Source organism: Roseovarius sp. THAF8 (genome assembly GCF_009363735.1).
Classification (GTDB): Bacteria; Pseudomonadota; Alphaproteobacteria; order Rhodobacterales; family Rhodobacteraceae; genus Roseovarius.
In genome coordinates, this window is the sequence record NZ_CP045410.1 from 1,068,504 (window position 1) to 1,124,888 (window position 56,385).

A 56,385-nucleotide genomic window follows, 5' to 3' on the forward strand; every position below is an offset into this window, starting at 1 on the left:
GTTCTCGCCATTGATGTCGCACCCGCCGGTGCCGCGCAGAACCTCCACCGCCTCGGCGTTCAGGAACTCGATGCCGATCTCCTCGAGGATGCGCATCGCACCGTCATGGATCGCCTGGATCCCGGCCTCGTCCAGCGGCTCGACCGGTCGGTCGATGTTGATCGGCGGGTTCCAGGGCATCTGCTCGATGACGGCGGTGCCCCTGCGTGTCGCGTTTCCGGCCCGCCCGCCACTGCGTTTCCTGCGTAAGGCTGTCTCTGCCATGGTGAGTCTCCTGCTGGACCCTTCCATGCAACCACCGGGCCGGCCGGCTGGTTTGCCGCTTTGCGACAGAACCTGTCGCAGGTGAACTATCGCGGCACGATTAGCGCCGCCCGCCGCCGCAGGATCGACAGATACACCGTCAGGCTGCCCACCACGATGGCACCGCCGACCAGCATCGCCGCCGTGGGCCGTTCCCCCACGCCGATCCACACCCACAGCGGCCCCAGAACCGTTTCCAGCAGCATCAGCAGACTGACATTGGCCGCCAGCGTGTGGCGCGCGGCCAGCGACAGCATGAAGAATGATACCGGCAGCACAACGCCCCCGGTGATCGCCATGGCCCAGACCCGGCCCTGAAACATCGCCTCCACACCGGTCACCGACCATCCGATCCCGCCCGCGATCCACGCGCCGACCCCGATGGCAAGCAGGATCGGCAGGTCGGGGCTGGCCCTCACCGTGACGAAATTCAGCGCCAGCACGAACGCCACGCCCAGGCCAAAGCCCGCCCCCGTCACCGCGGCCCAGTTCAGGGCCACGTCGCCATGCCCGCCGCCCAGCAAGGCGATCCCGATTCCGGCCATCACCGCCGCGATGGCCGCCCAGGTCAGCGCCGAGGTCGTCTCGCCCGTCACCACCCGGCTCAGCAGCGCCGAAAAGACCGGCACCGCCGCCACGCCCATCAGCACCACCGCCGCCGGGGCCGACGCGATGCCCATACAGAACAGCATCGAGTTCAGCACCTGCGCCACGACGATCATCGCCCCCGGCCCGCTGCGCAGCCGGGCCATGTCGCCGCCACGGTCCCGGCTGGTGACCGCCCAGGCCAGCAGCATCATCGTGCCCATGAACAAACCGCGCCAGCCGGTCATCTGGATGCCTTCCATGCCCGACAGCCGCATCAGCATCGCGTCCGGCGTCAGCACCACCGTGCCGACCAGTGCCAGCAGAACCCCGCGCGAGACGCCCGCGCTCACGCGATCATCCAGGCCGGGATATGCCCGATATCCGGCAGCACGACATCGGCAAAGGGCGCCAGGTCGGCCCGCGTGGCCGTGCCGGTCAGCACCGCGACGGTCTGCATCCCCGCCGCGCGCCCCGCCAGCAGGTCATGGGTGCTGTCGCCCACCATCGCCACCCGCCCGGGCGCAAGGCCCATGGCGCGGGCGAAGGCCAGGCAGGGCCCCGGCGCGGGCTTGGCCCCGTGGCCCGAATCGAACCCGGCGATGAAATCGAACTGGTCCACCACGCCGGCCTTGCCCAGATGCGCACGCGCGCCATGCTCGGTGTCGTTGGTCGCCACGCCCAGCGCCAGGCCCTCGGCGGCCAGGGCCTGCAGGAACGCCGCCAGCGGCACGGTCTCGGCCTGCGGCGCCGCGGCCGAGGTCTCCATCAGGAAGGTCTCCAGCTCTTCGATCCTGCGGTCGGGCACGGCACGCGCCACGCATTCGGCGGCCTCGCGGTTCGTGCCCGCGACGATCGGGCTCGTCGGGCGAAACCGCCTCTCGTCCAGATCGTAATGCATCTCCGACGCCAGTCTCGCCCGCACGGCCGCGTCGCCCTGCGCCAGGTCCTCGATCAGGTCACCGGCCCAGGCGCTCCAGGTGGTGTGGAAATCGAACAGCGTGCCATCCTTGTCGAACAGCAGCCCATCAACCTTTCTTGCGGGTTTGTTCACCTTATGGTCCTCGAAATTAATTTACGTCCAATGGGTCTGGACCCCGCCCGGAAGCGCGGCGCGGGCCTCGACAACCGCCTCGGGCGGCACGTTCGCGGCCTCGCTGAACTCCATGATCCACGCGTCGTCCATCAGCAGAAAATCCAGCAAAGAGGCAAGAAAATCAGGATCTTGCGCACCCGTGAGCAGATCGTCCCGCCCCGCCCCGGCCGCGCCCATGAACACGTCCAGCAGGTTTTCGTGCCCCGCGATCCACGTCAGCGCCTTGAGCGCGATCGTCTCGGCGGCTTCTCGCTGGTTGGCCATATTGCTTAACTCCCGGCAAGGATTTCTTAACCAATGACAGGGATAGTCTTGCCATAGCAAAGAGCAAGTCGGAAAGGCGGCGGCACATGCCGGGCACTGTTCTCATCGTCGATGGTCTGGCGACCAACCGGATCGTGCTGAAGGTCAAGCTTTCAGCCGCCTATTTCCACGTCGAACAGGCCGGCAGCGCGGCAGAGGCGCTGACGCTGATCGCGCACGACAGGCCGCAGGCGGTTCTGGTGACCGATGGACTGCCCGACAGCTCCGCCTGCGACCTGGTCCGCGACATCCACGCCCTGCCCGGCTGCGACCGGCTGCCGGTGCTGGTCCTGAGCGCGAAACGGGCCCCCGACGCGCGGCGTGCCCTGCTGAAATGCGGCGCCTGCGACGTCTTGCTCAAACCCTACAGCGAAAAGGTGCTCCTGGCGCGGTTGCGCTCGCTGTCGCGGCAGGCGCCGGTCGAGGTCGATCTCGACCTCACCAGCGGCGCCGCCCACGCGCTCGGGCTGGCCGAGGCGCAGGCCGGTTTCGCCCCGCGCGGGCTGGTGGCGGCGCTGCACCGCGGGACGGCAACGGACCAGGCGCTGTGTCACCGGCTCGTGCAGGACATGCGCCACCGGCTCGAGACCTTCCGCATGGACCGCGCAGGGCAACTCTCGGGGCTGACCGCACCGCCCGACGTGCTGCTCGTCTCCCTGCCCGCAGATGCCGGCGAGGCCGCGCTTGTCCGCCTGGCCGAACTCTGCAGCGCGCCGCGCACCCGCCAGTCCCGCGTGCTTGCGCTGCTGGACGCCGCCGATGACAGGCTTGCGGTCAAGCTGCTGGACATGGGCATCGACGATTTCGCCACCCGCGATGCCGGCCCCCGGGAAATCGCCCTTCGCATCGACGCGCTCTTGCGCGCGAAACAGGCCGACGACCTGCAGCGCGCCCGCCTGCGCACCGGCCTGAACGCCGCGGTTACCGATCCGCTGACCGGCCTCTACAACCGCCGATATGCGTTGGCGCAGATGGCCCGCCTGATCGAGACCGCCCGGGAGAGCAAACAGACCTTCGCGCTGATGGTCGCCGATCTCGATCACTTCAAGAGCGTCAACGACACGTATGGCCACGCCGCCGGCGACCATGTCCTCACGCGCGTCGCCAGCGCCCTGCGCGACGCGCTTCGCCCCGGCGACAGCCTGGCGCGCATCGGCGGCGAGGAATTCCTTGTGCTGATGCCCCAATCCGGGATCGCCGCCGCACGCGCCATGGCCAAGCACCTGTGCCGTACCGTGCGCGAGACCGCGATTGCCATCCCAGGGGTCGAGGCCCCGCTCTCCCTGACCGTCAGCATCGGCGCCACCGTGGCCAACCCGGCGGTGAAGGACAGCGACCTCGAACCGGAAAGGCTCCTGGCCGATGCCGACCACGCGCTCTATGCCGCCAAGTCGGGCGGGCGCGACACGGTCACGATCTCGCATTTATCCGCCGCCTGACAGCGGCCGGGCCTCAGCGTTTGCGCCGCTGCATCTCGGCCTCCAGCCGGTCGGCATAGGCGGCCCGGTCGGCCGCGCTCATCTCGCCCCAATACTCGACCAGCAGACCCTGGGCCGAGGCCATCCGGCCGTCGAACATCTCCCGCAGCCGCGCCATCCGCTCTTCCGCCGCGGCCCCGTCGAACGTCTCGGCCCGCAGCAGAGCGACCAGCCCCTCCATCTCCTGGTGGAACGCCGCGCGTCCGCCCTTTTCGGCCCGGAACGTGCGGATCATGCGTTGCTTCAGCTCCGCCCGGTCCGCCTCGCTCAGCGCCCGGTGCATGGCGCCCGCGCCACCCGGCGGGCCGCCGCGCCACTTGGGGCCGCCCTTGATCGCGAAACCGGCGGCCACGCCGATGACCAACAGGTTCAACGCCAGCGACACCACCAGCAGGATCTTCATCCAGCGCGGTGCCCCCGTGCGCGGAGTCATCTCCGTTCCGTCGCTCATGCTCATCCTCCCTCGCCGGGAAAGAGATCGGTGCCAAGGTCCGGCTCGAAGGCCAGCGTGACATCCTGGTCCCAGACACTCTGCGCCGCCGTGCTCAATCCCTCGGGCGGCGCGACCCCGATCCACACTCCGGTCAGCGCCGCCGCGCCAAGCCCCGCCACGGCGGGCCATCCGCCCAGTGCCGCGAAGACCCCGCGCAGCCCGCGGGCCGGCGCAGGGTAGAGCCGCGCCGCCCCGGCCCCGGCACTGGCGCTGGCCATGTCCCCAGCCCTCTCCGCGAACCCGGCCTGCACGGCCTCCGCGTCGCCCAGCACCCGCGCCAGGAAATCCGCGTCCGGTTCCGGCGCGTGGGTGCGGGCCGCGGCGAACATCGCCTCCATCCCGTCGTCAGGTTTGCCGGTCTTGCTCATTCCGCGTACCCCAGTTCATCCTTCCTGGCGCCCAGCACCTCGCTCAGCGCCCGTTTCCCCCGCGCCGTCAGGCTTTCCACCGCCTCGACGCTGATCCCCATGATCTCGGCAATCTCCGGATTGCCCAGCTCTTCGATATGGCGCAGCACCACCGCCTGTCTCTGCCGCTCGGGCAGGTCCTGCAGCGCCGCCTGCAACGCATCGGCCCGGGCCCGCTCCTGCATGTCCTCCGCGGCACTGGCCCGGTCTTCCGCCGGATCGCCCGCCGCCTCCAGCGGCCTGGTGCGCCAGCCCCGGCGCAGCCGGTCGGTACAAAGATTCGCCACCACGCGGTAAAGCCAGGTGGTCACCTTCGCCTCCCCCTGCCGCCATTCCGGCGCCACCCGCCACAGCCGGAGCAGCGCCTCCTGCGCCACGTCCTCGGCCTCGGCCCGGTTGCCCAACAGCCGGAAGGCATGGGCCAGAACGCGCGGGCTCAGCCGCAATGTCAACGCCCGCGCCGCCGCCCGCTCTCCGTTCGCGAAGAGCACCAGCAGCGCCTCGTCGGGCACGTCGTCCATGGCATCGAACGGCATCGTCATGTCCCGGTCGTCTATCCTGCCCCGTCACCTTGCGTCCGGTTCTTACGCCGGACCGGCCCGCCCCGGCCAGCCATTAAGCCATCGCCGGGGCGCAACCGCGCGGATCACTCCGCGTTCTGCCCGGTCTTCTTGCCGTGCCGTTTGGCGTGCATCTCGCGCATCTTCTCGCGCGCGGCGTCGAACTCGGCCTGGCTGATCGCGCCATCACCATCGGTATCGGCCCGGTCGAACATCTTGCCACCGCGCCGCGCCTGCGCTTCGTCAAAGCTCACGCCGCCATCGCCGTCGCTGTCCAGCCGCTCGATCATCTTGGCGGCACGCTTGGCGGCCCTTTCCTGCCCGCGGGCCTGCATTTCCTCCAGGCTCATCACGCCATCGCCATCGGTGTCGGCTTCATCGAACCGCGCCTTCATGCGCGCCTGCATCTCGTCTTTCGTGATCTGGCCATCCCCGTTCGTGTCCAGGTCCTCGAACGAATGACGCGGGCCCTTGCCCTCGCCCGACGCGGCCACGCCCTGCACGGCCCCGCCCAGTGCGATCGTCATGCCAAGGGCGCTCATGATCATCAGGTTCTTCATCTCTATGCTCCATCTCGGTCAGGTCTGCTGCAACGCGATCTTGCGCCGCGTCTTGAGGTTTGCGACCGCGCCTGCCATCGCGATCTACACCCCTAAACGACGGCGACCGCGCGTTCCGTCGCCCCGCACCGATATTTTTCCGGGCAGACCCGGCCCATCCTTTGCGACATCCCGACGCACGGACAGCCTGTCACCTTCCAATTTGCTCCCGGACGGCGCACCTCTGTTGCCATTGACGCGCGAGGGCACATGACCAGCACCGATCACGACACGCACGGCTCCGCTTCCGTGGCGCCGACGACGCCGGGGAAACAGGACACCACCGAGCGCGAGCTCTGGCCCGCGGTCTTTCGCGGATTTCGCCGCACATGCCCCAATTGCGGGTCGGGTCCGATCCTCAAGAGCTATCTCAAGCTGCGCAAGACCTGTCCGGTCTGCCGCGAAGATCTCAGCCATGCCCGCGCCGATGACGGCCCGGCCTACCTGACGATCCTGGTCGTGGGTCACCTCATGGCGCCGCTCCTGCACATCGCCTTCACGACGTGGCGGCCCGAACCCCTGGTGCTTTTCACCATTTTCGCTATTGGCTGCGTCACGCTCTCGCTTTACCTTCTGCCCCGGCTGAAAGGGGCCATCGTCGGCTTCCAGTGGGCGCGCCAGATGCACGGCTTCGGGGACGACACCTGACCCTTCGGCCCCGAAGGACAGGGTTTGAATGACCGCAAGCTACCCGAAACATTCCGACAAGACCGCCATCCGCGACGCCGCCACGGTGATCGTACTGCGCGACCGCATGACCGAGCCACGCGTGCTGATGGGTCAGCGCGGCGCCAGGGCCGCCTTCATGCCCAACAAGTTCGTCTTTCCCGGCGGCGCTGTGGATGCGGGCGACGCGGACATCCCGCTGGCCCGCCCCATGCCCGACGGCTGCGCCGCCCGCCTGCGCGACGACAGCGAAACCGACCGCTCGCACGCGCTCGCCGCCGCCGCGATCCGCGAACTCTGGGAAGAAACCGGCCAGGTTCTGGGCCAGCCCGGCGACTGGTCCGGCCCGCCGCCCGCCGATTGGGAAAGTTTCGCAGCCACCGGCCACCTGCCCGACGCTTCCGCGCTGCAATTCGTCTTCCGCGCCATCACGCCCCCGGGCCGCCCCCGGCGCTTCGACGCGCGGTTCTTCCTGGTCGACGCCACGGCGCTCGCCTCGGACCCGGACGATTTCTCGCCCGCCTGCGACGAGCTCAGCCATCTTCAGTGGGTGCCGCTGGCCACCGCCCGCCACGACTATGACCTGCCCTTCATCACCGAGGTCGTCCTGGCCGAGATCGAGGCCCGCGCCCACGATCCCGCGCCGCCCGCCTCGGTGCCGTTCTTTCGCAATGACGACGAAAGCAACCTCTTCAAACGCCTCTACGGCGCGCCCCTGCCTGATTGACGCCCGGCGCCGCTAGCCCAGCAACACCAGCAACAGGATGCTGGCGCTCACCAGAACGATCCCGACCAGTTCGCGCCGCGTCACCGTCTCGCGGAAGAACAGCACCGAGGCTATCAGCGAAAAGATCACCTCCACCTGTCCCACCGCGAACACGTAGGCCGCGTTCTGCAAGGTGAAGGCCGTGAACCAGCCGACACTGCCCAGCAGGCTCGTCACCCCCATCCACACCGCGCGGCCCCGCGCCGCCCAGACGCGGGCCAACTGCCCCGGCTCGCCCCAACACAGATAGGCCGCCATGCCAAGGCTCTGCGCCGCCGTCACCGCCGCCACCGCGATCATCGCCCGCAGGAACGCATCGTCGCTGGCCACTTCCAGCGTCGCCCCCCTGTAGGTCACCGCCGATACCGCAAAGAACGCCCCCGAGGCCAGCCCCAGCGCCGGCGCCCGGCTGGTCACCCGACGCCACCAGCCGCCCGCGCCGCCGGGCACGTCCGACAACACCAGCACGCCGACGAGCCCCAGGAAGATTGCCACCAGCCCAGGCAGGCTGATGCGGTCGCCCAGCACGATCAGCCCCACCAGGGCGGTCTGCACCACCTCGGTCTTCTTGAACGTGATCCCCACCGCGAAGTTGCGCTCGGCAAACAGCAGCACCACGCACCACGTCGCCAGTATCTGCGCCAGTCCGCCGCTCACCACGTAGATCCAGAACCGCCCGCCCACAGCCGGCAGCCCCTGCCCGGACCATGCCGCATAGCCCCCCGCCAGCACCGCCGCCAGCGGCGCGGCATAGGCGAACCGCGCGAAGGTCGCGCCCAGGGCGCTCAACGTCCCCATGCTCAGCGATTTCTGCAACATGAAGCGCAGCGTTTGAAAAAACGCCGCCATGACGGCAAGAAGGATCCACGGTTCTAGGACCAATTGAGCTTCATCCCGCACCACCGGCGCGTGTCGGATTTTGCCGCCCGCCAGGAGATTTGCGCGCCGCGATCTGGTTGATCGCAAGCGCAGATCGACGCCGCGGGAGGCAAAATCCGCCGCGTCGCTCTGTGATTTCGCCAAAATTCATGCTCTCTGCGTTGTTTCCGCTTGAAAGGGGGCCACCCTTCCTGCGCGAAAACGCCTGGAGAGTCCGAATTTTGAACTGAAACCGGTGATGCGGGATGAAGGTCAATTGGTCCTGTCATGGGTCCCTATTGCCGGTCTTTTACTTCCTCCGCCAGAGCGGATGCGCCACCGGGTCCTTCGCCCGCAACAGGTGCCGCGCGAAAATCTCGGCGTAAGAGCGGTAGTAATACCCGCCATTGCGCCGCAGGTAGGTCTCGCGGTTCTGCCGCCACATCGCCGGCAGGCGGTACCACGCCACGCGCGGGTGCATGTGATGCACCACGTGCAGGTTGTTGTTCAGAAAGAGAAACGCCAGCGGCCCGCCATCCTCGACCACCACGGTGCGCCCGCTGGCGCGCTCATGCGCCCGGTGCTCCAGGAAGGTGCGGATCTTCAGGATCGCATAGGCCGCGTAGGCACTGACCAGGTAGGCCCAGACCGGCATCGGCGAGACAGCGACGACCCCCAGCACCGCCGCCACGCCCAGCCCGTGCAACGCCCAGGCCCGCGCGACGCCCCGGTCCCCGGCCCGGATCGCGGCCCAGTCGCCGCGCATGAACACCACCTGTCCCAGCACCGGACCCACGATCATCCGCCCCAAGAGCGTGTTGTTGAACCGCAGCACAGCCCGGAACCAGTCCGGCAGCCGCCCCCAGACCTCCGGGTCCAGGTAGTTCGATTCCGGGTCGTCATAGGGATCGGTCAGCAGGCTGTCACGGTGATGCGCCAGATGCAGGTCCATGAACCGCCGGTAGGGCACGCACAGCCCGAGGCTGAAAAACCCAAGCGCCTCGTTGAACCTGTCGTTTCGGGTCGGGTGCCCGTGGATCATCTCGTGCACCAGCGACGAATGCAGCGTGATCCCGATCGCCGCCACCGCCACGCCTGCCGGCAGCCAAAGCCCTGCCAGCCAGAAAAGCGCCACGCCCCAACCCGCGTAACAGGCGGCCAACAGTCCCAGTGTCGGCCATTCCACGTCCGCCAGCGCACGCGCTTCCGGCCCCGGCACCGGTCCGGCGCCGCCTTCCAGTTCCACTTTCATCTTGTCCCCAATTCCGTCCTTCACAAAACCGTTACGACAAATCCTGTCAGCGGGGCAGTCAGAGAATGATTAACAAACCTCCCGTTTGTTGATAAAATCCAACATATGATCCAGAAATCCGACAAACGCGACCGCGCCACCCTGTTCCGCACCCGCCTGAACGAGGCGCTGCGCCTGCGCGGCACCTCGCAAAGCGCGCTGGCGCGCAGCGTCGGCGTCGACCGTTCGACCATCTCGCAACTGCTCAAGGGCACCGGCGCGCGCCTGCCCAACGCGCAGGTGGTGGGCGAATGCGCGCGCGCGCTCGGCGTCTCCGCCGACTGGCTCCTGGGCCTCACCGACCGGCCCGAGACCGCCGCGGACATCCTCGCCAACACGCTCTCGCTGACCGAGGCGCCCCGCGCGCTCGTCGATGAACAGATCTTCACCTGGCACCGCGAGGCCGCGGGCTACAAGATCCGCCACGTCCCCGCCGGCCTGCCCGACATGCTCAAGACCCGCGATCTGCTGGAATGGGAATACGCGCCCCACCTGGGCCGCTCCACCGAACAGGCCATCGGCGCGTCAGAGGACCGGCTCGACTGGATGCGCGGCACCCGCTCGGATTACGAGATCGCCCTGCCGCTCTTCGAGATGCACAGCTTCATCGCCGGCGAAGGCTATTACCACGGCCTGCCCCGCCAGATCCGCCAGAGCCAGGTCGACTACCTGCTCGAGATCACCGAACAGCTCTACCCGCGCCTGCGCCTCTATCTCTTCGACGCCCGCCGGCTCTATTCCGCGCCCGTGACGATCTTCGGCCCGCTCTTGGCCGTCATCTATATCGGCCGCAACTACCTCGCCTTCCGCGACACCGAACGGGTCGAGGCCCTGACCCTGCATTTCGACAACCTGGTCCGCGAGGCCGCCATCGGCGCCCGCGACCTGCCGGACCACATCCGCCATTGCTGGGCCGAAACCTCGGACTAGGTCCGCCCCGCCCCTTCCTCTGGCCGAAAATATCCTGGGGGAGCGGCGAAACACCGTTTCGCCGCGGGGGCAAAGCCCCCGGCAACGCCCGCCACACAGGCGGTTTCAGTCGGATATCGCGTAGGCTGGGTGAAAACCCACCACCCCGACCCCGTCGCTCCCACGCTGCGTAGGGTGGGTGAAACCCACCACTCCCACGCCTCAATAGGGCATCGGATGCGCCTTGTGCGTGTCGTTCAACGCCTCCAGAACCTCGTCGGACAACGTCACCTCCGCCGCGCCCAGCGCCAGGTCCAACTGCTCCAGCGACGTCGCCCCGAAAATGACCGAGGCCATGAAGGGCCGCGTCAGGCACCAGGCCAGCGCCATCTGCACCAGGTCGAGCCCGAACTGCCGCGCCACCTCCAGGTATGCGTCCACCGCCTCAAAGGCCCTGTCGGTCTTTCGCCCGCCCAACGTCTCGTTCAAAGACAGGCGCGAGCCCTCGGGCACCGCGCCGCCCTGGTACTTGCCGGTCAACAGCCCCGCCGCCAGCGGCGAAAACGCCAGCAAGCCCACATCCTCGTTCACGCTCAGCTCCGCCAAATCGGTGTCGAACAGCCGACACATCAGCGAATACTCGTTCTGGATCGAGGCCACCCGCGGCCCGCCCACCTCTTCGGCCACCCGCAACCACTGCGCCGTCCCCCAGGCACTCTCGTTGGACAGGCCAAAGGCCCGGATCGTGCCCCGCTCCACCTCGCGCTGCAACGCCCCCAGCGCATCCTCCATATGCGCCCGCGTCGCGGCCGGGTCCTGCCCCGACGGATCGAAGGTCCAGTTCTGCCGGAACATGTAGCTGCCCCGGTTGGGCCAGTGAAACTGGTAAAGGTCGATCACGTCAGTCTGCAACCGCTTCAACGATCCCTCGATGGCCTGCGGGATCGTCGCGGACGAGATCGGCGCGCCGTCCCTCACATGCTGCATCCCCTCGCCCGAATGTTTCGTGGCCAGCACCACGTCACCGCGCCGCCCCGTCCGCGCGATCCAGGTGCCGATGGTCTCCTCGGTGCGCCCGATGGTCTCCTTCGCGATCGGGTTCACCGGGTACATCTCGGCGGTGTCGATGAAATCCACGCCCCGGTCCAGCGCCATGTCGATCTGGGCATGGCCCTCGGCCTCGGTATTCTGCGTGCCCCATGTCATCGACCCGAGGCAAAGCGCACTCACCTCGATCCCCGTCCGTCCCAACTGCCTGCGCTGCATGTCCCGCTCCGTCTTGCCTGTGGTCAAAGCCCCATATGTAGCGGCTCTGACGCGGGCGTCACCCCGTATTTCGAGATTGAGAACAAATAGCGAACAAATTACATTGAACGGCATGGACACCACCCTGCTCACCCGGCGCAGCAGCCACCGCACCCGCCCCGCGCTCACCGTGCTGGGCGAGATGGCCCTGACCCCCGCCCGCCTGCATGAACTGTGCGGGCCGGCGCGGCACATGGCGGCGATGCTGGTGGCCGCCGCCACCCAAGGCCCGGTGTTCTGGATCGCGCCCGACTGGGCCGCAGACCGGCTCAACCCCGACGGCATGGTGGCGCTGGCGGATCCCGAACGCTTCACCTTCCTGTCGCCGCGCCAGCCCATCGACCTGCTTTGGTGCCTCGAGGAAGTGCTGCGCTCCGGCGCCGTGCCCCTCGCCGTGGCCGAACTGCCGGACCTGCCCAACCTCACCCAGGTCCGCCGCCTGCATCTCGCGGCCGAAACCGGCGCGGCCGAAGGTGCCGGCGCGCCGCTGGGCCTCATTCTCACCCCCGGCGAGGGCGGCGCCCCCGGCGTCGAAAGCCGCTGGCACATGGCCCCCGCCCACGCCCCCGGCCGGCTGGGCTGGACCCTCGCGCGCCGCCGCGCCCGCACCCTGCCCCCGGCGACATGGGCCGTGACCCGCGCCAGGGGCGCCTTTGCGCTCGAGCCCTGCAAGGAAACTGGCAATCCTGCCTAAAGCGTTTCGCCAAAAACCTGAATCACAGCTTTTGGCGAAGCGCAGTGAAAGGCTTGATTGATGCGCACGCCCCGCCGTTATCTGATGTGTCAGGCCAAAGGCGGGACGCTTTAAGTGACAGACGGGACACGCAAAACACCCGGCCTCGCCGCCGCGCTCTGGCGCGACCTGCTGGGGCGCCGCGCCTTCTGGGCGTCAGCCCTGCTGCTTGCGGGTACGCTTGTGCTACTCGCGATCTTCTTCGTCCGCATCCCGGCCAGCGTCGACTTCATGATTGCCCGCATCGACAGCATCACCCAGATCGAGACCGATTTCGGCACCCGCCCGGCCTATACCGCCACCACCGACACCGGCCGGCATTTCCCTCTCGTCGCCCCGAACCGCCTGACCCCGCTGCTTGCCCCCGGCGACCGGATCTGCCTGCGGGTCCAGACCGACCGCTTCACCGGGCGTGTCACCGCGCGTCACGCCGTCGAGGCGCCGAAGTGTCGGCCCGCGTCGGCCACCTGACCGCCTTACGCCGCACCGCCCATCTCGCGCAGCGCGGTCAGCAGCCGCGCCACCTCGGCCTCGGTATTATAGTGACACATCGAGATGCGGATGCAGTCGCTCAGGCCCAGCGGCTTCAGCACGTTGCCGCTGTAATGATCGTCCTTGCGGATATGCGTGCGGATACCCTGCGCGTTCAGCCGCTCCACCACCTTCGCCGAAGGCACACCCTCCACCACCACCGACACCAGCCCCTCGCGCGCCGGGTTGTCGGCCCCGCCCAGGATGGTGATGTGATCCATGTCGCGCAGACCGGGCAGGTTGCCGGTGCCCTTGATCATGGCGTCCGTCAGGTGCGTCTCGTAGGCATGAATGGCCCGCCCCGCCGCCTCGATCCGGCGGCGGCGGTCGGTCTCGCCCGACACCTCGCCGCCCAGCCAGTCGAAATAGGCCACCACGTCCGACACGGTGGCATAGGACCCCGCATCGCGCGTGCCCATCTCCCAGGCATCCTCGGGCGACCCGATCAGCCGCTCATGCGGCATCACCGCCAGCCGGTCCGAGATCCAGCCGATCCCGAACCCGTGCCGCGAAAATACCTTGTAGGGCGAAATCGCATAGCCATCGGCCCGGTAGCTGTCGATATCCAGCTGCCCATGCGCCGCGTGCTGGATACCGTCCACGATGATCACCGCCTCCGGCGCCACCGCCCGGATCGCCGCTGAAATCGCCGCCACGTCCATGCCCATCCCCGTCACCGGCGAGGCATGGACGATGGTCGCCACCGCCACGTCGGGCGTCATCCGTTCGGCATAGGCCTCGGCGGTCACGACACCCAGCGCATCGTCATGCGGTACCTCGACATATTCGAGCCCCGCCACCTCGGCCCAGCGCCGCGCCGCGCTGCGCGACGCCGGATGCTCGATCGACGACCCGATCACCTTGCCCCCCTCGGGCGCGTTCACGCAGGCCGTGCGGATCATCCGAAACAGCAACTCCGTCCCGCTTTCGCCCGCAAAGAACTGCCCAGAGGAAGCGTTCATGAACACCGCCAGATCCGCCTTGGCGCGGTCGATCACGTCCTGGATGCCCTGCCCCGCCGGGTTCGCCCGGCCCGGGTTGTCCGGGATCGCGGCGTAAAAACCGGATGTCTCAACCACCTTTTTCAGCGTCAGCGCCCCGCCCGCGTTCTCGAAGAAAATCCGCTCGCCCTGGAACGGGCAGCTCTCCACATGGGCAAAGCGGTCCCGGATGGCATGGATCAGTTCGGGGGTCTCTTGGATCATGACGTCTCCTGTCGCATTGAAGGCCTTGCGCCATATGCCGGGATTCCCGCACCGCATACAAGCCGCCTGCCTGCCGGCCCGTGAACGCGGCAAAATCAGGCACTTGGCCAAAGCGGCGCACGCGTCAGGGCTTTGCACCCACATACGCCGAAAACGACGCCCTTCTGTCGAAAACGCGGCAGGACATCGCCACGCCCGCGTGCCAAGTTGGCCCCATGCGCATGATCATCTCCTTCGCGGCCCTTTTCCTGTCGGTCATCCTGTTGCAGCTCTCCACCGGCGGCGTGGCACCGCTCGATGCGCTGTCAGGGCTGACGCTCGACTTCTCCACGCAGGAAATCGGCTTTCTCGGCTCGGCGCATTTCTTCGGCTTCTTCATCGGCTGCTGGTTCGCGCCGCGCCTGATGGGCTCGGTCGGCCATTCCCGCGCCTTCGCCGCCTTCACCGCCGCCGGGGCCATCGGCCTTCTGATGCACATGATCATCATCGACCCCATCGCCTGGGCGCTAATGCGCGTGGCCTCGGGCCTGTGCATCGCGGGCTGCTACACGGTGGTCGAGGCCTGGCTGCAAGCCAAGGTCACGAACGAGACGCGCGGGCGCACCATGGGCATCTACCGGGTGGCCGACATGGGCGCGTCGCTGGTGGCGCAAATGCTGATTTCCGTTCTGGAACCGGCCTCCTACGTCTCCTACAACATCCTCGCCATCATCTGCTGCGCCTCGCTCCTGCCGCTGACGCTCACGACGGTGCGCCAGCCGGAAACGCCCAAAGCCCCCCGCCTGCGCCCCATGCTGGCGGTCGAATGCTCACCGCTCGCCGCCGCCGCCGTGATCGTCGCGGCGCTCTCCAGCGCCACCTTCCGCATGGTCGGGCCGCTCTATGGCCAGCAGGTCGGCCTCGCGCTCGACCAGATCGCCTGGTTCCTCGCCGCCTTCGTCCTCGGCGGCGCACTGGCCCAGTATCCCGCCGGCTGGCTCGCCGACAAGTTCGACCGCCGCCACGTGATGATCGGCCTCTCGGTCGCCGCCATCCTGTGCTGCATCGTCACCGCCCTGGCCGGAACCACCTCGCCCAACGGCGCGATGATCGCCGCCTTCTTCTTCGGCTTCACCGCCTTCCCGATCTATTCCGTGGCCGCCGCCCACGCCAACGACTTCGCCACGTCGGAACAACGCGTGGAACTCTCGGCGGCGCTGATGTTCTTCTTCGCCCTCGGCGCCATCGCCGCGCCCTACGTGGCCTCCGCCCTGATCGAACGTTTCGGCCCGCAGGCGATGTTCGTTATGATCGCCACGGCCCATGCCGTGCTCATCGTCTTCAGCCTCGTGCGGATGCTGGCCCGGCCCAGCGCCGGCGCCCGCACCCGCTATGTCTGGTCGCCCCGCACGTCCTTCCTGATCGGGCGGCTGACCCGCACCGCCCGCGAGGACGACACGCGCACCGATCCCTGACGCCAACCGCCTCTGGCACAGGCCGCGCCATTGCGTTACATGGACGCTCAAAGCCCCAAGGACGTCTCGCAATGGCCCGCCACCTCATCACCTCCGCCATTCCCTACATCAACGGGATCAAGCACCTCGGCAATCTCGTGGGCAGCCAACTGCCTGCCGATCTCTATGCCCGCTACCTGCGCGGCCGGGGGCACGAGGTGCTGTTCCTCTGCGCCACCGACGAGCACGGCACGCCCGCCGAACTCGCCGCCGCCAAGGCCGGCAAACCCGTGGCTGAATATTGCGCCGAGATGTGGCAAGTGCAGGACAAGCTGAGCCAGGGCTTCCGCCTCAGCTTCGACCATTTCGGCCGCTCCTCGTCCGAGCAGAACCGCAAGCTCACCCAGCATTTCGCCGGCAAGCTCTATGACGCCGGCCTGATCGAGGAAGTGACCGAAAAACAGGTCTATTCCAACGCCGACGGTCGCTTCCTGCCCGACCGCTATATCGAGGGCACCTGCCCCAATTGCGGCTTCGAGAGCGCCCGCGGCGACCAGTGCGACAACTGCACCAAGCAGCTTGACCCCGTCGACCTGATCAATCCGCGCTCGACCATTTCCGGCTCGACCGACCTCGAAATGCGCGAGACCAAGCACCTCTACCTGCGCCAGAGCCAGATGAAGGACCGGCTGGAAGACTGGATCGACACGCGGCAAGGCTGGCCGGTGCTGACCACCTCCATCGCCAAGAAATGGCTCAATGACGGCGACGGCCTGCAGGATCGCGGCATCACCCGCGATCTGGACTGGGGCGTACCGGTCCAGCGCGGGGACGCCCCTTGGCCCGGCATGGAAGGCAAGGTTTTCTATGTCTGGTTCGACGCCCCCATCGAATACATCGCCTGCGGCGCCGAATGGGTCGAGGCGGGCAAGGGCGACGACTGGGAACGCTGGTGGCGCACCGACAAGGGCGCCGAGGATGTCCGCTACACCCAGTTCATGGGCAAGGACAACGTGCCCTTCCACACGCTCAGCTTCCCGGTCACGATCCTCGGGTCGGGCGAGCCGTGGAAGCTGGTCGACTACATCAAGTCGTTCAACTACCTCAACTATGATGGCGGGCAGTTCAGCACCTCGCGCGGGCGCGGCGTCTTTATGGACCAGGCGCTGGACATCCTTCCGGCCGATTACTGGCGTTGGTGGCTGCTCAGCCACGCCCCTGAAAGCTCAGATGCCGAGTTCACCTGGGAAAACTTCCAGGCAAACGTCAACAAGGATCTCGCCGACGTCCTGGGCAATTTCGTCTCGCGCGTGACCAAGTTCTGCCGCTCCAAATTCGGCGAAGCCGTCCCCGAGGGGGGCAGCTACGGCCCCGAAGAGGCCGCGCTGATCGACACGCTCACCACCCGCATCCGCGCGTATGAGAAACACATGGAAGCCATCGAGGTGCGCAAATCCGCCACTGAACTGCGCGCCATCTGGGTCGCGGGCAACGAGTACCTGCAAACCGCCGCCCCGTGGTCGACCTTCAAGGAAGACCCCGAAAAGGCCGCCATGCAGATCCGCCTCGCGCTCAACCTCATTCGGCTATATGCCGTGATCTCCGCGCCCTTCATCCCCGACGCCTCCGCTGCGATGCTGCAGGCCATGCAGACCGATGATTGCCACTGGCCCGACGACGTGGATCAGGCGCTGCAAAGCCTGAAACCCGGCGACGCCTTCACCGTCCCGGACGTGCTTTTCGCCAAGATCACCGACGACCAGCGCGAGGAGTGGGCGGCGCGCTTCGCCGGCACCCGCACCTGAGGGCACCCGGCAAATCTTTTCTGAAAAGATTTGCCAAAAGCTTTCTCAAAGCTTTTGGCCCGTCCCCCTGGTACCCGCGGCCGGACTCGAACCGGCACGGCCTTTCGGCCTGGAGATTTTAAGTCTCCTGTGTCTACCATTCCACCACGCGGGCTCAGGCCCCCGTCGTAGCGTGACACTTGCGCGATCACAACTCCTCTTCGCCCTGCTCCAGCACCGGCAACAGGTGCCGCTCGCCCAGCCACGGGTTCAGCGCCAGCGCCTCTCGCAGGGCCAGCGCCGCCTCGCCGTTGCGCCCCAGCGCATGCAGGGTCAGCGCCTGCCCCGTCCGCGCCGCCACGTGGCGCGGCTGCAACTCCAGCGTCCGTTTCAGGTCCGGCAAGGCCGCCTCGAAATCCTCTCTCAGGAAATGGATGAACGCCCGCTGGTTGTACCCTTCGGCGTAATCCGGGCAATACGCCACCAAGGCCTCGGCCGCCGCCATCGCCGCGTCGTAATCATACGACTCGCGCCGCGCCATCGCCTCGTCCAGTAACCCTTGCGCCCTGGCGTCCGGCGCTTCGGCCCACAGCGCCCACATCTCGTCCGACAGCGCCCGCCCCGCCGCCTCGTCCGGCGCGGCCTGCGCCGCATCGATCAGCCGCGACAGCTCCGCCGAATGGTCAGGCGCGTCAGGACAGGTCTCGGCCCGGGCCGGGCCGGCCAGCACGCAGGCAATCAGCAAATGTCTCATGTGCTTCAATGATGCGCCGCCCGCCGCCGAAATCAACGCGCAAATACGCCCCGCTCAGAACACCTCCGACAGCGCGTTCTCCTTCAACGCCTCCATCGCCACGTAGGTCGAGGTCTTCGACACGTGCGGTAAAGTGCTGATCTGCTCGGCCAGCACCCGGCGGTAATCCTGCATGTCCTGCGTGCGAATCTTCATCAGGTAATCGAAATTCCCCGCAATCAGATGCACCTGCTCGATCTCCGGGATTCGCTTCACCGCCGTGTTGAACTCCGCCAGCGCGCTTTCCCGCGTGTCGGTCAGGCTCACCTCGACGAAACTCACATGGTCCAGCCCCAGCCGGATCGGATCCACCAGCGCCCGGTAGCCCGAGATCACGCCCTCGCGTTCCAGCTTGCGCAGCCTGGCCTGGGTGGGCGACTTCGACAACCCGATCCGCCCGGCCAGCTCGGTTATGCTGATCCGGCCTTCGGCCACCAGCACGCGAAGAATCGCCTTGTCGAACTGATCCAGCTCGTTTGCATCCATTTGACTTGTCTCCCCGGCGAATTACCGTCTCTTTATCCCGCCAAACCACATCAATCGGGAAATCAGAACAGATATACAGTGGTACACTAGTCCAAATCGCCATCCCCCAGCAAGAGGACCGCAATGCCCTACGATTCCGACCTGCGCCGTGTGATCGACCAGACCACCTATGCCGAAGAGGCCGAAACCGTCGCCCGCCTGACCGAGGTGGCGGGCCTCACGGAAGAGGATCGCGTGCGCATCTCGAAATCCGGCGCCGACCTCGTGCGCCGCATCCGCAACCAGTCGGACCCGGGGTTGATGGAGGTGTTCCTGGCCGAATACGGCCTCTCCACCGACGAGGGCATCGCGCTCATGTGCCTCGCCGAAGCGCTCCTGCGTGTGCCCGACGCCGACACGATCGACGCCCTGATCGAGGACAAGATCGCGCCGTCGGACTGGGGCAAGCACATGGGCCATTCCACCTCGCCGCTGGTCAACGCCTCCACCTGGGCGCTGATGCTCACCGGCAAGGTCCTCAAGGACGACAATCCCGGCCCCGTCGGCCACCTGCGCGGCGCCATCCGGCGCCTGGGTGAGCCGGTGATCCGCACCGCCGTCGGCCGCGCCATGCGCGAAATGGGCCGCCAGTTCGTGCTGGGCGAGACCATCGAGTCGGCCATGGACCGCGCCGCGAAGATGGAGAAGAAAGGCTACACCTACTCCTACGACATGCTGGGCGAGGCCGCGCGCACCGACGCCGACGCCATCCGCTATCATCTCGCCTATTCCCGCGCGATCAGCGCTATTTCCAACGCCTGCACGCACAAGGAAATCCGCAAGAACCCCGGCATCTCGGTCAAGCTCTCGGCCCTCCACCCCCGCTACGAGGTCGCGCAGCAGCATCAGGTCATGGACGTGCTCATGCCCCGCCTGCGCTCGCTCGCCATCCTCGCGAAATCCGCCCGCATGGGCCTCAACATCGACGCCGAGGAGGCCGACCGCCTGTCGCTCTCGCTCGAGGTGATCGAGGCCACGCTTTCCGAACCATCCTTGGCCGGATGGGACGGCTTCGGCGTCGTGGTGCAGGCCTACGGGCAACGCGCCTCCCACGTGCTCGACTACCTGCACGACCTGTCGCAAAAGCTGAACCGCCGCATCATGGTTCGCCTCGTGAAAGGCGCCTACTGGGACACCGAGATCAAGCAGGCCCAGGTCGAAGGCGTCGACGGCTTCCCGGTCTTCACCTCCAAACCGGCCACCGACATTTCCTACATCGCCAACGCGCGCAAGCTCCTGTCGATGACCGATCACATCTACCCGCAATTCGCCACGCATAACGCGCACACGGTCGCCGCCATCCTCGACATGGCCCGCGAGATGGACAAGGGCCCAGAGACGTTCGAGTTCCAGCGCCTGCACGGCATGGGCGAGGCGCTGCACAGCATCGTCATGAAGGAACACGGCACCAACTGCCGCATCTACGCCCCTGTCGGCGCCCACCGCGACCTGCTGGCCTATCTGGTGCGCCGCCTTCTGGAAAACGGCGCCAACTCCAGCTTCGTGAACCAGATCGTGGACGAGGATGTGGCCCCCGAAACCGTCGCCCGCGACCCGTTTGACGCCTATCAGGATGACCGCCCGCAACTGCCCACAGGGCCAGAGCTCTTCCTGCCGGAACGTCCCAATTCCAAGGGCTTCGACCTCAAGCACCAGCCGACGCTCGACGTGATCGAAGCCGCGCGCGGCCCCTTCGCCAACGCCACGTGGGATGCAGCCCCCTTGATCGCGGGCAAAGCGGACCCGGAAGACCCCGAAACGGTCTCGAACCCCGCCGACCCGTCCGACAGCCCCGGCACCATCGCCACGGCCAGCAAGGCCGACATCGAGGTCGCGCTTTCCGCCGCCGCGCCCTGGGACGCCTCGATCGAGGAGCGCGCAAAAATCTTAAACTTCGCCGCCGATCTCTACGAGGAAAACTTCGGCGAAATCTTCGCCATCCTCGCCCGCGAGGCCGGCAAGACGCCGATGGACGCCGTGGCCGAACTGCGCGAGGCCGTGGATTTCCTGCGCTATTACGCTGCCAATGCGCCGCAGGATCCACCCGTAGGCATCTTCACCTGCATCAGCCCGTGGAACTTCCCGCTGGCCATCTTCACCGGCCAGATCAGCGCCGCCTTGGCCGCCGGCAACGCCGTGCTCGCCAAGCCCGCCGAGCAGACGCCGCTGATCGCTCATTACGCAATTTCGCTGATGCACAAGGCCGGCGTGCCGAACACGGCGGTCCAACTGCTTCCCGGCGCGGGCGACGTGGGCGCGGCGCTTACCTCCGACGCCCGCGTCGGCGGCGTGGCCTTCACCGGCTCGACCGAGACCGCGCTCAAGATCCGCGCCACAATGGCCAAGAACCTCGCCCCCGGCGCGCCGCTCATCGCCGAAACCGGCGGACTCAACGCGATGATCGTCGATTCCACCGCCCTGCCCGAACAGGCCGTGCAGGCCATCGTCGAATCCGCCTTCCAGTCGGCGGGCCAACGCTGCTCCGCCCTGCGCTGCCTCTACGTGCAAGAGGACGTGGCGGAAGGCTTCACCGAGATGCTCACCGGCGCGATGGACGCGCTTTCCATGGGCAAACCGTGGTCGCTCTCCACCGACGTGGGCCCCGTCATCGACGAAGAGGCCCGCAGCGGCATCGCCGCCCATATCGAACAGGCCCGCGCCGACGGCCGCCTGATCCACGAGATCCCCTCACCCAACTCGGGCTGCTTCATCGCCCCCACGCTGATCAAGGTGAACGGGATCGAGGACATGCAGCGCGAGATCTTCGGCCCGGTCCTGCACATGGCCACCTTCAAGTCGCGCGACCTCGACAAGGTGATCGACGCCATCAACGGCACCGGCTATGGCCTGACCTTCGGCCTGATGACCCGGATCGACGACCGCGTCCAGCACGTGACCGAGGCGGTGCATGCCGGCAACATCTACGTCAACCGCAACCAGATCGGCGCCATCGTGGGCAGCCAACCCTTTGGCGGCGAAGGGCTTTCGGGAACCGGCCCCAAGGCGGGCGGCCCCAACTACCTCGCCCGCTACACGTCCCGCCCCGCCGAGCACACGGATGCCACCTGGAACAGCACGATGGACGCAAAAGCGCTCCAATCCGCGCTCGACAAGGCCGCCAAGACTCACACGCCCCAGCCGGTCGAGGCCATCGTCCTGCCCGGCCCCACCGGCGAGTCGAACCGGCTCACGGCCCACGCCCGCCCGCCGCTCCTCTGCCTCGGCCCCACCAAGGACATGGCCGAGGCCCAGGCCAAGGCGGTCGAGGCCCTCGGCGGCCGCGCCCTGCGTGCCACCGGCCAAGTCGAGCCGGACTCGCTCACCATGCTCTCGGGTTTCTCCGGTGCGCTCTGGTGGGGCGATGCCGACACGGCCCGCGCTTACGCCAAGGCCCTCAGCCAGCGCAAAGGCCCGATCCTGCCGCTGATCACCGGCCTGCCCGATACCGGCCATGTCATGGGCGAACGCCATGTCTGCGTCGACACCACGGCGGCAGGCGGCAACGCGGCGCTTCTGGGTGGCGTCGCCTGAGCCAAAGCCGACACCCCGGCTTTTTCTTGCCGAAAATACTCAGACCCCGCCGCCCGCCACCGGGCGCGGGGTCTGAGCCATGACACAGCGCCCGCCACCCCGCCCATTTTCCGCGCGGAAAATGGCCTGGAAAATACGCATTTTCCAAAGCAGAATTTGCGCAAATTCTGCCCGCCCCACCCCACGCGTCCGCCCCACTCCACGCGCCCGCTTGACTGTCCCGCGGCGCGCGGCCACTTTGCGCCCATGATCCCGATCCGCGACCATAACCCCTCGGGGCGCACCCCATTCGTCACCTACGGGCTGATGGCGCTCAATATCGGCATCTTTCTCAGCTACTTCCCCGCACTCTCGGGCGATCCCCGGGCGCTGATGCTGTTCTACTACGATTGGGCCATGGTCCCGGCGCTGGTCACCGCCGAAGGCACCTACAGCACGCTTCTCACCTCGACCTTCCTGCATGGCGGCTGGATGCACCTTGCGGGCAACATGCTGTTTCTGTGGATCTTCGGCGACAACATGGAAGAGGAGTTCGGGCACGTGGGCTATCTCCTCTTCTACCTTGCCTGCGGGTTGGCCGCCAGCGGGGCACAGCTGGTCTCGGCCCCGCTCAGCCAGGTGCCCACGGTCGGCGCCTCGGGGGCCATCGCCGGCGTGATGGGCGGCTACCTGCTCCTGTTCCCCAAGGCCAAGATCGACATCTTCATCTTCCTGGTGTTCATCATCCGCATCATCTCGGTCCCGTCCTGGATCATGCTCGGCCTCTGGTTCATCTTCCAGCTTTTCGGCGGCGCGGGCAGCAGCGCCGATGATGGCGGCGTGGCCTACTGGGCCCATGCCGGCGGCTTCGTCGCGGGGCTGATCCTGACCCTGCCGCTTTTCCTGCGCCGCGGCGGCCCCGCCTACTGGGACCGCACCGAAGGCCACCCGCCGCACCCGGAGGCGAAATACAAGCTCAGCCGCACGAACATCCCCAAGGTCACCCGCAAATGACCCTGCACAAGGCCAGCTGCCATTGCGGCGCGGTGCGCTTCACGGTCGATATCGACGGCCCCATCGAGGGCGCGATGCGCTGCACCTGTTCCTTCTGCCGCCGCCGCGCCGCGCCCAATATCAGCGTGCCGCTCGACCGCCTGACGATCACCGACGGTGCCGACAACCTGACGCTCTACACCTGGGGCACCGGCACGGCACAGCACTATTTCTGCAAGACCTGCGGGATCTACACCCACCACCAGCGCCGCTCGGACCCCAATGAATACGGCGTGAACCTGGGCTGCATCGACGGGCAGAACCCGGCCCATTACGAGCCGATCCCGTGGAACGACGGCGTCAACCACCCCTCCGACGCGAAAAAGACCTGAGGCATTTCCAAGTCGGTCGGCAAAATGCGTCGCTTTTTGCGTCTCAAGAGGCAGCGAAAAGCGATCCGGTGTGTCCCGGAAACACTCTGGACCGGCCTCAGGTGTTCCGGATGATCCCGGCGAACTTGTCGAAGATCGCCTCGTTGGCGCACACCACGTCGCCCCGCTCCAGCAACTCGGCGCCCGGCGTCAGAGGCTCGACAAAGCCGCCGGCCTCTTTCACGATGATCACGCCCGCGGCGATGTCCCAGGCGTTCAGCCTGCGCTCCCAGAACCCCTCGTAGCGGCCCGCCGCCACATAGGCCATGTCCAGCGCCGCCGATCCCCAGCGCCGCACGCCGGCGCAGGTCGGCATCAGCCGCGCCAGGTCCTGCAAGGTCGCCGGCAGGTCGCCGCGCCCACCGAAGGGCACGCCGGTGGCAAAGATCGACTCGATCAGCGTGGACCGCCCCGACACCCGCAGGCGCTTTTCGTTGATGAACGCCCCCTCGCCCTTCTCGGCCAGGAACATCTCGTCCTTGGCGGCGTCGAAAATGACCCCCGCCACGACCTGTCCCTTGTGCTCCAGCGCGATCGAAACGCACCAATGCGGCAGCCCGTGCAGGAAATTCGTCGTCCCGTCCAGCGGGTCCACGATCCAGCGCCGCGTCGGGTCCTGGCCCTCTTCCTCGCCGCCTTCCTCGGCCAGCCAGCCATAGGTGGGTCGCGCGCCCATCAGCTCTTCCTTCAGGATCGCCTCGGCGGCGATGTCGGCGCGGCTGACGAAATCGCCCGCGCCCTTCATGCTGACCTGCAGGTTCTCGACCTCGCGGAAATCCTTGACCAGCGACCGCCCCGCCTTGCGCGCGGCTTTCAGCATGATGTTGAGATTGGCACTGCCGGGCATGTCTGGGGCTCCTTTGGGGTCAGGCCGCGCGTATACGCGGGCCGGTCGCGCACCGCAAGAGGCCGCAAGCGCCAGCGCGGCGACCCCCCTTTCCACTTGGGCGCCCTGCCCCTAGCATGGCGGCAAACGCAAAGGGGACTCCGCGCCATGGACAAGGTCAGCTTCACCCAGATGAAGGACGGCACCAAGGAAGATTACGAATTCCTGACCGCCCACGAAATCGACCATACGAAACACACCGCCAGGCGCCTGCTCAAGGCGCTGGTCGAGCTGGACGAGGGCCTGTCGGGCTACCAGATCACACGCCTTGGGCATTCCCTGCAATCGGCCACCCGCGCCTGGCGCGACGGCGCGGATACCGATTGGGTCGTCGGCGCGCTTTTGCATGACATCGGCGACATCTACGCGCCCTACAATCACGACGAATACGCCGCCACGATCCTGAAACCCTTCGTGCGCGAACAGGTCACATGGTGCGTCGCCACCCACGGCGATTTCCAGATGCTCTATTACGGCCACCACCTCGACGGAGCCGACCCGAACAAGCGCGACCGCCACGCCGGGCATGCGTATTTCGACGACTGCGCCGAATTCTGCGAACGCTGGGACCAGGCCTCGTTCGACCCCGGCTACAACACCTTGCCGCTCGAGTTTTTCGCGCCCATGGTCGAGGAGGTCTTCGCCCGCACGCCCTATGATCCTCAGGTGATCCGACCCGGCGCACGCGAACCACTGGTGAACCCGGAGGTGGCGGCGGCGCGCTGAGTCCGAAGACGGGTTAAAGGGGCCAGCCCCTCACGTTGAAACTGCGTTTCAACGCTCACCCCGGGATATTTTCGGCCAGAGGAAAAGCCTGCCTCTTTCCCTTGCCCCGCGCTTTCGGTATTCGACCCAAGACCTTATTTCCAAGCACGGGACCTGCATCATGGCGATGGAAAAGACCTTCAACGCAGCCGAGGCCGAACCGCGCCTCTCGACCGCCTGGGAAGAGAGCGGCGCCTTCAAGGCCGGCGCCAATGCCAGGCCCGGGGCCGAGACCTTTTCCATCATGATCCCGCCCCCCAACGTGACGGGCAGCCTGCACATGGGCCATGCCTTCAACAACACGTTGCAGGACATCCTGATCCGCTGGCACCGGATGCGCGGCTTCGACACGCTGTGGCAGCCCGGCACCGACCACGCCGGCATTGCCACGCAGATGGTGACCGAGCGCGACATGGCCGCGAATGGCGAGCCCACGCGCGTCGAGATGGGCCGCGAAGAGTTCGAGAAACGCGTCTGGCAACAAAAGATCAAGTCGCGCGGCACCATCATCGGGCAGCTGAAGCGCCTCGGCGCTTCCTGCGACTGGTCGCGCGAGGCCTTCACCATGTCCGGCGCGCCCTCGGCCCCCGAGGGTGAGGAGGGCAATTTCCACGACGCCGTCATCAAGGTCTTCGTGGACATGTACGAAAAGGGCCTGATTTATCGCGGCAAGCGGCTGGTCAACTGGGACCCGCATTTCGAGACGGCGATCTCAGATCTCGAGGTCGAGAATACCGAAGTCGCGGGCCACATGTGGCACTTCAAATATCCGCTGGCGGGCGGCGCGACCTACACTTATGTCGAGCGCGACGACGATGGAAATGTCGTGTTGGAGGAGACGCGCGACTATATCTCCATCGCCACCACGCGGCCTGAGACCATGCTGGGCGATGGCGCGGTCGCGGTTCATCCGTCGGATCAACGCTACGCGCCAATCGTCGGGAAACTCTGTGAAATTCCGGTCGGACCGAAAGAACATCGCCGCCTCATTCCGATCATCACCGACGAGTATCCGGACCCCGATTTCGGCTCGGGCGCGGTCAAGATCACCGGCGCGCATGACTTCAACGACTACGCCGTGGCACAGCGCGGCGGCATCCCGATGTACCGCCTGATGGACACCAAGGGCGCGATGCGCGACGACGGCTCCCCCTATGCGAAGATGGCCGAGATCGCCATGGCCGTGGCCAAGGGCGAGCGCAGCCTGACCGAGGCCGAGGCCGACACGATCAACCTCGTCCCCGACGACCTGCGCGGCCTCGACCGCTTCGAGGCGCGTGAAAAGGTCGTCCAGCAGATCACCGACGAGGGTCTGGCGGTCATGGTCCCCGTCCAACACGAGGACAAAAGTAGGCCGGGGTTCACCCCGGCCCCCGAGGACGGCGCCGAGCCGGGGTCAACCCCGGCCTACCTCCCGCTCGTTGAATCGAAGCCGATCATGCAGCCCTTCGGCGATCGCTCGAAGGTCGTGATCGAGCCGATGCTGACCGATCAGTGGTTCGTGGCCACCGACAAGATCGTCGGCCCCGCCATCGAGGCGGTGAAATCCGGCGACGTCACCATCATGCCCGAGCAGGACCGCAAGGTATATTTCAACTGGCTGGAAAACATCGAGCCCTGGTGCATCTCGCGCCAGCTTTGGTGGGGGCACCAGATTCCGGTCTGGTACGGCTTTGACCTCAGCGCACCCGATTTCCGCGACCGCGAAGGCGATGGCGCGCTGGATCTCGTTGAAATGCTCGAGGTTCTCAACGAAAGCCACTTCGCCCCGCTGATGGAATGCGGCCATGATTTCGAGACGACCGCACAGGCCTTCACCGCGCAGCTGACCGACCTGCCCACGCCGCTGGCCTCGATGACCGTGGTCGAGGCGAAGGACCGCGAGGATGCCCTGCACAAGCTCGCCTCCAGCCTCGCCGACTACACCGCCAGCCAGGATCCCACGCATCTGGTCTACCCGGTCTGGCGCGACCCCGACGTGCTCGACACCTGGTTTTCCTCGGGGCTCTGGCCCATCGGCACGCTGGGCTGGCCCGAAAAGACGCCCGAACTGGAAAAATACTTTCCCACCAGCGTGTTGGTCACCGGCTTTGACATCATCTTCTTCTGGGTCGCCCGGATGATGATGATGCAATACGCCGTCGTGGGCGAAAAGCCGTTCTCGGATGTCTATGTCCACGCTCTCGTCCGCGACGAGAAGGGCAAGAAGATGTCCAAGTCGCTCGGCAACGTGCTCGACCCGCTGGAGCTGATCGACGAATACGGTGCCGACGCCGTGCGCTTTACCCTGACGGCCATGGCCGCCATGGGCCGTGACTTGAAGTTGTCGCCACAACGCATTGCAGGCTACAGGAATTTCGGCACTAAGCTCTGGAACGCCGCCCGTTTCGCCGAAATGAACGAGGCGGTCGGCAGTACCGGCACCATTCCGCAACCGAAACAGACCGTAAACCGTTGGATTCTCGGCGAAACCGCCAAGACCAAGGCGCTCGTCGATTCCGCGTTGTCGCAATACCGCTTCAACGATGCCGCCAACACGCTTTACGCCTTCGTCTGGGGCACGGTCTGCGACTGGTATGTCGAGTTCTCCAAGCCGCTCCTGCTGGACGGCACGGGCGAGGTGAAGCAGGAAACGCAGGACACCATGGCCTGGGTCATCGACCAGTGCCTGATCCTGCTGCACCCCATCATGCCCTTCATCACCGAAGAGCTCTGGGGCACGCTGGCCAGCCGCGAAGGGATGCTGATCCACGCCGACTGGCCCGACTATGGCGAAGAGCTGATCGACGCCGAGGCGGATGCCGAGATGAACTGGGTCATCGCCCTGATCGACTCCGTCCGCTCGGCCCGCGCACAGGTCCATGTGCCGGTGGGCCTCTACACGCCGCTTCTGGTCACCGAGTTCTCGAAATCCGCGCGCCTTGCCTGGGACAACAACGCCACGATGATCAAGCGCCTTGCCCGGATCGAGGCCCTGGAAGTCGTCGAAAGCTTCCCCAAGGGCTGCATCACCATTCCAGCCGAGGGCGCCAGTTTCGGCCTGCCCCTGGCCGATGTCATCGACGTGGCCGAGGAAAAGGCCCGGCTGGAAAAGACCCTCGGCAAGCTGGAAAAGGAACTGGGCGGTCTGCGCGGCCGGCTGGGCAACCCCAAATTCGTCGAAAGCGCCCCCGACGAGGTGGTCGAGGAAGCCCGCGAGAACCTCGCCGCCCGGGAAGAGGAAGAAGCCAAGCTGCGCGCCGCCCTCGACCGTCTGGCCGAACTGGGCTGAAAAATCCCGGCTTTTTCTTGCTTGAAATACTCATAACGCCACGTCCGCCCCGGGCGTGGCGTTAACCTTTCCGGGTGCCGGACAATGGCACCGACGCGATGCCACCCAAATACCGACGCGATACCGACGCGGGTTTCGGGCGTTAACCTCTCTCCCCTTCGCCTTGCACCCGCCCCGGCTTTGACGTTACCTCTCTGCATGACCGGTCCACGCTACACCGATATCGTCCGCGCCCTGCCCGCCTCGGTCCCCTTCGTCGGCCCCGAGGTCCGCGAGCGCGAAACAGGCACCCCGTTTGCCGCCCGTCTCGGCGCCAACGAGAACGTCTTCGGCCCCTCGCCCGAGGCCATCGCGGCGATGCAGGAGGCGGTGGGCGACATCTGGAAATACAGCGACGCCACCAGCCATGATCTGCGCCGCGCCCTGGCCGCGCATCACCGCGTGGACCCTGAAAATATCGTTGTGGGCGAAGGAATTGACGGGCTTCTGGGCTATCTGGTGCGCTTGCTGATCGAACCCGGCGATGCCGTCGTCACCTCCGACGGGGCCTACCCCACCTTCAACTACCACGTGGCGGGATTCGGCGGCGACCTGCACAAGGTGCCCTACAAGGACGACCACGAGGATCCGGCCGCGCTGTTAACCAAAGCGAAAGAGGTTGGCGCCAAACTCGTCTACCTCGCCAATCCCGACAACCCGATGGGCACCTGGCATGACGGGGCAACACTCCGCGCCGCGCTTGACGACCTGCCACCGGGCTGTCTTCTGATGCTGGACGAAGCCTATATCGAATTCGCCCCCGACGGCACCGCGCCGGAGATACCCATAGACGACCCGCGCGTCATCCGAATGCGCACTTTTTCAAAGGCTTACGGCATCGCAGGCGCCCGCATCGCCTATGCCATGGGCGCGCCCGACCTGATCCGGAGCTTCGACAAGATTCGCAATCACTTCGGCGTCAACCGCATCGGCCAGGCCGGCGCCCTGGCCGCCCTTCAGGACGAGGACTGGCTGGCCAAGACGATCGCACGCATGGCCGAGGCCCGCGACCGCATCGCCGAGATCGCCGCCGCCAACGGCCTGCACAGCCTGCCCTCGGCGGCCAATTTCGTCGCCTTGGATTGCGGCCGCGATGGTGATTTCGCCCGCGCGGTCCTGAACGATCTGATCGGGCGTGGCCTTTTCGTGCGCATGCCGGGTGTCGCCCCGCTCAACCGCTGCATCCGCGTCAGCTGTGGCCGCCCGCAGGACCTCGATCTGCTGGCAGAGACCCTGCCCAAGGCGTTGGCCGCAGCCCGTGCGTAGAAATTAACTGACAGCAGCGGGTCCTGCATTAAGATCACGGGCATGAGACGCCGCCAGATGCCCGAAGCACCGAATTACACCAATGCCGCACTGGTCATGGGGCTGGTCAATTTGCTTTGGATTTTCATGGCCTTGTGGATGGTGTTCGGCCTGCCGGTGGTGATGGCGGTGGGCTATGGGCTGAACCTGCTGATCACCCGATTCAGCCGCTCGAACGCCTAAGGCGCGGCCAGAACCTGCGCCGCCCTCTGCACCGCGCCGTCGCCATGCGCGATATTCAGCGCAGTCAGCCCCGCCTCGGCAGCCCCCAGCACGCCCAGCAGCGCGTGACCGTTCAGATGCCCCATATGCCCGATCCGGAAATAGCCGGTGCTGCGCGGGTCATCCTCGGTCTGCATGCCCAATCCGATCCCCAGCGTGACGCCCATATGCGCCTCGACCCACTGGCGCAGGTCTTCGCCCAAGGGCTTGCCAATCGCCAGCGAGGTCACCGCTCGACTGCGCTGTGCCGCGTCCGCAATGTTCAACCTCAGCGGCCCCTCCGCGCCCCAGACCTCGCACGCGGCCCAGACCGCGCGGGCAAGCCGCTCGTGCCGGGCCCAGACGGCCTCGATCCCCTCTTCGCCAAGCATATCAAGGGCTTCGCGCAGACCGTACAGGTGATGCGTCGGCGCCGTGCCACCGAAATATTGGTAGAAAAGCTCCGGCTCTGTGCGCGGCACCCAATCCCAATACCGGCTGACGCGCGGAACCCTCCGGCGCACATCCGAGGTCTTGTCGTTGAAAAAGACGAATCCCAGCCCCGGCGGCGTCATCAGCCCCTTCTGGCTGCCCGCGACCATCACGTCGACGCCCCAAGCGTCCATCTCGAACCGGTCACAGGCCAGCGAGGCAATGCAGTCGGCCGCCAGCAGCGCGGGATGCCCCACCGCGTCCATCGCCGCCCGCACCGCAGGCACATCGTTCAGAACCGAAGAAGACGTGTCCACATGCGTGACTAGCACCGCCTTGATTTCATGTGCTTTATCCGCGCGCAGCGCGTCCTCGACCGCCTGACAGTCAACCGGCGCCTGCCGCCCGAAATCCAGCAACTGCACCTCGATCCCGCGCGCCTCGGCGACCTCGGCCCAGCCATGCCCGAACCGCCCCGTCGCCAGCACCAACACCTTTTCCCCGGGCTGCACCGTGTTGGCCAGGCTCGCCTCCCACGCGGCGTGTCCGTTGCCAATATAGATCGCCGCGTGGCCCTTGGTGCGCGCGACCCCGCACAAGTCCGCCACCAGCTTCGGCATCATGTCCACCAGCTCGCCCGCATAGATGTTGGGCGAGGCGCGGTTCATCGCGCGCAGCACCCGGTCGGGCATGACCGAAGGGCCGGGAATGGCCAGATAGGGGCGTCCGCCGGCACCGCTCATCACACGTCTCCACGTCAAGAATTGCGTGCAACTTAGCCGCATCCCGGGCGCCGTCAATCGCCGTTCCTTGCCACGGGCGCGACCTGCCCCTACATGGGGGCGTCACCGGACCATGGCGAAGGGCCCAGATGAATTTCTTCAAGCGGATCAGCAACTGGGAACGCGACTTGCGCGCGTCTTACAACACCGACCTGTCGACGCCGGAAAACCGCCGCCGTGCGCGTATCTACAACCTGTGGTTCGACCACGAGATCCTGCGCACCGTCTGGACCAACTTCTTTCAGATCGCACCGGGCGTCTATCGCTCCAACCACCCGACGCTGAAACGTTTCGCCAGGATGAAGGCCAAGGGCATCAACACGGTGCTCAACCTGCGCGGCGATTACCCGTCGGCGCATTACCACACCGAGGTCGAAACCTGTCGCAAACTGGGCCTGAACCTCGTCAGCATCAGCCTTCAGGCCCGCCATGCCCCCCCTGCCGAGGACCTGCTGGCGCTGATCGACACGTTCCGAACGCTGGAGAAGCCGTTCGTCATGCATTGCAAGTCCGGCGCCGACCGGGCCGGCCTCGCCTCGGCGATCTATCTTCTGGTGATCGAAGGGGCACCGATCGACGTCGCACGCCGCCAGCTTGGCCTGCGCTATCTGCATGTCCGGCGCTCCAAGACGGGCACGCTCGACCATATCTTCGACGTCTACGAGGCCCGCAACGCGCAGGCGCCCATCTCGTTCGAGCACTGGCTTCGGACCGAATACGATCACCTGGACCTGCAGGCCGATTTCCAGGCCACGTACAAACCGTGGTTCTGAACGCGCGTCAGTAGCGCCGCGCCAGCTCCTCGGGGCGCGCCCCCGCAAGATACCGCAGCAGCAACAGCAGGTTGCGCCCGCCCCGGCGCAGCCACCCCTCGCGCCTGTAGCGCTCCGCGCTGGTGGTCGCGACGGCACCAAGCAGCGTGATCCGCCGCCCCAGCGCCTGCGCCATGGCCACGTCTTCCATCAACGGGATGTCGCGGTAGCCGCGCGCCGCATCATACATTATGCGCGGGATCAACAGCCCCTGATCGCCATATGGCAACCCGAAGAGCCTGCTGCGCAGATTGGCCCATCCCGCCACCAGCCTTGGCGCCACGCCCCTGGCGTCGAACGCCAGCCGGAACGCCGCCGCGCCGCGCCCCGCCGCGATATGGTCCTTGACGATCTCGGCCCAGCCTGGCGACAAAACGCTGTCGGCATGCAGAAACAGCAGCCAATCGCCCTGCGCCACCGTTGCCCCGCGTCGCAACTGCCCCCCGCGGGACGCCGCCCCTTCGACCAGCCTCGCGCCGGCAGCCTCCGCGACCCGAACCGTCGCGTCGTCGGATCCCCCGTCGGAAATCACCAGCTCCCGGATCAGCCCGGCCTCCAGCCCTTCGGCCAGGGCGGGCAGCGAGCGCCGCAGCCCGGCTTCGGCATTCAGTGTCGGCATCACCACGGAAAGTTTCGCGCGCATCGCTGCTGGCCCTGTCAATTCACACCGATTTTCTTATATGACGGCCATGACAAAGACGAGGCCCGCCATGACCCGCAGGATATTTCAGATCACCGGCCCCGAGGCGCGCGATTTCCTTCAGGGGCTGGTCACCAACGACATCAGGAAGCTGGACCACGGGTTGGTCTACGCCGCGATGCTGACGCCCCAGGGCAAGTATCTGGCCGATTTCTTCCTTGTGCCCCGGGACGGCGAGATCCTCCTGGACGTCGCGGCAGACCTGGCCGATGGCCTCGTCCAGCGGCTCAACATGTACAAGCTGCGCGCCGATGTGCAGATCACCGAGACGGATCTTGCGGTCTGGCGCGGCACCGGCGAACGGCCCGACGGGGCCTTCGACGATCCGCGCCATTCGGCGCTGGGATGGCGTCTCTATGGCGCCGAGGCGGGCGATGACGGCAGCGATTTCGACGCGATCCGCGTCGCCCATTGCATCCCGGAAACCAACATCGAACTTACGCCCGACACCTTCATCCTGGAAGCCGGGTTCGAGCGGCTGAACGGCGTGGATTTCCGCAAGGGGTGTTACGTCGGGCAGGAAGTGACCGCGCGGATGAAGCACAAGACCGAATTGCGCAAGGGGTTCGCCTCGGTCGACCTGGAGGGCAGCGCCCCGGTCGGCACGGCGATCACGGCCGACGGCAAGCCTGCGGGGACGCTGTTCACCCAATCGGGCAATCGCGCCATCGCCTATCTTCGATTCGATCGGGCCACCGGAACGATGCAGGCCGAGGACGCAACCCTGCGCCTGCCCGACTGATGCGACGTCTCGCCGCAGCCGCCGAGGCGGCCGGGCGGTACCGGCTCAGGCGCGCTCGGCGTATTCCATCGTCTCGGTGTTGACGACGATCTCTTCGTCGGGTCCGACGAAGGGCGGCACCATGACCTTGACACCATTGTCCAGAATGGCCGGCTTGAAGCTGTTGGCGGCCGTCTGCCCCTTCACGACCGGCTCCGTCTCGACCACGCGGCAGTTCACTTTCTGCGGCAGGGTCGCGTTCAGCGCCTCGTTTTCATAGAATTCTACGGTGATTGTCATGCCATCCTGCAAGAATGGCCGACGCTCGCCCAGAAGGTCGGCAGGCAATTCGATCTGTTCGTAAGTCTCTGAATCCATGAACACAAACATACCGTCGGTTTCATAGAGAAACTGCTGATCCTTCTGTTCGAGGCGCACACGTTCGACTTTGTCCGCGCTTCTGAACCGTTCGTTAAGCTTTGATCCGTTACGAAGGTTGCGCAGCTCGACCTGGGCGAACGCGCCACCCTTGCCGGGCTTGACGTGGTCGACTTTGACGGCGCTCCAAAGGCCGCCATTGTGTTCCAGGACATTACCGGGACGTATCTCGTTTCCGTTGATTTTGGGCATTGTGGCGAAACCATGACAAGAGGTTGATCGATGTTCGCCCAAACCTATATCTAGTCGTGTGATGTCATGCAAGACGACGACATATCGTGCTGCATTCGCAGCAAGCCATGCAAACCGCGCAGACGTGTTATGCGTTTCGGGACTATCCGAATCGCTGAAAACCCGTCATAACCGGCGCCACGCCTGAGACACAAGAGCAATAAAAACAAGGACGAAACATGAAAGATTTCGTTGACGGTACGGCTTTCAATGCAGAGCAAGGAAACCGTGCCCGCAAACTTTTCGCAGCCGTCGTACTGGCTGCTCTGGACGACGCGATTGCCGACGACAAGAAATACGGCAATGGCCCGGAACAAATTGCCCGCTGGGCGCGCTCTCGCGATGGTCGCGAAGTGCTGTCCTGCGCGGGCATTGACCCGAACGAACGGGTGGTCTCCGGCCTGATGGATTTTGTGGGCAAGGGTGTGCGCACCTCGGTTGCCCTGTCGCGCGAGGAAAGCGAGCGTCGCAACGCCGCCGCGCAGGCCGAAGCCGCCTGATCCTCCACGTCGTCGAACTAGAATTTGCCCCGCCTCACTGGCGGGGCTTTTTCGTTCCTGGGGTCATGTTGCGACAACGAAGGCGCCACGGAACTCCGGCCAAGGCCGCAGCCCCCGGCCCGGCGCTCTCCGATCTTGTCCTGACACCCGGCAGCAAGGCCACGCTCGCCGTTCTGGCGGCACTCCGTGCCGATGGCAGGGATGTGAGCCTCGCCGCAAGTCTGCGGCAAGGCGCCGCGGCCATGTCCTCGGGCTTTGCGGCGGCGACCATGTACCTGGACGCACCCGGCATGGCTCCCGGTCTCGGCCACCTGGGCCACGCCCATCCTGCATTCGGAAAATTGCCTGACGCGCCTGCAAGCGGACTACGGGCGCCAGGCTGGATGGCTATGAATTCACCCCGGCCGGACCGAAGGCGTCGCCGTTATTCCAGTTCCTGGCCCATCAACGCGCGATGGATCTCGCGGCGCACCAGCTTGCGGACGTTCCTGGTGATACGCTCCCCCAGGGTGCCCTGCAATTCCTGCCGAACGATTTCACTCACCAGGTCGCGCAGGGCGTCCTCGTCGAGAACCGCATCGGTGTCTTCGCGGTACCAGGTCTCCGCGCCCCGGGCCGTGTCCGCGCCCTGCTCCTCCGGGCTCTCACCGAAAGACCCGTCGGCCTCGCCCGGCGATGTCGACTCGCCGGAGGCGGAGGAGTCGGGCGACGGCATTTCGTCTGGGGCGTCGTCCTGCGGCGACTCCGCCGTGTCGTGATGCGCGGCCCGCGGAATGAAAACCGGGGTCGCGGTCTCGACGTGATCTTCCCAGGGAAGAGGCTCGGTCCGTCCGCCGGCATAGGCGTCTTCGGAGGCGCCATCGGGCTCCCACTGGTCCTCACGGGCGGCCACGGCGGCTTCGACCTCCGCGATCCGCGCCTCGAGTTCCGATGTTTCCGGCTCGCGGTCCAGTGCTTCGGTTGCGTCCTCGGGCACGTCCGGATCGGTATAGTCGAAGGCCACGTCGTCGTCGACAAAAGCCGCGGTTTCGAAATCCGCGCCTGTTTGCGCATCCCCGTCGTCCGGCAGAGTATCATCCTGCCGGTCATCGGCGGAATCGTCAGACGTGTCTTCGGCCGTATCTTCGGCGGTCAGCCAGTCCTTGAGATGCGCATCATCCTCCGTCCGCATGTCGCCATGCGACGCGGCCATGGCATCGTCGTCGGCCTCGGGCCAGGGTTCGGCCGTCTCGCCCACCTGCGAGTCATCCTCGCTATGGTTGTCCCATGCGTCCGCGGATTGGTCATCAACCTCCTCGGTGTCTGACCCGGCGGCCTCGACAGTCGAGTCGGGCGTGACCTGCCACTGTTCCAGCGCCAGGTGCTCGGCGTCGTCCCCCGCTGGGTCGGCGGCGACATCTTCCTCCTCCGGCCTGACCCGGAATGACGGTGTCAGCACCAGCCGCGCTTCGCCAGGCCCGGCGGCACCCTGGGGTTCCAGCGCGCGGTCTTCCGCGTCTGCGCTCTGTGTCGATGTACTCGGGCCCGATGCCCCGTGCCGTGGTTCCGCCACGTGCGATTCGAAACGTTTATCAGCCGAGACCAGCCGGCGGATAGACGACAGGACGTCCTCGATTTCCGCATTCGAGACGGGATCAGACATGCTCAACTACCATTCTTGCCTGCGCGACAGTCTAGCGACTGGCGCAAATTCGCACAACATTTTAGAACGCCGCCTTTTAAACGCTTTTGCGCACTGGGCGGTATCGTCCCGGGCCGTTACTGCCGCCCGAGCGATTTCAGGACCCGGTCCAACTGCTTGCCCTGCCTGCTGATCGGCACCGGAGCGTCCTTCACCAGGTTGTAATAGGCCGCCGGATCATAGGTCTGCACGTTGAGCTTCAGGTCCTTGGCCGTCAGCTGTCCGATGGCCGAAAGCACCTGGTAGGCTGCAACTGCCACGTCCACATCGGCCGAGATCAGGTTGCTGCGCGCGTTCAGAAGTTCCTGCTCGGCGTTCAGCACGTCCAGCGTCGTCCGCGCTCCCAGCGTCGCTTCCTCGCGCACACCGCGAAAGGCGACCTGCGCCGCACGCACCTGCTCGCGGCTCGCCTCGCGCACGACCCGCGCCGATTGCAGGATCGCAAAGGCGTTGCCCACATCCTGAATGACGGCGCGACGCACCACGTGCAGATTGCCACGCGCCGCGTCCCGCTGCGCCTGGGCCTGGCGCTTGGCCGAGCTCAGCAGACCGCCCTGATAGATCGGCGCCTGCATGTTCAGCCCCACACTGCCCGAGCGCGTGTAATCGCTGCCGTCCAGATCCTCGCCGACTCCCAGCCGCCCCTGGGCCGTGAACCGTGGCTTCATCGCGGCATCGGCGGCAAGGATCGTCAGATCGGCCGAGGCAACCTGCCGCTGGGCCTGCAGGATATCCGGATGATTGCGGGCCGCGATGTTCTTCGAGGCCTCGATCCCGGCGGAAAGATTCGGCAACCCACCCGGCGTCCGCAAGGTACCCGGCGTGCGCCCGACGACGGCGCGGTATTCCTCCACCGCTTGCGCAAGATTGCCCTGCGCTTCCGCCAGTTCACCCTCGGTGCTGGCAACCCGCGCCTCGGCTTGCGCGACATCCGTGCGCGTGACCTCGCCGACCTCGAAACGGTCCCGCGCGGCCCTCAGTTCCTGCCGCAGAAGACGCAGGTTGTTTTGCCGCAAGGACACGAACTCGCGGTTGCGCTGCACATTGTAGAACGCCGCAACGGCGCGCAGCAGAACCTGCTGCTCGATGCTGCGCAACGACTCACGCGTCGCCAGAACCGTCTCTTTCGCCGCGTCGATGCGGAATCGGGTCTGTCCGAAATCGAACAACAACAGTTCCAGCACGATGCCGGTGTTGAAATTCGTACTGCGGACCGGATTGATCAGGCCACTGGTCTTCGCCTTGCCGAAATCCCGCGTGATGTCCGCGGTCCAGTTGATGATCGGGCGCAACTGCGACACGGCCTGCGCGACATCCTCGTCGGCGGCCCGCAACAGGGCGCGGTTCTGTTCGAGCAACCCGCTGTACTCGTAGGCCCAGGCCAGCGCCTCGCCCAGCGTTTCGGATTTTGCAGCCCCCGCCAGGCCGGTCATCCCGGCCACCGCAACCGCACCCGCGAGCAAACACGCTCTGATCGACGACAGCGCGCGCCCCTTGGAAACGCGGCCCCTACCGGCCGTCACTTGCGCCCCGCAGGTCATAGCGAAAACGCCGCTTGTCGTTCGAAGCCCGGCAGAACCGGGGCCCCAGCGTTGAAGTCGAAACGCCAATTCATCGCGCCATCCACCTTGTAGCCCACACGTACCGCTCCCAGCCGGCCCTCGGCGAAGAGACAGGCCATGCGGCCGCCCTCCTTCAGCTGGTCGGTGATCGTCTCCGGCAGTTCGTCAACCGCGCCCTGGATCATGATCACATCGTAGGGCCCGTGCTCGGCCGCGCCCTCGGCCAGGGGGCCCTCATGCACGATGACGTTGTCGGCTCCACGCTCCGACAGGATCGAGCGCGCCTCCTCTGCCAGGTCTTCGTTCTCCTCGACCGCGACGACCGCCTCGGCCATGCGGGCCGCGACGGCAGAGGAGTATCCAAGCCCGCATCCCAGATCGAGCACCAGCTCGTTCGACCGGATATCCAGCGCATCCAGCATCTTGGCCAGGGTCCGGGGTTCGAGCACGACGCGCCCGCCCCCGAGGTCGATGTTCTCCCCGACATATGCCGCCTCTCTCAGGTGGCGGGGCACGAACGCCTCGCGGGCAACCGCGAGCATCGCATCGATGATTGGAAACTTGGTGACGTCGGCCGGGCGCACTTGCGTATCGACCATCATGGTCCGGCGTGCGGAGTAATCCGTCATTGGACGTTCCTGTAGCTGCATTGTCCTCACGGAGTTTCTGCCACAAACCCTCGACCCTCACAATGCCCATAACCCCGTAAGCGTCAGAGCGACCCTTTGAAGCAACACTGCGCGCGACGCCGCAAAGGCACGCCGCGCCCAGGTCCGACGTGACCGCCCGCGTCCCCCGTCCCACCCGGCGGACGCGATCCCCATGCGCGGATCGTCCCGGACGTCGTTATGAGCGCGGTGGTATCGCAGCGCTCGGAAGACCGAAACACCGGCCAGAACGCGTGCGTCACGCCGGTCTTCACCGACGGCAAAGGCGACCGCTGGCACCGAAGCTTTCCAGATCCGCGCGCGGGGTCTGGACAACGCCTGCACGAAACACTAATCAGGCATCTCAGGCCGATCGGCCCACCACGGACGGCGAGTTGGCGGAGTGGTGACGCAGCGGATTGCAAATCCGTGTACACCGGTTCGATTCCGGTACTCGCCTCCAAATTATCTATTTAAATATATATTTATATTGATAAATAATTCACGCTTGAGTTTTTCAATCACAACTACCCACCCAAATCAGAATAGCTAAATATCAAATCTCGCAGGTTCGAAATTTCATGCGCAGCAAACAATAAGCAAACCGTGCGATCGAAACGCTGATTTGTAGGTGGATTGTACGGAATATTAGCCTCAGCTTGAGACGCCGACTAGAAAGATTTTCCCTAATCGTTAGCCGACCCTCAACTCAAAAGCTTGGAAGGCTGAGGTCTTACCATTACACAACGCCCGCTCAACAATTCAGAGGAGTATTTCATGCACTCGGCGGGGTCAAGCAGAACGTCGGCAAACGGCCCAAAGCCGACATCGGAGCAGCACGCAGCTGAGGTCAGCTTTGAGCCCGAGTCACCGATGCTGCGAAGTGCCCGAAGGTCTGCTCTTGCGGAGGTCTCGGCTCGACGGTTCGGTTATCTTCCGGCTATATTTGGTGATGACTGAAGGTGGAGAAGGCGAGACCAAAAATGCCGATGCCGTGGACATACCGCCATGCTTCCAAAGAGTGGCGCGCCTTTCTTGATGATGTGAAAGAACGCATGTCTCTTGAATCCGACAATATGGCCTACACTGCCGTGGATGCCGTTTTGCAGGTCTTTAGACGCCGCTTGACGGCAGAGCAGGGACTGGCCTTCGCAGGCGTGCTTCCGACTGTCCTCCGCGCGATTTTTGTGAAGGGTTGGGATGTTTCCGAACCACCGGTTCCATTTGCGGAACGGCAGGCTCTCACCGACGAGGTCAAGCAGGTACGCGTGAACCACAACCTGACGCCAGGCAACGCCATCGAAGCGACGGCCTGGGCAATCCGGCGTTGCACCGACAACAGGGATTTCGAAAGAGTGCTGAGGCAGCTTCCTGACGGGGCCGTTGCGTTCTGGCATGTCGATGTCAAAGACCCGACAGAACTGGATCAACGGATAATCTAGCGGCGGAAGCGGCCGTTCCAATTAAGAACGTGAATGGCAACTTCGTCCCGCCGAGCCGACCCTGTTCGGATCAACGTCGCACGTACGCTCCCGGCCCTCAGCAGACCTTGCCCACCAATTCAAAATGCTGAAATGCGCTCCGCCATTGCGGCCGTTCATGCGGAGCGCAGCATTTTGCCAGCTCAAACGACGGTCTGCGGCCGTTTCGGATACCTGCCAAGATTGTTGCAAGAGTGTCCGCTTCGGCCGCTTGATTGCCATGTGGTTCCTCCGTTTTCCTGAACATAGCGGAGGACCACTTCAGTGGGGGAGGATCAGTTCCAGCAGGCGGCGGGTGTTGAACCAGTCGATCCATTCGAGGGTGGCGTATTCCACGGGTCGAAGCTGCGCCTTGGGCCACGGCGGTGGATGACCTCGGCCTTGAACAGGCCATTGATCGTCTCTGCGAGTGCGTTGTCATAACTGTCGCCGACACTGCCGACCGAGGGCTCGATGCAGGTCTCGACCAGGCGCTCGGTGTATTTGATCGACAGATATTGCGATCCGCGATCGCTGTGGTGCACGAGGCCCGCGCCCGGTTGCCGCTGGTGAACCGCTTGGGCCAGTGCATCAAGCACGAACCCGGAATGGGCCGTGTGGCTGACCCGCCAGCCGACTATGCGGCGCGCGAAGGCGTCGATCACAAAAGCGACGTAGACGAAGCCCGACCAGGTTGCGACGTAGGTGAATTTTGAAACCCAGAGCCTGTTCGACGCGGGCACACGGAACTGCCGGTTCACCTTGTCCAAGGGGCACGGCAGCGTCTTGTCCGGCACCGTGGTCCTGTGCGGCTTGCCGCGGATAGCGCCGTGAAGTCCCATGTCCTTCATCCACTGCCCAGCAGGGCATTGCGCAGCAATGTCCTGAGAGGGAGCCGTGCGACGGTGCAACGGGCGACATCGAAGCCTTCCCTCCCGAGCTGTCGCCAGACTTTCCGCACCCCGTAGACCCGCCAGTTCGCCTCGAAAACCCGCTCGATCTCGGGGCGCAGCTCCGCGTCCCACTTCGCCCGGTCCGAGAGCAGATCAGGATCAGCGCGTTTGACCAGATGATCGTAGAACATAGACGGGGCAATCGGCAGTTCCCTGCAAATCTGCTCGACCCCAAGCTCCGCACGATGCGCTTCAATAAACGCCATCATGACTTCGGTCGGCGGTCGAGCTCCGCCTCGCTGCCCGGCAGGCGAATGCATGCATTCGCCGAGAGGGGTCATAATATGCGCTGGCCTTCCGCAGGATCTCGTTCGCCTGCCGGAGTTCCCGGTTCTCCCGCTCCAGTGCCTTCAGCCGCTCGGTCATCTCAGTCGTGACACCGGCCCGCTTGCCACTGTCGACCTCGGCCTTCTTGATCCACTCATTCAGCGTCTGTGCCGCACAGCCGATCTTCGAGGACACTGACAGGATCGCCGACCAACGGCTCTCATGTTGCCCAGGATTGTCCAGAACCATGCGAACCGCTCGCTCGCGCACTTCCGGGGAATACTTGTTCGTTGTCTTGCTCATGATGCTCCATCCTACTCAGGAGTTGGAGCCTCCGGCAAACCCGGCGCGGTTCACCTATTTCGCGTCATCACTCGCTTCGGGGGACAGCGAGACGATAAATGTCGTTCCTTTGCCCTCCACAGTATCGAATCTGATTTGTCCACCGTGATGATCCACAATGGACTTTACAATACTCATGCCGAGACCGGTTCCCTTTTGCGTGGCAGAGTAACTCTCCGGTGACCGCGTGAAGCGTTCGAACAATTCATGCCTCAAAGAAACAGGAATGCCCCTGCCATGATCACGGATCCAGAAGCCGTTGCCACTGGAGGTTACCCCGACGTCAACGACCCCTCCGGCTGAAGAGGCCTTTACTGCATTCGATAGCAAATTACTCAGCACTTGAAGCAAACGAGCTTCGTCGCCAGTCACGGTAGCAGAATTCGCCTGCTCAGGAGCAACGTCAAGGTTCACGTTGTACTGAGCAGCGTAAGGGCGCATGTCTTCAACTGCTCTGGCGACCAAAGCCGACAGGTCAATCTGACGGTAATCGACTGCAAACTCACTTGAGTTGAGCTTTTCCAAGTCAAGAATGTTCTCGACAAGGTGTATGAGCCTATCAGCGTTTCGTGTGGCGGAATCAAGTAGCACCTGCATATTTTCTGGGAGCCGCTCACGTTCCATCGTAAGGAGTTTCACAGCGCCGTTTATCGAAGTAATCGGCGTACGAAGTTCATGCGATACGGTCGCGATGAGTTCATCTTTGGCCTTGCGAAGTGCTGCTTCTTGACTGATGTCTCGCACCACCCCCACGACGCCCAGTTTTGCGCCAGCGTCGCCATTTAGTGGGGCCATGAAGACTTCGCCTGGAAATATTGATCCGTCCTTCTTGCGAAGGTTCATTTCGAAACGGTTTACGGCCTTCTGCATCGCCTTGTCGTAGACCCGTTCACCTTGGCGTTCGTATTCATCGACGCTGGGGTAAAGAACCGATGTGCTTTGCCCCACAAGCTTGCCTCGGTCCAAGCCAAACAACTTCTCGCCGGACGAATTGACCATTTGGATCCTGCGCTCATCGTTCGCTGTAATGATCGCGTCTGGAACAGCCTCAACAATGGCATTGAGGAGCATGGTCTTCTCCGCAATCTCGCGTGCGCGTTCCGACTTGAGCCATTCCTGGCCCAGCCACCGCCCAAACAGCCTCACCAACTCGGCTTCCATCGCTCTGAACGCTTTACGCTCATCGGGACCTGAAAAGTTCAAGGTTCCGACGCGAACGTTACCCACGCGCAGCGGAACGCCGATATAGCTCTCCAATCCAAAATCCTGGTAGCATGGGTGGTCGGCGATTTCGGATTGGCTCGCGTGATGGAAATACTTCACGTCATCTGCCACGAGGGTGTGGGTGCAATACGTTTTGGATACATCGAAGGTCGCACCTGGTTCAGGAGCCCATTCAGGTCCTGATACATGATGCACCTCGTACACGCTGCCATCAATGCGGCTGACAATTCCAAGTGGCAGGTTGAGCGCATCACAGCCCAGTCGCAGCAGCCGCGATATCTTTTCGTCCATGTCGATATCAGGATCGAGCGACAACATGAACAACTGCCTTAAAGCGGCGTCATGACGACCCAAAAAGTGTTTCCACTCTTCAGATGCATTACGAAGGTCGTAGTTGGACATTGGCACTCCGGAAAACCTAATACCTTGGTTGGTGAAAATTTATAGAAAGATTTTCCAAGAACTCAATTGTAAGCACTCTGAACGTCTTCGACTAACCCATGACTGAGGAAGTATGGATACGGTTCAAAGAACAATACTCAATCATTTTGTAAGTCATAGTAAATTCATTAGCCCAAAAAGGTTAGCTTTCTGTTCCTCTGCTCACTACAATCCACAATTGAACGAACTGACTTGAAGTGGATCGGAAGAGTCCATATGAGCGGCAATCAAGCTTTGCGCCATCACCAACGAACCACTCCCCGAGCAGAGAAAATATAGTTACGTCGCTGTGATGAAACCGACTGTAAATGATCAAAGAATACTTGCAGATTTAGAGCAATCGCTTTGGGACAAAAACCTACATTTCGATAGTGACGAGCAAAACTACACAATCTCGGCAAAGTTCGTCGAAGTTGATCGCTCCGGGCAACGCCACGAAAGAACGAGCGAATTCGTTGCGGAGAAGCGCGCTCAACTAACTGAAGTTAAGTCGCCCCTAGCGGATTACTCCGTCGAACTAGTTGGCGAAGATATGGCTATGGTCACGTACGTGTGCGAAGTCCGGTTCGGTGGCACTCTTGAGGTACTTCACTGCGTTTCGCTTTGGGCAAAGGTTGGTAGCCTTTGGCAACTGCAGCTTCATCAAACGACTCCTCGCTGAGTTGATAAGCGACTGCTGACGTTGCCCCCTAATCCGGGCCGTTCAGGTGTAGAAACCGTTCTGACCTGCTCCCCTTGGAGTCCGCATTTATCAGTTAGCTCTGTTCAGGGTTTGGTCCTCTTCTGACCGTTGGTGATACTCCCGTGGCGTGAGCCCGTCGAGGCTCGAATGCGGGCGGTGTTGATTGTAGTCTTCGCGCCATGCCGCAATCATGCGGCAGGCATGGCGCAGAGACGGGAACAGATGCTCGTTAAGGCATTCCTCGCGCATCCGGCCGTTGAAGCTCTCGACCAAGCCATTCTGCATCGGCTTGCCGGGAGCAATGTAATGCCAGTCGACCTTGCGGTTCTCCTGCCATTTCAGCATCGCATTCGAGGTCAGCTCGGTGCCGTTGTCGCTGACCACCATGCAAGGGTAGCCGCGCAGTTCTGCGATACGGTCCAGCTCGCGGGCGACACGTGCACCGCCGATTGATGTGTCGACGACAGCTGCCAGGCATTCCCGGGTGAAGTCGTCAATGACGTTCAGCACCCGGAACCTGCGACCGTCCTCAAGCGCGTCGGACATGAAGTCGAGTGACCACCGCTGGTTCGGTCCCTGCGGGATCGCCATCGGCGTTCTGGTGCCCACCGCACGCTTGCGACCGCCCCGTTTACGAACGGTTAACCCTTCTTCGCGGTAGACACGATAGAGCTTCTTCCAATTGAGCTCCCAGCCTTTGCGCCTTAGCAGAATATGCAGCCGACGATACCCGAACCGCCGCCGTTCAGAAGCCAGTTCCTTCATCCGAGCGCGCAGCTCTGTGTCCTCCGGTCGCTTCGTCTTGCGCCGATACACACGCGGTTCGATCCCGGCCAGCGCACAGGCGCGTCGCTGATTGTAGCCCTTGGTCTTCATAGCCCAGTCCACGGCATTCCTCCTCGAACCGGGCTTCAGAAGTTTTTTCCGAGCATCTCTTTCAGGGTGGCAACGTCGAGCATCTGCTCCGCCAGCATCTTCTTCAGCTTCGCGTTCTCAGACTCCAATGCCTTCAGACGCCGGGCGTCAGACACCTCCATGCCGCCATACCTCGACCGCCACTTGTAGAACGTGGCGTCGCTGATCCCGTGCTTGCGACACAGCTCCTTCGCACCGAAACCAGCCTGGTGCTCCTTCAAGATGCCTATGATCTGCTCTTCGCTGAAACGGCGTCTCTTCATCATCTGTCTCCTTCGGTGGAGAACAGGCTAACCTTAAATCGAGGACATTTCAGGGGAGCAGGTCAAACGTTATGCAAAAATTACCAGGCGTCTGATCAGCATGTCGCACGGCACTATTGGCATACTCGATAAATCTCGAGACAAATTTCATCGCCCGTTCGCTAATGAATTGTTTTTTGGTATGTTTAGATGGAACAAGTATCAACGATACGAAGAATTTTTCTTCGTTCTACCGAGGTTCCGATTGCCCAAAAAATCGTACGGTTAGCCCAATAATACTTCCGGCAAACGGCAAGATTATGAAAATCCGGACCACATGAAACGCTGTTACAACTGCTAGCCCGTCTTGCAGGATTTTCGCAGTCAGCGCCATTTCAGTGACACTACCTGGTGCCGTGGATAACAACATCACCTGCCAAGTCTCTCCTGTAATCCACGCGAGCGCCACGCCCATTCCGACGCATAGGACAATCAACAGCAATGATGCTAGAATTGCACCCGGAATGAAACCGCGTGCGCCTCGCAGAAGATCCCGGTCGAAAACCGCCCCCAGCCAAACACCCAAGAAGATCTGGGCCAATACCAGAATGGGATAGGGATACGCTGTAATCGGAAAACTGAAGGCTGCGGCCATAGCTGCCCCACCCAGCGACCCTACGAAGAAAGGATTGGCAAGGCGTACTGCTCTGGCAAGAAACGCTCCAGCCAGACCTGCCACAGCCAGGAGAGTCGCGCCCGAGGCGGTCCAGTTCATTTGGCTCAAGGCTGCGACTGGGTCCTTTATAGTCCCGTCTATTGCAACAATCGCTGGTGGAATTAGGATCACCAAAAGCATGATCCGGAGGGTCTGCGCAAAAACGACGGGACCGGGGCGCACACCGTACCTCTCCGCCAGATTGGCACTTTCCACCGGGCCCATCGGTATAGACGCAAGCACGGCCGTGACCACGTCGGTTTTACTAACCCGCATCAGGAACATCGCGACTACGAACCCCAAGCCAATGGTCGCAATCGCGGTGCCGAACATTGGAACCAACAAGGAACCCATCGCGGCCACCGCATCCGGCGTGAAAGACAAGCCAACCGATGTCGCCACCAGGATCTGCCCGATCTGACGCGTTTGGCCCGGAACCGGCAATGGCCGCTCAGCCAGCCGGACACAGGAGGCAAAGACCATCGCCCCGATCATCCAAGGCAGCGGAAAGCGAATCCAATGCGCGAAGAGTCCGAATATAAGCGCGCCAGAGTACACCATGAACAGTTGAACGCATCGGTTCAAGTACAGGCGCGATCTTATCTTATTGAGCATTTGGAAATCGTGACAACATTTCAGGTGATTGGAGGTGTCATCTGTCTTCAGTCATCGGGACGCACCAGTTCCCAAGCTTCGTTTACGGTCGTATAGTCGCGATATCCCATCCGCGCTATCGGACGGGCTTTCAAAGTGTCGAAACGGCCATTGCGGATGAACTCATCGCGGATATGGGTACGGACCACCTCGCCAATGACCATGTAACGATCGATCAGTTTCCCGGTTCGATCTTCCAACTGCAGGGTCTGGATCGTAACGCATTCAAAGGCTGCGGGGCTTTCCGCCACGAAAGGCGTTGAAATCTCAACCGGATCGCCCTTTTCGAGACCCGCTGCATCGAACTCGCTCGTCCCGTACGGCAAACTCTCTGAGGAAATGTTCATCGCCTGCGCCAGATCTTCTGTCGCCAAGGAAAATGTAAACTCGCCACGGTCCCTTGCATTGACAAAGCTGTGCTTGGCGCCATCGCTCGCAAAGTAAACCTGCTCGGGATAGGCGCCCAGACCGTTGAAAAAGGAATAGGGCGCCAGATTAGCGCGACCGCTGCCATCCAGCGTGCCGATCCACCCGATGGGTCGAGGTGTGATAATCGCCTTGAACGGGTTGAAATCAAGGCAATCGGGCCGCGTGGAGCCATAGTTCATAGTTAAATCTCCATCGATCGCTCTGTGCAAAGAAACTGTTCTTCTGCGGTTAATTCGAAATTACTTCCGCAGGTGTCACACGGTAGGCGACTCCGTCGCGGCCTGGATCAGCCATGCCATCTATCCGCCCGTCCGCAACGCTGATCGCGTGGACCCAGCCAATCGTATGGCCATAAGGATTTCGGATGACATCCCGGCCATCGCCCTCCAGTACCTTAGTCACAGATCGTGGGATCCTGTTGGAAACATCGATTGCATTTCCGGTCGATGAAAAACGCGGAGCGGAGACGGCCTCGGAAACCGACATGCCGAAATCTACGCTGTTCAAAATTGTCTGAAGCACACCCATTACGATTTGTGTCCCGCCGGGCGCGCCCAGGATCATTGCCGGGTCCTCGCCATCGAACATTATAGTGGGACACATCGCGCTGAAACGCGATTTGCCGGGAGCAATGGATCCGGTATGGCCCGGGCGCGGGTCAAACACGCCCATGCATCCATTATACATAAAGCCCAACCCTGGCGTGATTACGCCCGAGGGCATCCCGAGCGAATGTGTCATGGACACGCAATTACCCTCGCCGTCTGTCACCGAGATATGAGTCGTGTCACGCGGCACCACATCCGCTGCCTGCAGGCGTTGTACCGTCGCTCGTTCGCCACGATTTATCTCGGCGGTGAGGTCTGCGGCGTAGTCCTTGTCCGTTAGGCGGTCGAGCGGCACGTGCACAAATCGCGGGTCGCCCACAAAGCGGTCCTTGTCGATCGTTGCGCGTTTCATCGCTTCAGACACCAGAGCGAGATAGGCCGGGCTGTTGTGTCCCATTTCCGCTAGGTCGAAATTCTCAAGAATGTTCAGCATCTCCAGCAGCATCACACCGCCACCCGGTGGCGGGTTCGTCACGATTCTTCGCCCGCGATAGCTGCCTTCAAGTGGCGCGCGCCAATCGGGTGCGCAACCGGCCAGATCCGCCGCGACCAGCAAGCCATCGTTGGCCTGCATATCCGCAAGGATCTGTTCCGCGATCTTGCCCCTATAGAACGTGTCTGCACCTTCGGTCGCGATCGTGCGCAGCGTCTTGGCAAGATCCGGATTGCGGATCTCTGCGCCGGTCGCCTTGGGCTGCCCATCCTCCCGGCAATAAAGCGCGCGACCCGCCGCACTGAAGGCCAGTCTCTCGGCGGTAGCGGCACGCCCCATGCCGGATCCTTCGGCAAAGAAGGTCTGCATGGCAGGGCGTACAAAATATCCCTCTTCTGCCCATTCGATGGCCGGCGCCAGCACAGTTTCCCATGGTAGTTTTCCATACTTGGCATGACCCTCTGCATAGGCCTGCAATGCCGGAGGCGCGCAGATGGACTGATAGCCAATGTCATTAATTTGGCCCTTCAAAACGAAACCGAACCCGTCACGGGTTTCGCCCTCGACCAGATCAGCCCACATGTCTGCATGTGCGGAAAGCGGCGCGCGGGCGTGGAAATCGAGGTATTCCGTCTTTCCGGTTTCGGACCGGTAAACGGCCATGCTACCAAAGCCCGCAATGCCGCACATCAAAGGATCGACCACGCCTTGCGCAAAGGCGCAGGCTACGGCGGCATCGATGGCATTTCCCCCCATCCGAAGAATATCCGCGCCCGTCTCGGAGGCCTCCGGCTGCGGGCAGACAATCATCGCATCCCGTGTCATGTGGTAATGTCTCCATTGTCGAACCCGCTAAGGGCAGCCGCAACAGGCAGACGCGTCAGATGTCTTGGACGCCCCCAATCTTGCGCGAAAGCCACACAGTTCGCGATGTCGCTTTTCAGTATGTAACCCTTCTCGCAGAGTGCCTCCGCCGCATCACGGATTGCCTCCTCGTAGGCAGCGGAATCCTCAAAGCGCGACAGGATGGACGCGCGGGGGTCGCCGGTCTGGGCCCGTTCTTCGTCGGTATCCGGCAACGGAATGTAGCTGCCGGTGATCCCGACCATCGCGCCATGCCCCATGTCTCGGCGGCGCAAACTCCACCCGGTATAGGTGCCTAGTGGCGCTGCGGCCATAGGCGCGCGCAGCCCACCAAGGTCATTTCCATCTTCATCCACGGCAGGTACCAGGACGGCGTATCCCTGCTCCGAAACAATGCGCGCAGGGGCGCTGATGGCGCCCGTTTCGGCAAAATCGGGACCAAAGTCGAGTTGCTCCAACCTGCTTGGTCCCTGCGGCAGAGCCACGCCCGGTATAGCGGGAAAGACCGCACGCCAATCTTCTGCCGATATCAGGGTCCCATCTGCCCGCTTCGGGTACACGCTAGGCGGCGGCGCGACACCATCGGTTGCCCAAGTATCAAGCCGGTCGAGCACAGCGCGGAAAAAGTAATGTGTTGCCACCACGTTGCACATGGTCTGACCGAGCCCGGCACTGGGCGAAGTCATCAACGGATCCGCGAAGTGTTGTGAACTGGCCCAAAGGTAGATCCGCACGCCGTCGGGTTGCTGCAGATCTTCGCCACGCGTGTCGGTATGCACCAAAGACGCACGCCGATGCCAGTATTCACAGGAAGTATCGGTATGGATCACAAGCGGGTCGGTCTCGGGCCGCTTCAGAATGGCGTCCTCGGCGCCCGTCAGGTGATCCTTGCTGTGGGCATACGAGAAAGGGAAGCTGTCAACGGGCGAATAGTGGTTCTCGTGCTCCTGACCGGGCAGCAGCGTGATATTGGCAAAACGATGGTTCATCCACATCTTGCCGCCGCCCGCCACGTGCGGCATCACGCCATCGAAAACCCGGTTTCCCTGGCCGTCATCGTTGAAACCCAGATAGACGAAATCCCGTATGCATCGCCCTGTCTGCGAGCGCCCCCATGCATAAGCTTTTTCGTATGGATGGAGCGCAAGCGCCGGCTGCCCGTCTACCTTGGCATCGCCCTTTTTCAGAAAGCTTATGAACTGCTGCACTGCGACGTGTCCAAGACCCAGCACCAGCGGGTCGCGGGCCTCGTATACCAGTTCGTAAATCCAGCCGGGTTCAAAACCATCGTGCAGATAGATGTTGCTGTCCGATGGGATCAGAGCGGTGTCCGTTTTCTTGCTGTCGACGCTTCCACTGCGTTCCAGCCGCGCGAATGCCCACGCGTCCGGCGAAATCTCCTCCCTCTGCGCATTGGCGTAGGCGCGCCGGCTCAAGGTCGCGCGCGTCGTATCCAGCGAAACGGCCGGATAGCTTCGCGTGGACGCCAGCGTACTGAGCGGCATCTCATGCCGTCCGTGCTCCGACGCGATGAATTCTGTGCAGATCGTCCCAGTGATCGGCGCGCCCTCATCCGTGACCACCGGAACGTCCAGTAACAGGCGACCGTCACCGGGCAGCAAATCGCCCTGCCATCCCATCCACACGACCGTATAACCCCGGTTCATCAGGTACCCATCGCCGGCATGGACTTCTTCCAACGGGTCATTACTGCCCGTGGCGATATTGAAAAACTGCAACGCCCGCTTATCGCCCCTGTTACCATAATCATAAAAAATCCGGTTGTTTCCCCTGTCAGAGTCCACCGGGCGCAGAATGCAAAAGTCCGCTGCAAATCTGACCCGCCCGGTCTCGTCACGAGGGGCCAGTTCGATATCTGTCACATCCCGAACGCTCGGTGCCGCAGGATCGACACGGAACTCCACCCTGCCCTTCAGACGCTCGTACGCACCTGTTTCCCCAAAAGTCTTACCAGCGGCAAAGGCGCGGCGGTCGGTGACCCGATAGTCGATCAAACTGGCGGACATTCTTCTTCTTTCGAGTTGTTTGGAAAGTGGCAGCGATAGTTGTGTTCGGCATCCGCATCAGTTCGACAGGGAACTTGTTCCGCGCAAAGGGCCCGCGCCTTCTGGCACCGGGGATGGAAGGTGCAGCCGCTTGGCGGATTGACCGGGCTCGGGAACTCGGCCTCCAATCCCATTTCGGGCAGGCGCACACCGGCTCTCGGCGGCAGCACAGCCTTTAGCAAGGCGTCGGCATACGGATGGCGCGCCGCCTCGAAGATATCGCGGCTCGGTCCACGCTCGACGATCTGGCCAAGATACATGACCGCGACGTCGTCTGCGAGGTGGTGGACGACGGCAAGGTTGTGGCTGATCAGGATCATCGTCAGGTTCAGCTGTCGCTTAAGATTGTGAAGCAGATTCAAGATCTGCGATTGCACCGAGACATCCAGAGCCGAGGTAGGCTCGTCGCAAATCAGGATCTCAGGCTCGCCGATCAACGCACGCGCGATGGCCACGCGCTGTCGCTGTCCACCCGATAGCTGGCTGGGATAGGCCTCCACGAGGTGCCTCGGCAAACCGACCTCACCGGCCAACTCTCGAACCTTCGCCTGAAGCGAGCGTCCGCCCTCGCCGCGCACGCGCATCGGCGCGGCTATGATCGCTTCCACGGTCATCCGAGGATTGAGCGATGAATACGGATCCTGGAATACAGGCTGGATCAGGCGGGCGCGTTCGATCCGGTCGTAATTTTGGATCGGTTTACCACCGACCAGAACCTCACCGCTCGATGGCTCCTCTACACCCAGCAAGATCTTGGCGAGCGTACTTTTCCCGCAGCCGGATTCCCCCACCAAACCAAGGGTCTTACCGCGTTCAACACCCAGATCGACGCCCCGCAGGGCACGCAATGTCTGTTTGCGCGTGAACCCGCTGCCCACGCTGTAGTCGCGGGTAACACCTCGCATCGTCAGAACTTCGGGCATCACAGGCTCCCGCTGTTGGTTGCGCTTTTGGGAGACGTTTCGTCGGGCAGGATCCAGACATCCGGGTCGCGCGCGCTGCCATTCGTGGGCAGAATGCACCGCATGAGCCGCCCATCGCCAGCGTCTCGCATGGCGAGCGGTCCCTCGCGGCATGCGCTGGTCGCATAGGGACAGCGATCCACGAAACCGCAGGCTGTGCGCTCGCCCACCTGGCGCGGTACGATCCCGGGAATATACCCAAGCGCCTCGCCCTGCTTTGTCTCACCGGGCACGGGGATCGAACGCACGAGCCCTTCGGTGTAAGGATGCAGCGGCTGGGCCAGCACCTGGTCGCAGGTGCCGACCTCCACAACTTCGCCGCCATACATCACGACGATCCGGTCAGCCATGCCAGCCACGACGCCAAGGTCGTGGGTGATCAGCAAAAGGCCAATGTTCGTCTCGCGCTGGATATCCCGCAATAGCCGCAGAATCTGCGCCTGGATCGTTACGTCCAAGGCGGTCGTCGGTTCGTCCGCGATGATAAGCTCGGGCTCGCACAACAGTGCCATCGCAATCATGACCCGCTGGCGCAACCCGCCCGACAACTGGTGCGGATATTGCTTCAACCGCTCTTCCGGCGCGGGAATGCCCACCTTGCCCAGAAGATCCAGCGACCGCGCCATGGCGCCGGATCGCGAAATTCTGCGGTGCTGCTGCAGGATCTCGCACATCTGGTCCCCGATGCGATAACAGGGATCCAGTGCCGTCATCGGGTCCTGAAAGATCATGGCGATCCGGTCACCACGCAGCTGCCGCCAGCGCGTTGAACTGGCTTCGGAAAGCGACTCCGCACTCAGGCGTAAAGCATCGGATTGCACCTTTGCCTGACGCGGCAGAAGACCCATGATCGCCAAGGCCGTCAGGCTCTTGCCGCAGCCTGATTCGCCAACCACGGCAACCGTCTCGCCACGTCCGACATCAATACTTACATCTCTTACCGGTCTCAGGGTCGAACCCGGAACCGGGATCTGCACATTGAGCCCTCGGACACTCAGGATTCGCGTGTCATCGGTCATGTCAGGCCTTTCCTTCTGGCGTTGTAACGTCGCGCAGCGCATCACCGATAAGGTTGATCGCGAAAATCAGAAAAACCAGGGCGGCGCCCGGGATCGCGATCATCCAGGGGCGGAACAGCAGCTGCGCCTTCGCCTCTGCCACCATCAGACCCCACGATACGTCAGGCGGTTGCACACCCAACCCCAGGAAGGACAGCGCGGCTTCCAGCAGAATGGCGTGTGCGATTTCGATGGAGGTCACCACCACCAACGGCCCCGTGATATTCGGCAGTATTTCCCGGAACAGAATCCGCGGCGTTGAGCTTCCGATTGCACGCGCGGACGTAATGTATTCGCGCTGCGCCAGTTGCTGCGTCGCGCTTCGAACGACGATCGCGAAACGATCCCACAGCAACAGACCGATCACGAGGATCAGCAGCCAGAGCGAACTGCCGATCAGGGCCACCACGACGAGCGCCACAAGAACCACCGGCAGTGTAAGCCGCACTGTGATGAAAAAGTTGATGATCATATCCGGCCATCCGCCCCAATAACCGGCGGTGATGCCCATTGCGGTTCCGATCGTACCCGAGATGATGACCGTCAGAAGACCGAGCCCGAGCGAGATTCGTGCGCCGTACAAAAGCCGCGCAAAGTAGTCCCGGCCAAGGTTGTCGGTTCCCAACGGGTGCTCCCAACTGCCGGCCTCCGCCCAGACGGGTGGCACGAAGCCTTCTGACAGGCTTTGAACCGAAGGATCGTAGGGCGTCAGCAGCGGCGCAAAGACCGCCATCAGGACGATCACGAAAATGATCGTGCCGCCGATCCAGAAGCCGCCGTGGCGCATGGCGCGGCGCAACGCGACCCGGCCAGGGGACATCGACACAGGGGACGCGTCTTGGGTGGAGGTGGTCAAATCAGTCATGAGATCCGGATCCGCGGGTCAAGGGCCGCATTGAGAAGGTCGGCAAGAAGGGTGAGCACGGCATAAGCCGCCGCGATGACCAAGAGGATCGCCTGGATCACCTCGATATCGGCGCGCTGAATGGATTCCCACGCGAGGTGTCCGATCCCTTTGAGAGAGAAAATCGTTTCGATCACGATCGATCCGCCCAGCATGAAACCAAGTTGCACGGCAGCCAGTGAAACAACGGGAATGATCGCATGGCGCAGCCCATGCCGTACGACCACGCGCCAAGGCGAAAGACCATAGGCACGCGCGGTACGCACATGATCGGACTGCATCACGTCCAACATGCCCGAACGCGTAAGGCGCATGATCGCCGGGGTAGCGTAATAGCCCAGCGCGACCGACGGCATGATGAAATGCCACCAGGTCTCGCTCCCCGAGATTGGCAGCACGCGCAGGTAGACACCAAAGAGGTACATCAAGCCCAGAGCGAACAGGAACGATGGCAGAGCCTGCCCCGCCACGGCCAACCAGAGCGAAAACCGATCGATAATCGTATTTGGCCGCAAGGCCGCCAGAACGCCCAGCGGGATCGACAGGGCCAGTGCGAACGCCAGGGCGCAGACGCCAAGCGTTGCCGTCACCGGAACGTGCCGCGCCAGAACATCGGTCACGTCGGCCCGCAGATAGGTCGAACGGCCAAGGTCACCGGTCAGGACACGAGTCACCCAATCCAGGTACTGGACATAAAGCGGCCGATCAAAACCATAGGTCGCCCGAACAGCCTCGATATCGGCTTGGCTGGCCCCCTCGCCGGCCATCGCCGCCGCCGGGTCACCGGAAAGGTGTACAAGAAGAAAAGCGATCACCGAAGTCACGGCAATGACGAGGATCGTCATCAAGAGCCGCTTGGATAAATATACGAGCATGGGGTCTCCTGGCGAAACACGTGGAGGGCATTCAGCCCCCCACATGCATGCTTGCTGGATCGGGGTGGGTTACTTCCACTCGGCCAAGTAGAAGTGCGCCATCTCATCCGGCGTCACCGGATAGTCCAGATCCTTGTTGAAGGCGTAGGTCCGGCCGTACATGAACAGCGGGATGTAATAAGCCTGATCCGCGATCTTGTTCAAAGCTTTGGAATACAGTTCCTCACGCTCTTGCTGATCGGTGGTGCGGTCTGCCTCTTCAAGCCAGGCCTTGACCTCTTCATCACGGGCATAGTCATCCGGGCTGCCCGTGAAGTAGTAGCTGGTCGAAGCGGACACATCGAGGATCCCGTTCGAGCCAAAGGTCAGATGGCCGATCTGCACTTCGTCATCGACGATCTTCGGACGCAGGGCACGCCACTGCAGGAATTGCAGATCGGTCTCGATACCCACCGCGCGCAGATCGTTCAGGACCGCCTCGCTATATGCGCGGTCACGATACGCATGGAACGGGACACTGAAACCGTCGGGATAGCCGGCCTCTGCCAGCAGAGCCTTGGCTTTTTCCGGGTCGTAGGGGTATTGCGTCACTTCCGTTTCGCAACCGAACTGGACCGGCGCACACATTGATTTCTGAACCTCTGCGCCGTCGCCGACCAGATTTTCGGCTATCGCCTCGCGGTTGATGGCATGGGCGATTGCCTGGCGAACCTTCAGGTCCGTCATCGGCGTATCGCCCGTCCGGCCCGCTGCATCCAGGGACAGGAAGGACATCCGCATCGTGGGCGCGGATACAACGGTCAGGTTGCCCATGGATGACAGCATTTCCGCGTTCTCGGGCGGAACGCCCCAGATCCAGTCGACACCACCGGTCACGACTTCGGCGATCTGTGTCTCGGGGTCTTTGATCGTCTTGTAGACAAGGGTCCCGATCGACGGTTTGCCCTTGGGGCTGTCCTCGAAATAGTCAGGGTTGGCTTCCAGCGTCAGGGACTCGCCTGCCACGTAATCTGCCAGCTTGTAGGGTCCGGTGCAGACCGGTTGCACAGCGCCCCAGTCACGACGGTCGGCGCCATCGGATCCGGGCACGACAGGCGCATCCTCGTAGTGGCCGGACGGATAGATCGGCGAAGTGCCCGTCAGGTATTGCAGAGCCGCCGGTGTCGGCCGCTTGGCGTTGATGCGGACTTTGTTGGTGTCCACCGCCTCGACATTGTCGATCCAGTCCACCAGGACACGGATCTTCATGTCGCTGTCGGGATCGGACACGTGGTTGAGGGTATAGGCCACGTCTTCCGCATCGAAGTCGGTGCCATCGTGGAACTTGACACCTTCACGCAACTCCAGCTCAAGCGTGGTATCGTCGGTCCATTCCCAGCTGGTTGCCAGCAAGGCCTGAAACTCATTGGTGATCGGGTCGCGGTGCAACAGGCCGTCACACATCGCGTAGGCATTGATCAGCGCCTCGCGCTGGTTGCCGTAGTAGATGTCCGCCGTGTCCATTTCCGTGGATGTGGACCAGACGAACGTGTCGTTCTCCTTGCCAGCCTGGGCCGACGCGGCAGTGATCGCAAGGATCCCGCTCGCCAATATGGTTCTCGAAAGTAGCATAACTTGGTATTTCTCCTTGTTGGTGGTCTTGTTGTTTGTCTATTCGGTCTCGCGCCACGGCAGCTCGAACCAGGTGGCATCGTCCGCGCCACGTAGGATCGCGATCTCGGGCGGGCGCCCATAAGGCAACTGCACATAGTGGTCGGCATC

At 63.8% G+C, this 56,385-nt stretch carries 53 protein-coding genes, 2 tRNA genes, 1 pseudogene and 1 other annotated feature (2 of these 57 running past the window's edge); of the genes and pseudogenes, 21 read left to right on the plus strand and 35 right to left on the minus strand.

Features of this window, described 5'->3' with window-relative positions:
• From FIU85_RS05205 to FIU85_RS05220, 4 genes are all read right to left on the minus strand, one after another.
• Positions 1-264, minus strand: the beginning of a protein-coding gene (locus FIU85_RS05205; protein WP_152496106.1) for a trimethylamine methyltransferase family protein. The gene continues 1,299 nt to the left of window position 1, outside the view; the window shows 264 of its 1,563 coding nt (coding positions 1-264); it begins with the start codon at positions 262-264; the stop codon falls past the left edge of the window.
• An 86-nt stretch (positions 265-350) separates the two neighbouring features.
• Positions 351-1,241 carry a DMT family transporter gene (locus tag FIU85_RS05210; RefSeq protein WP_152496107.1) on the minus strand — a complete coding sequence of 297 codons (891 nt, stop codon included), beginning with the start codon at positions 1,239-1,241 and terminating at the stop codon, positions 351-353.
• A complete protein-coding gene (locus FIU85_RS05215) occupies positions 1,238-1,942 on the minus strand; it encodes an HAD family hydrolase (protein ID WP_152496108.1) in 705 nt (234 codons plus the stop codon). The genes FIU85_RS05210 and FIU85_RS05215 overlap by 4 nt, the downstream gene beginning before the upstream one ends.
• A gap of 21 nt (positions 1,943-1,963) precedes the next feature.
• A complete protein-coding gene (locus FIU85_RS05220) occupies positions 1,964-2,248 on the minus strand; it encodes a DUF3572 domain-containing protein (RefSeq protein WP_152496109.1) in 285 nt (94 codons plus the stop codon).
• 86 nt (positions 2,249-2,334) lie between these two features.
• Between FIU85_RS05220 and FIU85_RS05225 the strand changes: the two genes are divergently transcribed.
• Positions 2,335-3,726, plus strand: a complete 1,392-nt coding sequence (locus tag FIU85_RS05225) for a diguanylate cyclase (RefSeq protein WP_152496110.1) — start codon at positions 2,335-2,337, stop codon at positions 3,724-3,726.
• Positions 3,727-3,739: 13 nt separating this feature from the next.
• Here FIU85_RS05225 and FIU85_RS05230 read toward each other — a convergent pair whose 3' ends face one another.
• The 4 genes from FIU85_RS05230 to FIU85_RS05245 form a co-directional block, all read right to left on the minus strand.
• Positions 3,740-4,216, minus strand: coding sequence for a periplasmic heavy metal sensor (locus tag FIU85_RS05230; protein ID WP_172978802.1), 477 nt, complete (start codon positions 4,214-4,216; stop codon positions 3,740-3,742).
• A 2-nt stretch (positions 4,217-4,218) separates the two neighbouring features.
• The gene (locus tag FIU85_RS05235; protein WP_152491753.1) at positions 4,219-4,626 is read right to left on the minus strand and encodes a hypothetical protein; all 408 of its coding nucleotides are present in this window, start codon (positions 4,624-4,626) and stop codon (positions 4,219-4,221) included.
• The gene (locus FIU85_RS05240; protein ID WP_152496112.1) at positions 4,623-5,207 is read right to left on the minus strand and encodes an RNA polymerase sigma factor; all 585 of its coding nucleotides are present in this window, start codon (positions 5,205-5,207) and stop codon (positions 4,623-4,625) included. Before FIU85_RS05240 ends, FIU85_RS05235 begins: the two co-directional genes overlap by 4 nt.
• Positions 5,208-5,311: 104 nt before the next feature.
• Positions 5,312-5,785 (minus strand): EF-hand domain-containing protein, encoded by a 474-nt coding sequence (locus FIU85_RS05245; RefSeq protein WP_152496113.1) that lies wholly within the window; start codon positions 5,783-5,785, stop codon positions 5,312-5,314.
• 249 nt (positions 5,786-6,034) lie between these two features.
• On the opposite strand from FIU85_RS05245, the gene FIU85_RS05250 reads away from it, so the two are divergent.
• Complete coding sequence (locus tag FIU85_RS05250) at positions 6,035-6,472, plus strand: DUF983 domain-containing protein (protein ID WP_152496114.1); 438 nt, start codon at positions 6,035-6,037, stop codon at positions 6,470-6,472.
• 28 nt (positions 6,473-6,500) lie between these two features.
• A complete protein-coding gene (locus FIU85_RS05255) occupies positions 6,501-7,217 on the plus strand; it encodes an NUDIX hydrolase (protein ID WP_152496115.1) in 717 nt (238 codons plus the stop codon).
• A 12-nt stretch (positions 7,218-7,229) separates the two neighbouring features.
• On the opposite strand, the gene FIU85_RS05260 is transcribed toward FIU85_RS05255, so the two are convergent.
• On the minus strand, positions 7,230-8,105 hold the full coding sequence (locus tag FIU85_RS05260) for a DMT family transporter (protein WP_152498186.1): 876 nt from the start codon (positions 8,103-8,105) through the stop codon (positions 7,230-7,232).
• A gap of 319 nt (positions 8,106-8,424) precedes the next feature.
• Complete coding sequence (locus tag FIU85_RS05265) at positions 8,425-9,366, minus strand: fatty acid desaturase (protein ID WP_152496116.1); 942 nt, start codon at positions 9,364-9,366, stop codon at positions 8,425-8,427.
• A gap of 105 nt (positions 9,367-9,471) precedes the next feature.
• On the opposite strand from FIU85_RS05265, the gene FIU85_RS05270 reads away from it, so the two are divergent.
• Positions 9,472-10,335 carry a helix-turn-helix domain-containing protein gene (locus tag FIU85_RS05270; protein ID WP_152496117.1) on the plus strand — a complete coding sequence of 288 codons (864 nt, stop codon included), beginning with the start codon at positions 9,472-9,474 and terminating at the stop codon, positions 10,333-10,335.
• A gap of 201 nt (positions 10,336-10,536) precedes the next feature.
• Here the strand turns inward: FIU85_RS05270 and FIU85_RS05275 are convergent, their stop codons facing one another.
• Positions 10,537-11,580 (minus strand): aldo/keto reductase, encoded by a 1,044-nt coding sequence (locus tag FIU85_RS05275; RefSeq protein ID WP_152496118.1) that lies wholly within the window; start codon positions 11,578-11,580, stop codon positions 10,537-10,539.
• A gap of 112 nt (positions 11,581-11,692) precedes the next feature.
• On the opposite strand from FIU85_RS05275, the gene FIU85_RS05280 reads away from it, so the two are divergent.
• On the plus strand, positions 11,693-12,313 hold the full coding sequence (locus FIU85_RS05280) for an ImuA family protein (RefSeq protein ID WP_152496119.1): 621 nt from the start codon (positions 11,693-11,695) through the stop codon (positions 12,311-12,313).
• A gap of 114 nt (positions 12,314-12,427) precedes the next feature.
• A complete protein-coding gene (locus FIU85_RS05285) occupies positions 12,428-12,823 on the plus strand; it encodes a hypothetical protein (protein ID WP_152496120.1) in 396 nt (131 codons plus the stop codon).
• 5 nt (positions 12,824-12,828) lie between these two features.
• Here FIU85_RS05285 and FIU85_RS05290 read toward each other — a convergent pair whose 3' ends face one another.
• Positions 12,829-14,088, minus strand: a complete 1,260-nt coding sequence (locus FIU85_RS05290) for an aminotransferase class V-fold PLP-dependent enzyme (protein WP_152496121.1) — start codon at positions 14,086-14,088, stop codon at positions 12,829-12,831.
• Between the two features lie 215 nt (positions 14,089-14,303).
• On the opposite strand from FIU85_RS05290, the gene FIU85_RS05295 reads away from it, so the two are divergent.
• Positions 14,304-15,542 carry an MFS transporter gene (locus FIU85_RS05295; RefSeq protein ID WP_152496122.1) on the plus strand — a complete coding sequence of 413 codons (1,239 nt, stop codon included), beginning with the start codon at positions 14,304-14,306 and terminating at the stop codon, positions 15,540-15,542.
• A 71-nt stretch (positions 15,543-15,613) separates the two neighbouring features.
• A complete protein-coding gene (gene metG / locus FIU85_RS05300; protein ID WP_152496123.1) occupies positions 15,614-17,326 on the plus strand; it encodes a methionine--tRNA ligase in 1,713 nt (570 codons plus the stop codon).
• A 68-nt stretch (positions 17,327-17,394) separates the two neighbouring features.
• Here metG and FIU85_RS05305 read toward each other — a convergent pair.
• The 3 genes from FIU85_RS05305 to FIU85_RS05315 all read right to left on the minus strand — a co-directional run bounded on the left by FIU85_RS05305 (position 17,395) and on the right by FIU85_RS05315 (position 18,584).
• Positions 17,395-17,480: transfer RNA gene (locus tag FIU85_RS05305), tRNA-Leu, on the minus strand.
• A gap of 33 nt (positions 17,481-17,513) precedes the next feature.
• Positions 17,514-18,059 (minus strand): tetratricopeptide repeat protein, encoded by a 546-nt coding sequence (locus tag FIU85_RS05310; protein WP_152496124.1) that lies wholly within the window; start codon positions 18,057-18,059, stop codon positions 17,514-17,516.
• 54 nt (positions 18,060-18,113) lie between these two features.
• Positions 18,114-18,584, minus strand: a complete 471-nt coding sequence (locus FIU85_RS05315; protein WP_152496125.1) for an Lrp/AsnC family transcriptional regulator — start codon at positions 18,582-18,584, stop codon at positions 18,114-18,116.
• A 123-nt stretch (positions 18,585-18,707) separates the two neighbouring features.
• On the opposite strand from FIU85_RS05315, the gene putA reads away from it, so the two are divergent.
• The 3 genes from putA to FIU85_RS05330 all read left to right on the plus strand — a co-directional run bounded on the left by putA (position 18,708) and on the right by FIU85_RS05330 (position 23,518).
• Positions 18,708-22,154, plus strand: a complete 3,447-nt coding sequence (gene putA / locus FIU85_RS05320) for a bifunctional proline dehydrogenase/L-glutamate gamma-semialdehyde dehydrogenase PutA (RefSeq protein ID WP_152496126.1) — start codon at positions 18,708-18,710, stop codon at positions 22,152-22,154.
• A gap of 246 nt (positions 22,155-22,400) precedes the next feature.
• Positions 22,401-23,147, plus strand: coding sequence for a rhomboid family intramembrane serine protease (locus FIU85_RS05325; protein ID WP_152496127.1), 747 nt, complete (start codon positions 22,401-22,403; stop codon positions 23,145-23,147).
• Positions 23,144-23,518 carry a GFA family protein gene (locus FIU85_RS05330; protein WP_152496128.1) on the plus strand — a complete coding sequence of 125 codons (375 nt, stop codon included), beginning with the start codon at positions 23,144-23,146 and terminating at the stop codon, positions 23,516-23,518. The genes FIU85_RS05325 and FIU85_RS05330 overlap by 4 nt, the downstream gene beginning before the upstream one ends.
• A 97-nt stretch (positions 23,519-23,615) precedes the next feature.
• Here FIU85_RS05330 and FIU85_RS05335 read toward each other — a convergent pair whose 3' ends face one another.
• A complete protein-coding gene (locus FIU85_RS05335) occupies positions 23,616-24,404 on the minus strand; it encodes an inositol monophosphatase family protein (protein ID WP_152496129.1) in 789 nt (262 codons plus the stop codon).
• 147 nt (positions 24,405-24,551) lie between these two features.
• Here FIU85_RS05335 and FIU85_RS05340 point away from each other — a divergent pair, with 147 nt between their 5' ends.
• The 4 genes from FIU85_RS05340 to FIU85_RS05355 all read left to right on the plus strand — a co-directional run bounded on the left by FIU85_RS05340 (position 24,552) and on the right by FIU85_RS05355 (position 30,006).
• Complete coding sequence (locus FIU85_RS05340; protein WP_152496130.1) at positions 24,552-25,169, plus strand: HD domain-containing protein; 618 nt, start codon at positions 24,552-24,554, stop codon at positions 25,167-25,169.
• Positions 25,170-25,329: 160 nt separating this feature from the next.
• Complete coding sequence (locus FIU85_RS05345) at positions 25,330-28,479, plus strand: valine--tRNA ligase (RefSeq protein ID WP_152496131.1); 3,150 nt, start codon at positions 25,330-25,332, stop codon at positions 28,477-28,479.
• A gap of 198 nt (positions 28,480-28,677) precedes the next feature.
• A complete protein-coding gene (locus FIU85_RS05350; protein ID WP_152496132.1) occupies positions 28,678-29,784 on the plus strand; it encodes a pyridoxal phosphate-dependent aminotransferase in 1,107 nt (368 codons plus the stop codon).
• A 42-nt stretch (positions 29,785-29,826) separates the two neighbouring features.
• Positions 29,827-30,006, plus strand: coding sequence for a hypothetical protein (locus FIU85_RS05355; protein ID WP_152491731.1), 180 nt, complete (start codon positions 29,827-29,829; stop codon positions 30,004-30,006).
• Here the strand turns inward: FIU85_RS05355 and FIU85_RS05360 are convergent.
• Positions 30,003-31,199, minus strand: a complete 1,197-nt coding sequence (locus FIU85_RS05360; RefSeq protein WP_152496133.1) for an alanine--glyoxylate aminotransferase family protein — start codon at positions 31,197-31,199, stop codon at positions 30,003-30,005. The two genes, FIU85_RS05355 and FIU85_RS05360, sit on opposite strands and share 4 nt — an antisense overlap.
• A gap of 128 nt (positions 31,200-31,327) precedes the next feature.
• On the opposite strand from FIU85_RS05360, the gene FIU85_RS05365 reads away from it, so the two are divergent.
• Positions 31,328-32,011 carry a tyrosine-protein phosphatase gene (locus FIU85_RS05365; RefSeq protein ID WP_152496134.1) on the plus strand — a complete coding sequence of 228 codons (684 nt, stop codon included), beginning with the start codon at positions 31,328-31,330 and terminating at the stop codon, positions 32,009-32,011.
• A 7-nt stretch (positions 32,012-32,018) separates the two neighbouring features.
• Here the strand turns inward: FIU85_RS05365 and FIU85_RS05370 are convergent, their stop codons facing one another.
• Positions 32,019-32,693 carry a TIGR04283 family arsenosugar biosynthesis glycosyltransferase gene (locus tag FIU85_RS05370; protein WP_152496135.1) on the minus strand — a complete coding sequence of 225 codons (675 nt, stop codon included), beginning with the start codon at positions 32,691-32,693 and terminating at the stop codon, positions 32,019-32,021.
• Positions 32,694-32,760: 67 nt separating this feature from the next.
• On the opposite strand from FIU85_RS05370, the gene FIU85_RS05375 reads away from it, so the two are divergent.
• The gene (locus tag FIU85_RS05375; RefSeq protein ID WP_152496136.1) at positions 32,761-33,492 is read left to right on the plus strand and encodes a folate-binding protein YgfZ; all 732 of its coding nucleotides are present in this window, start codon (positions 32,761-32,763) and stop codon (positions 33,490-33,492) included.
• Positions 33,493-33,537: 45 nt separating this feature from the next.
• On the opposite strand, the gene efp is transcribed toward FIU85_RS05375, so the two are convergent.
• Entirely contained in the window at positions 33,538-34,101 is a 564-nt protein-coding gene (gene efp, locus FIU85_RS05380; protein ID WP_152494414.1) for an elongation factor P, read from the minus strand.
• Positions 34,102-34,319: 218 nt separating this feature from the next.
• Between efp and FIU85_RS05385 the strand changes: the two genes are divergently transcribed.
• Positions 34,320-34,640 carry a DUF6280 family protein gene (locus tag FIU85_RS05385; RefSeq protein WP_152491727.1) on the plus strand — a complete coding sequence of 107 codons (321 nt, stop codon included), beginning with the start codon at positions 34,320-34,322 and terminating at the stop codon, positions 34,638-34,640.
• Between the two features lie 424 nt (positions 34,641-35,064).
• Here the strand turns inward: FIU85_RS05385 and FIU85_RS21925 are convergent, their stop codons facing one another.
• The 3 genes from FIU85_RS21925 to FIU85_RS05400 form a co-directional block, all read right to left on the minus strand.
• A complete protein-coding gene (locus FIU85_RS21925; protein ID WP_172978752.1) occupies positions 35,065-36,282 on the minus strand; it encodes a hypothetical protein in 1,218 nt (405 codons plus the stop codon).
• 116 nt (positions 36,283-36,398) lie between these two features.
• On the minus strand, positions 36,399-37,754 hold the full coding sequence (locus FIU85_RS05395; RefSeq protein ID WP_172978803.1) for a TolC family outer membrane protein: 1,356 nt from the start codon (positions 37,752-37,754) through the stop codon (positions 36,399-36,401).
• A 104-nt stretch (positions 37,755-37,858) separates the two neighbouring features.
• Positions 37,859-38,512 carry a protein-L-isoaspartate O-methyltransferase gene (locus tag FIU85_RS05400; RefSeq protein ID WP_152491725.1) on the minus strand — a complete coding sequence of 218 codons (654 nt, stop codon included), beginning with the start codon at positions 38,510-38,512 and terminating at the stop codon, positions 37,859-37,861.
• Positions 38,513-38,919: 407 nt separating this feature from the next.
• Here FIU85_RS05400 and FIU85_RS05405 point away from each other — a divergent pair.
• Positions 38,920-38,993 (plus strand) — tRNA-Cys (locus FIU85_RS05405).
• A gap of 520 nt (positions 38,994-39,513) precedes the next feature.
• Positions 39,514-39,972 carry a DUF2267 domain-containing protein gene (locus tag FIU85_RS05410; protein WP_152496138.1) on the plus strand — a complete coding sequence of 153 codons (459 nt, stop codon included), beginning with the start codon at positions 39,514-39,516 and terminating at the stop codon, positions 39,970-39,972.
• A gap of 97 nt (positions 39,973-40,069) precedes the next feature.
• Here FIU85_RS05410 and FIU85_RS05415 read toward each other — a convergent pair.
• Both FIU85_RS05415 and FIU85_RS05420 read right to left on the minus strand, forming a co-directional pair.
• A pseudogene (locus FIU85_RS05415) lies at positions 40,070-41,513 on the minus strand (IS3 family transposase).
• Positions 41,078-41,184, minus strand: a sequence feature (AL1L pseudoknot). It overlaps the preceding pseudogene by 107 nt.
• 54 nt (positions 41,514-41,567) lie before the next feature.
• Complete coding sequence (locus tag FIU85_RS05420) at positions 41,568-43,178, minus strand: ATP-binding protein (RefSeq protein ID WP_152496139.1); 1,611 nt, start codon at positions 43,176-43,178, stop codon at positions 41,568-41,570.
• A 331-nt stretch (positions 43,179-43,509) separates the two neighbouring features.
• Here FIU85_RS05420 and FIU85_RS21930 point away from each other — a divergent pair, with 331 nt between their 5' ends.
• The gene (locus FIU85_RS21930; protein WP_172978804.1) at positions 43,510-43,878 is read left to right on the plus strand and encodes a DUF4440 domain-containing protein; all 369 of its coding nucleotides are present in this window, start codon (positions 43,510-43,512) and stop codon (positions 43,876-43,878) included.
• A 90-nt stretch (positions 43,879-43,968) separates the two neighbouring features.
• Here FIU85_RS21930 and FIU85_RS05425 read toward each other — a convergent pair.
• The 11 genes from FIU85_RS05425 to FIU85_RS05480 all read right to left on the minus strand — a co-directional run.
• Positions 43,969-45,077, minus strand: a protein-coding gene (locus FIU85_RS05425) for an IS3 family transposase (RefSeq protein WP_152496140.1) whose coding sequence is annotated in 2 segments (ribosomal slippage) — positions 43,969-44,822 and positions 44,822-45,077 — 1,110 coding nt in all. Because the reading frame shifts where the segments join, the coding sequence is not laid out codon by codon here.
• Positions 45,078-45,306: 229 nt separating this feature from the next.
• The gene (locus FIU85_RS05435; RefSeq protein ID WP_152496142.1) at positions 45,307-46,386 is read right to left on the minus strand and encodes an AbrB family transcriptional regulator; all 1,080 of its coding nucleotides are present in this window, start codon (positions 46,384-46,386) and stop codon (positions 45,307-45,309) included.
• A gap of 47 nt (positions 46,387-46,433) precedes the next feature.
• Positions 46,434-47,033, minus strand: a complete 600-nt coding sequence (locus FIU85_RS05440; RefSeq protein ID WP_152496143.1) for a flavin reductase family protein — start codon at positions 47,031-47,033, stop codon at positions 46,434-46,436.
• 49 nt (positions 47,034-47,082) lie between these two features.
• Positions 47,083-48,720 carry a gamma-glutamyltransferase gene (gene ggt, locus FIU85_RS05445; RefSeq protein WP_152496144.1) on the minus strand — a complete coding sequence of 546 codons (1,638 nt, stop codon included), beginning with the start codon at positions 48,718-48,720 and terminating at the stop codon, positions 47,083-47,085.
• Positions 48,717-50,786: an alpha/beta hydrolase domain-containing protein gene (locus tag FIU85_RS05450; RefSeq protein ID WP_152496145.1), complete on the minus strand. Its 2,070-nt coding sequence runs from the start codon at positions 50,784-50,786 to the stop codon at positions 48,717-48,719. The genes ggt and FIU85_RS05450 overlap by 4 nt, the downstream gene beginning before the upstream one ends.
• Positions 50,771-51,748: an oligopeptide/dipeptide ABC transporter ATP-binding protein gene (locus tag FIU85_RS05455; RefSeq protein WP_216648893.1), complete on the minus strand. Its 978-nt coding sequence runs from the start codon at positions 51,746-51,748 to the stop codon at positions 50,771-50,773. Before FIU85_RS05455 ends, FIU85_RS05450 begins: the two co-directional genes overlap by 16 nt.
• Positions 51,748-52,806, minus strand: coding sequence for an ABC transporter ATP-binding protein (locus FIU85_RS05460; protein WP_152496147.1), 1,059 nt, complete (start codon positions 52,804-52,806; stop codon positions 51,748-51,750). The genes FIU85_RS05455 and FIU85_RS05460 overlap by 1 nt, the downstream gene beginning before the upstream one ends.
• Position 52,807: 1 nt before the next feature.
• A complete protein-coding gene (locus tag FIU85_RS05465) occupies positions 52,808-53,710 on the minus strand; it encodes an ABC transporter permease (protein ID WP_152496148.1) in 903 nt (300 codons plus the stop codon).
• A complete protein-coding gene (locus FIU85_RS05470; RefSeq protein WP_368372979.1) occupies positions 53,707-54,594 on the minus strand; it encodes an ABC transporter permease in 888 nt (295 codons plus the stop codon). The genes FIU85_RS05465 and FIU85_RS05470 overlap by 4 nt, the downstream gene beginning before the upstream one ends.
• A 99-nt stretch (positions 54,595-54,693) precedes the next feature.
• Positions 54,694-56,235: an ABC transporter substrate-binding protein gene (locus FIU85_RS05475; RefSeq protein WP_152496149.1), complete on the minus strand. Its 1,542-nt coding sequence runs from the start codon at positions 56,233-56,235 to the stop codon at positions 54,694-54,696.
• 39 nt (positions 56,236-56,274) lie between these two features.
• Positions 56,275-56,385: the 3' end of a CocE/NonD family hydrolase gene (locus FIU85_RS05480; RefSeq protein WP_152496150.1), read on the minus strand. It continues 1,728 nt past the right edge of the window; 111 of the gene's 1,839 nt are visible here — the last part of the coding sequence; its start codon lies beyond the right edge, outside the window; its stop codon occupies positions 56,275-56,277.

Coding starts and splice junctions, on each gene's coding strand:
- FIU85_RS05295 (WP_152496122.1), top strand. CDS start 14,304: ATGCGCATGATCATCTCCTTCGCGGCCCTTTTCCTGTCGGTCATCCTG.
- FIU85_RS05270 (WP_152496117.1), top strand. CDS start 9,472: ATGATCCAGAAATCCGACAAACGCGACCGCGCCACCCTGTTCCGCACC.
- FIU85_RS05290 (WP_152496121.1), bottom strand. CDS start 14,088: ATGATCCAAGAGACCCCCGAACTGATCCATGCCATCCGGGACCGCTTT.
- FIU85_RS21925 (WP_172978752.1), bottom strand. CDS start 36,282: ATGTCTGATCCCGTCTCGAATGCGGAAATCGAGGACGTCCTGTCGTCT.
- FIU85_RS05475 (WP_152496149.1), bottom strand. CDS start 56,235: ATGCTACTTTCGAGAACCATATTGGCGAGCGGGATCCTTGCGATCACT.
- FIU85_RS05395 (WP_172978803.1), bottom strand. CDS start 37,754: ATGACCGGCCTGGCGGGGGCTGCAAAATCCGAAACGCTGGGCGAGGCG.
- FIU85_RS05375 (WP_152496136.1), top strand. CDS start 32,761: ATGACCCGCAGGATATTTCAGATCACCGGCCCCGAGGCGCGCGATTTC.
- FIU85_RS05385 (WP_152491727.1), top strand. CDS start 34,320: ATGAAAGATTTCGTTGACGGTACGGCTTTCAATGCAGAGCAAGGAAAC.
- FIU85_RS05420 (WP_152496139.1), bottom strand. CDS start 43,178: ATGTCCAACTACGACCTTCGTAATGCATCTGAAGAGTGGAAACACTTT.
- FIU85_RS05275 (WP_152496118.1), bottom strand. CDS start 11,580: ATGCAGCGCAGGCAGTTGGGACGGACGGGGATCGAGGTGAGTGCGCTT.
- FIU85_RS05400 (WP_152491725.1), bottom strand. CDS start 38,512: ATGACGGATTACTCCGCACGCCGGACCATGATGGTCGATACGCAAGTG.
- FIU85_RS05325 (WP_152496127.1), top strand. CDS start 22,401: ATGATCCCGATCCGCGACCATAACCCCTCGGGGCGCACCCCATTCGTC.
- FIU85_RS05340 (WP_152496130.1), top strand. CDS start 24,552: ATGGACAAGGTCAGCTTCACCCAGATGAAGGACGGCACCAAGGAAGAT.
- FIU85_RS05460 (WP_152496147.1), bottom strand. CDS start 52,806: ATGACCGATGACACGCGAATCCTGAGTGTCCGAGGGCTCAATGTGCAG.
- FIU85_RS05315 (WP_152496125.1), bottom strand. CDS start 18,584: ATGGATGCAAACGAGCTGGATCAGTTCGACAAGGCGATTCTTCGCGTG.
- FIU85_RS05435 (WP_152496142.1), bottom strand. CDS start 46,386: ATGCTCAATAAGATAAGATCGCGCCTGTACTTGAACCGATGCGTTCAA.
- FIU85_RS05260 (WP_152498186.1), bottom strand. CDS start 8,105: ATGGCGGCGTTTTTTCAAACGCTGCGCTTCATGTTGCAGAAATCGCTG.
- FIU85_RS05240 (WP_152496112.1), bottom strand. CDS start 5,207: ATGACGATGCCGTTCGATGCCATGGACGACGTGCCCGACGAGGCGCTG.
- FIU85_RS21930 (WP_172978804.1), top strand. CDS start 43,510: ATGAAACCGACTGTAAATGATCAAAGAATACTTGCAGATTTAGAGCAA.
- FIU85_RS05255 (WP_152496115.1), top strand. CDS start 6,501: ATGACCGCAAGCTACCCGAAACATTCCGACAAGACCGCCATCCGCGAC.
- FIU85_RS05310 (WP_152496124.1), bottom strand. CDS start 18,059: ATGAGACATTTGCTGATTGCCTGCGTGCTGGCCGGCCCGGCCCGGGCC.
- FIU85_RS05250 (WP_152496114.1), top strand. CDS start 6,035: ATGACCAGCACCGATCACGACACGCACGGCTCCGCTTCCGTGGCGCCG.
- FIU85_RS05350 (WP_152496132.1), top strand. CDS start 28,678: ATGACCGGTCCACGCTACACCGATATCGTCCGCGCCCTGCCCGCCTCG.
- FIU85_RS05225 (WP_152496110.1), top strand. CDS start 2,335: ATGCCGGGCACTGTTCTCATCGTCGATGGTCTGGCGACCAACCGGATC.
- metG (WP_152496123.1), top strand. CDS start 15,614: ATGGCCCGCCACCTCATCACCTCCGCCATTCCCTACATCAACGGGATC.
- FIU85_RS05465 (WP_152496148.1), bottom strand. CDS start 53,710: ATGACTGATTTGACCACCTCCACCCAAGACGCGTCCCCTGTGTCGATG.
- FIU85_RS05410 (WP_152496138.1), top strand. CDS start 39,514: ATGCCGATGCCGTGGACATACCGCCATGCTTCCAAAGAGTGGCGCGCC.
- efp (WP_152494414.1), bottom strand. CDS start 34,101: ATGCCCAAAATCAACGGAAACGAGATACGTCCCGGTAATGTCCTGGAA.
- FIU85_RS05355 (WP_152491731.1), top strand. CDS start 29,827: ATGAGACGCCGCCAGATGCCCGAAGCACCGAATTACACCAATGCCGCA.
- FIU85_RS05450 (WP_152496145.1), bottom strand. CDS start 50,786: ATGTCCGCCAGTTTGATCGACTATCGGGTCACCGACCGCCGCGCCTTT.
- putA (WP_152496126.1), top strand. CDS start 18,708: ATGCCCTACGATTCCGACCTGCGCCGTGTGATCGACCAGACCACCTAT.
- FIU85_RS05470 (WP_368372979.1), bottom strand. CDS start 54,594: ATGACGATCCTCGTCATTGCCGTGACTTCGGTGATCGCTTTTCTTCTT.
- FIU85_RS05265 (WP_152496116.1), bottom strand. CDS start 9,366: ATGAAAGTGGAACTGGAAGGCGGCGCCGGACCGGTGCCGGGGCCGGAA.
- FIU85_RS05235 (WP_152491753.1), bottom strand. CDS start 4,626: ATGAGCAAGACCGGCAAACCTGACGACGGGATGGAGGCGATGTTCGCC.
- FIU85_RS05330 (WP_152496128.1), top strand. CDS start 23,144: ATGACCCTGCACAAGGCCAGCTGCCATTGCGGCGCGGTGCGCTTCACG.
- FIU85_RS05335 (WP_152496129.1), bottom strand. CDS start 24,404: ATGCCCGGCAGTGCCAATCTCAACATCATGCTGAAAGCCGCGCGCAAG.
- FIU85_RS05245 (WP_152496113.1), bottom strand. CDS start 5,785: ATGAAGAACCTGATGATCATGAGCGCCCTTGGCATGACGATCGCACTG.
- FIU85_RS05345 (WP_152496131.1), top strand. CDS start 25,330: ATGGCGATGGAAAAGACCTTCAACGCAGCCGAGGCCGAACCGCGCCTC.
- FIU85_RS05455 (WP_216648893.1), bottom strand. CDS start 51,748: ATGCCCGAAGTTCTGACGATGCGAGGTGTTACCCGCGACTACAGCGTG.
- ggt (WP_152496144.1), bottom strand. CDS start 48,720: ATGACACGGGATGCGATGATTGTCTGCCCGCAGCCGGAGGCCTCCGAG.
- FIU85_RS05440 (WP_152496143.1), bottom strand. CDS start 47,033: ATGAACTATGGCTCCACGCGGCCCGATTGCCTTGATTTCAACCCGTTC.
- FIU85_RS05365 (WP_152496134.1), top strand. CDS start 31,328: ATGAATTTCTTCAAGCGGATCAGCAACTGGGAACGCGACTTGCGCGCG.
- FIU85_RS05370 (WP_152496135.1), bottom strand. CDS start 32,693: ATGCGCGCGAAACTTTCCGTGGTGATGCCGACACTGAATGCCGAAGCC.
- FIU85_RS05230 (WP_172978802.1), bottom strand. CDS start 4,216: ATGAGCGACGGAACGGAGATGACTCCGCGCACGGGGGCACCGCGCTGG.
- FIU85_RS05280 (WP_152496119.1), top strand. CDS start 11,693: ATGGACACCACCCTGCTCACCCGGCGCAGCAGCCACCGCACCCGCCCC.
- FIU85_RS05360 (WP_152496133.1), bottom strand. CDS start 31,199: ATGAGCGGTGCCGGCGGACGCCCCTATCTGGCCATTCCCGGCCCTTCG.
- FIU85_RS05220 (WP_152496109.1), bottom strand. CDS start 2,248: ATGGCCAACCAGCGAGAAGCCGCCGAGACGATCGCGCTCAAGGCGCTG.